This is a genomic window from Pseudomonas sp. IT-P2 (assembly GCF_949767575.1).
In the GTDB taxonomy this organism is placed as follows: Bacteria; Pseudomonadota; Gammaproteobacteria; order Pseudomonadales; family Pseudomonadaceae; genus Aquipseudomonas; species Aquipseudomonas pharyngis.
Genome location: NZ_CATKQA010000022.1, coordinates 454,208 through 510,469 on the forward strand (window position 1 = coordinate 454,208; position 56,262 = coordinate 510,469).

The 56,262-nt window shown below is 61.5% G+C and carries 52 protein-coding genes (1 of these 52 running past the window's edge); 29 read left to right on the top strand and 23 right to left on the bottom strand.

The genetic code is table 11. The features are described from left to right. Positions 1 to 163: 163 nt before the first annotated feature. From ACM6JM_RS14715 to ACM6JM_RS14730, 4 genes are all read left to right on the top strand, one after another. Positions 164 to 1,768, top strand: coding sequence for a tetratricopeptide repeat-containing response regulator (locus tag ACM6JM_RS14715; protein ID WP_064598688.1), 1,605 nt, complete (start codon positions 164 to 166; stop codon positions 1,766 to 1,768). Next, positions 1,765 to 2,457: a sensor histidine kinase gene (locus tag ACM6JM_RS14720; protein WP_102717802.1), complete on the top strand. Its 693-nt coding sequence runs from the start codon at positions 1,765 to 1,767 to the stop codon at positions 2,455 to 2,457. Before ACM6JM_RS14715 ends, ACM6JM_RS14720 begins: the two co-directional genes overlap by 4 nt. Positions 2,458 to 2,676: 219 nt before the next feature. After that, positions 2,677 to 3,918: a glutamine synthetase family protein gene (locus ACM6JM_RS14725; protein WP_178076447.1), complete on the top strand. Its 1,242-nt coding sequence runs from the start codon at positions 2,677 to 2,679 to the stop codon at positions 3,916 to 3,918. Between the two features lie 68 nt (positions 3,919 to 3,986). Beyond that, complete coding sequence (locus tag ACM6JM_RS14730) at positions 3,987 to 5,351, top strand: MFS transporter (protein ID WP_085610720.1); 1,365 nt, start codon at positions 3,987 to 3,989, stop codon at positions 5,349 to 5,351. 60 nt (positions 5,352 to 5,411) lie between these two features. Here the strand turns inward: ACM6JM_RS14730 and ACM6JM_RS14735 are convergent, their stop codons facing one another. The 4 genes from ACM6JM_RS14735 to flgA form a co-directional block, all read right to left on the bottom strand. Then, complete coding sequence (locus tag ACM6JM_RS14735; RefSeq protein ID WP_039772106.1) at positions 5,412 to 6,158, bottom strand: flagellar brake protein; 747 nt, start codon at positions 6,156 to 6,158, stop codon at positions 5,412 to 5,414. 95 nt (positions 6,159 to 6,253) lie between these two features. Next, positions 6,254 to 6,721, bottom strand: a complete 468-nt coding sequence (locus ACM6JM_RS14740) for a flagella synthesis protein FlgN (protein WP_039772108.1) — start codon at positions 6,719 to 6,721, stop codon at positions 6,254 to 6,256. Positions 6,722 to 6,769: 48 nt separating this feature from the next. Continuing rightward, on the bottom strand, positions 6,770 to 7,096 hold the full coding sequence (flgM, locus tag ACM6JM_RS14745; protein ID WP_007960324.1) for a flagellar biosynthesis anti-sigma factor FlgM: 327 nt from the start codon (positions 7,094 to 7,096) through the stop codon (positions 6,770 to 6,772). Between the two features lie 206 nt (positions 7,097 to 7,302). Next, positions 7,303 to 8,064, bottom strand: a complete 762-nt coding sequence (gene flgA / locus ACM6JM_RS14750) for a flagellar basal body P-ring formation chaperone FlgA (protein ID WP_064598681.1) — start codon at positions 8,062 to 8,064, stop codon at positions 7,303 to 7,305. An 82-nt stretch (positions 8,065 to 8,146) separates the two neighbouring features. Between flgA and ACM6JM_RS14755 the strand changes: the two genes are divergently transcribed. The 6 genes from ACM6JM_RS14755 to flgE all read left to right on the top strand — a co-directional run bounded on the left by ACM6JM_RS14755 (position 8,147) and on the right by flgE (position 13,133). After that, a complete protein-coding gene (locus ACM6JM_RS14755; protein ID WP_011335509.1) occupies positions 8,147 to 9,079 on the top strand; it encodes a chemotaxis protein CheV in 933 nt (310 codons plus the stop codon). A gap of 47 nt (positions 9,080 to 9,126) precedes the next feature. After that, on the top strand, positions 9,127 to 9,954 hold the full coding sequence (cheR, locus tag ACM6JM_RS14760; protein ID WP_007960327.1) for a protein-glutamate O-methyltransferase CheR: 828 nt from the start codon (positions 9,127 to 9,129) through the stop codon (positions 9,952 to 9,954). 236 nt (positions 9,955 to 10,190) lie between these two features. Further along, positions 10,191 to 10,598 carry a flagellar basal body rod protein FlgB gene (gene flgB / locus ACM6JM_RS14765; RefSeq protein WP_007960328.1) on the top strand — a complete coding sequence of 136 codons (408 nt, stop codon included), beginning with the start codon at positions 10,191 to 10,193 and terminating at the stop codon, positions 10,596 to 10,598. Between the two features lie 3 nt (positions 10,599 to 10,601). Further along, a complete protein-coding gene (flgC, locus tag ACM6JM_RS14770) occupies positions 10,602 to 11,045 on the top strand; it encodes a flagellar basal body rod protein FlgC (RefSeq protein WP_007960329.1) in 444 nt (147 codons plus the stop codon). A 15-nt stretch (positions 11,046 to 11,060) separates the two neighbouring features. Continuing rightward, positions 11,061 to 11,789, top strand: coding sequence for a flagellar hook assembly protein FlgD (gene flgD, locus ACM6JM_RS14775; RefSeq protein ID WP_039772111.1), 729 nt, complete (start codon positions 11,061 to 11,063; stop codon positions 11,787 to 11,789). A gap of 30 nt (positions 11,790 to 11,819) precedes the next feature. Then, positions 11,820 to 13,133 (top strand): flagellar hook protein FlgE, encoded by a 1,314-nt coding sequence (gene flgE, locus ACM6JM_RS14780; protein ID WP_039772113.1) that lies wholly within the window; start codon positions 11,820 to 11,822, stop codon positions 13,131 to 13,133. Between the two features lie 656 nt (positions 13,134 to 13,789). Here the strand turns inward: flgE and ACM6JM_RS14785 are convergent. Further along, the gene (locus tag ACM6JM_RS14785) at positions 13,790 to 16,684 is read right to left on the bottom strand and encodes a ribonucleoside-diphosphate reductase subunit alpha (protein WP_011335505.1); all 2,895 of its coding nucleotides are present in this window, start codon (positions 16,682 to 16,684) and stop codon (positions 13,790 to 13,792) included. Between the two features lie 736 nt (positions 16,685 to 17,420). On the opposite strand from ACM6JM_RS14785, the gene ACM6JM_RS14790 reads away from it, so the two are divergent. Then, positions 17,421 to 18,143, top strand: coding sequence for a response regulator (locus tag ACM6JM_RS14790; RefSeq protein ID WP_039772899.1), 723 nt, complete (start codon positions 17,421 to 17,423; stop codon positions 18,141 to 18,143). After that, complete coding sequence (locus ACM6JM_RS14795; RefSeq protein WP_039772898.1) at positions 18,140 to 19,750, top strand: ATP-binding protein; 1,611 nt, start codon at positions 18,140 to 18,142, stop codon at positions 19,748 to 19,750. Before ACM6JM_RS14790 ends, ACM6JM_RS14795 begins: the two co-directional genes overlap by 4 nt. Before the next feature lie 6 nt (positions 19,751 to 19,756). Here ACM6JM_RS14795 and ACM6JM_RS14800 read toward each other — a convergent pair whose 3' ends face one another. Continuing rightward, positions 19,757 to 20,482 carry a 4'-phosphopantetheinyl transferase family protein gene (locus ACM6JM_RS14800; protein ID WP_163976174.1) on the bottom strand — a complete coding sequence of 242 codons (726 nt, stop codon included), beginning with the start codon at positions 20,480 to 20,482 and terminating at the stop codon, positions 19,757 to 19,759. Positions 20,483 to 20,691: 209 nt separating this feature from the next. Beyond that, positions 20,692 to 21,483: a dienelactone hydrolase family protein gene (locus ACM6JM_RS14805; RefSeq protein WP_085668007.1), complete on the bottom strand. Its 792-nt coding sequence runs from the start codon at positions 21,481 to 21,483 to the stop codon at positions 20,692 to 20,694. A 142-nt stretch (positions 21,484 to 21,625) separates the two neighbouring features. Here ACM6JM_RS14805 and ACM6JM_RS14810 point away from each other — a divergent pair, with 142 nt between their 5' ends. From ACM6JM_RS14810 to ACM6JM_RS14820, 3 genes are all read left to right on the top strand, one after another. Continuing rightward, positions 21,626 to 22,231, top strand: coding sequence for a hypothetical protein (locus ACM6JM_RS14810; RefSeq protein WP_064598671.1), 606 nt, complete (start codon positions 21,626 to 21,628; stop codon positions 22,229 to 22,231). 104 nt (positions 22,232 to 22,335) lie between these two features. Beyond that, on the top strand, positions 22,336 to 23,013 hold the full coding sequence (locus ACM6JM_RS14815; protein ID WP_039772894.1) for a response regulator transcription factor: 678 nt from the start codon (positions 22,336 to 22,338) through the stop codon (positions 23,011 to 23,013). After that, a complete protein-coding gene (locus ACM6JM_RS14820; RefSeq protein ID WP_039772893.1) occupies positions 23,010 to 24,356 on the top strand; it encodes an ATP-binding protein in 1,347 nt (448 codons plus the stop codon). The genes ACM6JM_RS14815 and ACM6JM_RS14820 overlap by 4 nt, the downstream gene beginning before the upstream one ends. A gap of 4 nt (positions 24,357 to 24,360) precedes the next feature. Here ACM6JM_RS14820 and ACM6JM_RS14825 read toward each other — a convergent pair whose 3' ends face one another. Then, positions 24,361 to 25,359, bottom strand: a complete 999-nt coding sequence (locus ACM6JM_RS14825) for an AraC family transcriptional regulator (RefSeq protein WP_210710733.1) — start codon at positions 25,357 to 25,359, stop codon at positions 24,361 to 24,363. 353 nt (positions 25,360 to 25,712) lie between these two features. Here ACM6JM_RS14825 and ACM6JM_RS14830 point away from each other — a divergent pair, with 353 nt between their 5' ends. Beyond that, positions 25,713 to 27,047: a dicarboxylate/amino acid:cation symporter gene (locus tag ACM6JM_RS14830; protein ID WP_039772890.1), complete on the top strand. Its 1,335-nt coding sequence runs from the start codon at positions 25,713 to 25,715 to the stop codon at positions 27,045 to 27,047. 145 nt (positions 27,048 to 27,192) lie between these two features. Beyond that, the gene (locus ACM6JM_RS14835; protein WP_414882121.1) at positions 27,193 to 28,374 is read left to right on the top strand and encodes a CaiB/BaiF CoA transferase family protein; all 1,182 of its coding nucleotides are present in this window, start codon (positions 27,193 to 27,195) and stop codon (positions 28,372 to 28,374) included. Positions 28,375 to 28,484: 110 nt separating this feature from the next. Here the strand turns inward: ACM6JM_RS14835 and ACM6JM_RS14840 are convergent, their stop codons facing one another. Both ACM6JM_RS14840 and ACM6JM_RS14845 read right to left on the bottom strand, forming a co-directional pair. Further along, positions 28,485 to 28,979: a SprT family zinc-dependent metalloprotease gene (locus ACM6JM_RS14840; protein ID WP_007957760.1), complete on the bottom strand. Its 495-nt coding sequence runs from the start codon at positions 28,977 to 28,979 to the stop codon at positions 28,485 to 28,487. Positions 28,980 to 29,139: 160 nt separating this feature from the next. Beyond that, positions 29,140 to 29,742 (bottom strand): Yip1 family protein, encoded by a 603-nt coding sequence (locus tag ACM6JM_RS14845; RefSeq protein WP_007957761.1) that lies wholly within the window; start codon positions 29,740 to 29,742, stop codon positions 29,140 to 29,142. Positions 29,743 to 30,031: 289 nt separating this feature from the next. Here ACM6JM_RS14845 and ttcA point away from each other — a divergent pair, with 289 nt between their 5' ends. Next, a complete protein-coding gene (ttcA, locus tag ACM6JM_RS14850) occupies positions 30,032 to 30,856 on the top strand; it encodes a tRNA 2-thiocytidine(32) synthetase TtcA (RefSeq protein WP_011335493.1) in 825 nt (274 codons plus the stop codon). A 68-nt stretch (positions 30,857 to 30,924) separates the two neighbouring features. After that, entirely contained in the window at positions 30,925 to 31,599 is a 675-nt protein-coding gene (locus ACM6JM_RS14855) for a DNA-3-methyladenine glycosylase I (RefSeq protein ID WP_039772888.1), read from the top strand. Between the two features lie 153 nt (positions 31,600 to 31,752). Here the strand turns inward: ACM6JM_RS14855 and ACM6JM_RS14860 are convergent, their stop codons facing one another. From ACM6JM_RS14860 to arsC, 3 genes are read right to left on the bottom strand one after another with little or no spacing between them, the layout of a single operon-like run. After that, entirely contained in the window at positions 31,753 to 32,178 is a 426-nt protein-coding gene (locus ACM6JM_RS14860; RefSeq protein ID WP_074688166.1) for a DUF2069 domain-containing protein, read from the bottom strand. 1 nt (position 32,179) lies between these two features. After that, positions 32,180 to 32,776, bottom strand: coding sequence for an NAD(P)H:quinone oxidoreductase (wrbA, locus tag ACM6JM_RS14865; RefSeq protein WP_007957765.1), 597 nt, complete (start codon positions 32,774 to 32,776; stop codon positions 32,180 to 32,182). Beyond that, positions 32,773 to 33,126: an arsenate reductase (glutaredoxin) gene (arsC, locus tag ACM6JM_RS14870; RefSeq protein ID WP_039772884.1), complete on the bottom strand. Its 354-nt coding sequence runs from the start codon at positions 33,124 to 33,126 to the stop codon at positions 32,773 to 32,775. Before arsC ends, wrbA begins: the two co-directional genes overlap by 4 nt. A 114-nt stretch (positions 33,127 to 33,240) precedes the next feature. Here arsC and ACM6JM_RS14875 point away from each other — a divergent pair, with 114 nt between their 5' ends. Continuing rightward, positions 33,241 to 33,708, top strand: coding sequence for a TlpA disulfide reductase family protein (locus ACM6JM_RS14875; protein ID WP_039772883.1), 468 nt, complete (start codon positions 33,241 to 33,243; stop codon positions 33,706 to 33,708). Positions 33,709 to 33,850: 142 nt separating this feature from the next. Here ACM6JM_RS14875 and ACM6JM_RS14880 read toward each other — a convergent pair whose 3' ends face one another. After that, the gene (locus ACM6JM_RS14880) at positions 33,851 to 34,255 is read right to left on the bottom strand and encodes an META domain-containing protein (RefSeq protein ID WP_007957769.1); all 405 of its coding nucleotides are present in this window, start codon (positions 34,253 to 34,255) and stop codon (positions 33,851 to 33,853) included. After that, the gene (locus tag ACM6JM_RS14885; protein WP_007957770.1) at positions 34,255 to 34,689 is read right to left on the bottom strand and encodes a hypothetical protein; all 435 of its coding nucleotides are present in this window, start codon (positions 34,687 to 34,689) and stop codon (positions 34,255 to 34,257) included. Before ACM6JM_RS14885 ends, ACM6JM_RS14880 begins: the two co-directional genes overlap by 1 nt. A gap of 133 nt (positions 34,690 to 34,822) precedes the next feature. Here ACM6JM_RS14885 and ACM6JM_RS14890 point away from each other — a divergent pair, with 133 nt between their 5' ends. After that, positions 34,823 to 35,263 (top strand): hypothetical protein, encoded by a 441-nt coding sequence (locus tag ACM6JM_RS14890; protein ID WP_074688522.1) that lies wholly within the window; start codon positions 34,823 to 34,825, stop codon positions 35,261 to 35,263. 10 nt (positions 35,264 to 35,273) lie between these two features. Here ACM6JM_RS14890 and ACM6JM_RS14895 read toward each other — a convergent pair whose 3' ends face one another. Next, positions 35,274 to 36,263 (bottom strand): 2-hydroxyacid dehydrogenase, encoded by a 990-nt coding sequence (locus tag ACM6JM_RS14895; protein ID WP_414882122.1) that lies wholly within the window; start codon positions 36,261 to 36,263, stop codon positions 35,274 to 35,276. Between the two features lie 83 nt (positions 36,264 to 36,346). Continuing rightward, a complete protein-coding gene (locus ACM6JM_RS14900) occupies positions 36,347 to 39,100 on the bottom strand; it encodes a response regulator (protein ID WP_074688520.1) in 2,754 nt (917 codons plus the stop codon). A 216-nt stretch (positions 39,101 to 39,316) separates the two neighbouring features. Between ACM6JM_RS14900 and ACM6JM_RS14905 the strand changes: the two genes are divergently transcribed. The 7 genes from ACM6JM_RS14905 to ACM6JM_RS14935 all read left to right on the top strand — a co-directional run bounded on the left by ACM6JM_RS14905 (position 39,317) and on the right by ACM6JM_RS14935 (position 47,618). Further along, positions 39,317 to 40,039 (top strand): response regulator transcription factor, encoded by a 723-nt coding sequence (locus ACM6JM_RS14905; protein WP_074688162.1) that lies wholly within the window; start codon positions 39,317 to 39,319, stop codon positions 40,037 to 40,039. Continuing rightward, a complete protein-coding gene (locus ACM6JM_RS14910; RefSeq protein WP_414882123.1) occupies positions 40,026 to 41,450 on the top strand; it encodes a histidine kinase sensor domain-containing protein in 1,425 nt (474 codons plus the stop codon). The genes ACM6JM_RS14905 and ACM6JM_RS14910 overlap by 14 nt, the downstream gene beginning before the upstream one ends. A gap of 140 nt (positions 41,451 to 41,590) precedes the next feature. After that, the gene (gene cysM, locus ACM6JM_RS14915) at positions 41,591 to 42,493 is read left to right on the top strand and encodes a cysteine synthase CysM (RefSeq protein WP_039772872.1); all 903 of its coding nucleotides are present in this window, start codon (positions 41,591 to 41,593) and stop codon (positions 42,491 to 42,493) included. Continuing rightward, positions 42,493 to 43,878 (top strand): 23S rRNA (uracil(1939)-C(5))-methyltransferase RlmD, encoded by a 1,386-nt coding sequence (gene rlmD, locus ACM6JM_RS14920; RefSeq protein ID WP_414882124.1) that lies wholly within the window; start codon positions 42,493 to 42,495, stop codon positions 43,876 to 43,878. Before cysM ends, rlmD begins: the two co-directional genes overlap by 1 nt. An 88-nt stretch (positions 43,879 to 43,966) precedes the next feature. Next, a complete protein-coding gene (relA, locus tag ACM6JM_RS14925) occupies positions 43,967 to 46,210 on the top strand; it encodes a GTP diphosphokinase (protein ID WP_007957789.1) in 2,244 nt (747 codons plus the stop codon). Between the two features lie 5 nt (positions 46,211 to 46,215). Beyond that, positions 46,216 to 47,049 carry a nucleoside triphosphate pyrophosphohydrolase gene (mazG, locus tag ACM6JM_RS14930; RefSeq protein WP_041475600.1) on the top strand — a complete coding sequence of 278 codons (834 nt, stop codon included), beginning with the start codon at positions 46,216 to 46,218 and terminating at the stop codon, positions 47,047 to 47,049. 26 nt (positions 47,050 to 47,075) lie between these two features. After that, positions 47,076 to 47,618 (top strand): DUF2058 domain-containing protein, encoded by a 543-nt coding sequence (locus tag ACM6JM_RS14935; protein WP_007957793.1) that lies wholly within the window; start codon positions 47,076 to 47,078, stop codon positions 47,616 to 47,618. Between the two features lie 97 nt (positions 47,619 to 47,715). Here ACM6JM_RS14935 and ACM6JM_RS14940 read toward each other — a convergent pair whose 3' ends face one another. From ACM6JM_RS14940 to ACM6JM_RS14965, 6 genes are all read right to left on the bottom strand, one after another. Next, positions 47,716 to 47,904 (bottom strand): hypothetical protein, encoded by a 189-nt coding sequence (locus ACM6JM_RS14940; protein ID WP_039772867.1) that lies wholly within the window; start codon positions 47,902 to 47,904, stop codon positions 47,716 to 47,718. A gap of 277 nt (positions 47,905 to 48,181) precedes the next feature. After that, positions 48,182 to 49,402: a beta-ketoacyl-ACP synthase I gene (gene fabB / locus ACM6JM_RS14945; protein ID WP_007957797.1), complete on the bottom strand. Its 1,221-nt coding sequence runs from the start codon at positions 49,400 to 49,402 to the stop codon at positions 48,182 to 48,184. A gap of 11 nt (positions 49,403 to 49,413) precedes the next feature. Continuing rightward, the gene (fabA, locus tag ACM6JM_RS14950) at positions 49,414 to 49,929 is read right to left on the bottom strand and encodes a 3-hydroxyacyl-[acyl-carrier-protein] dehydratase FabA (protein WP_003227150.1); all 516 of its coding nucleotides are present in this window, start codon (positions 49,927 to 49,929) and stop codon (positions 49,414 to 49,416) included. A 247-nt stretch (positions 49,930 to 50,176) separates the two neighbouring features. Then, complete coding sequence (locus ACM6JM_RS14955; protein WP_163976153.1) at positions 50,177 to 52,078, bottom strand: ATP-binding protein; 1,902 nt, start codon at positions 52,076 to 52,078, stop codon at positions 50,177 to 50,179. Next, entirely contained in the window at positions 52,075 to 53,007 is a 933-nt protein-coding gene (locus ACM6JM_RS14960) for an ABC transporter substrate-binding protein (RefSeq protein ID WP_414882125.1), read from the bottom strand. Before ACM6JM_RS14960 ends, ACM6JM_RS14955 begins: the two co-directional genes overlap by 4 nt. Beyond that, positions 53,008 to 55,131, bottom strand: coding sequence for a TonB-dependent receptor plug domain-containing protein (locus ACM6JM_RS14965; RefSeq protein ID WP_414882126.1), 2,124 nt, complete (start codon positions 55,129 to 55,131; stop codon positions 53,008 to 53,010). A 196-nt stretch (positions 55,132 to 55,327) separates the two neighbouring features. On the opposite strand from ACM6JM_RS14965, the gene ACM6JM_RS14970 reads away from it, so the two are divergent. Continuing rightward, positions 55,328 to 56,262, top strand: the 5' portion of a protein-coding gene (locus tag ACM6JM_RS14970) for an NAD(P)H-dependent glycerol-3-phosphate dehydrogenase (RefSeq protein WP_064598625.1). Its footprint extends 91 nt past the window's final position; the window shows 935 of its 1,026 coding nt (coding positions 1–935); the start codon lies at positions 55,328 to 55,330; its stop codon lies beyond the right edge, outside the window.

Consider the following 56,262-nt stretch of genomic DNA (forward strand, 5'->3'; position numbering starts at 1 on the left):
CGCAACGAATCTTGAACCCCCGCTTCAAGAGAATCGCTGATCCGGCCGATAACCCGTTCGGTGACTACAGAGTCGCGCGAAATCGCTTGATAGCATTTGGCCGGCAGCTATCATCTGCGCGCCTGGAAATGGTCCATCTTCTTCAATTGCCTGGAAATCCTCGATGCTGTCGTATCACCAAAAGAGTTTTCTGATCGTCGATGATTTCTCGGATTTCCGCAGTTCCGTGCGTTCGATGTTGCGCGAGTTGGGTGTCAAGGATGTGGACACCGCCGACACGGGTGAGCAGGCGCTGAAAATGTGCGCGCAGAAGTCCTACGATTTCATCCTTCAGGACTTCCACCTCGGTGACGGCAAGAAGAACGGCCAGCAGGTGCTGGAAGACCTGATGATGGAGAAGCTGATCAGCCACGAAGCGGTGTTCGTGATGGTCACGGCCGAGACCAGTCAGGCGATGGTGCTCAGTGCCCTGGAGCACGAGCCGGACGCGTACCTGACCAAGCCGTTCAACCGTTCCGGCCTGGCTCAGCGCCTGGAGCGTCTGGAGCAGCGCAAGACCCTGCTCAAGCCGATTCTGCAAGCCCTCGACCGTGGCAAACCGATGGAAGTGCTCAACGCCTGCATCGCCCTGTGCAAACAGGACATCCGCTATTCGCCGCTGTGCCTGCGTTATCGCGCCGATGCGTTGCGCGACATGAACCAGAACGAAGCGCTCGAGCGCCTTTACGACAGCATCATCGCTGACCGGCCGTTGCCGTGGGCGTTTGCCGGGTTGGGCAAGTTGCTGTTCAAGCGTGGGCAGGTCAGTCAGGCCAAGGGCGTTTACGAAAAAGCCCTGAAGGTCTTCCCGATGATGCCGGCGCTGTATGACGGCATGGCTGACGTGCTGGTCGCCGAAGGCGATACCAAAGGCGCGCAGCAAGTGCTGGAGGAAGCGATTCGCCTGTCGCCGCTGGCAGTGCGCCGTCAGGCATTGCTGGGCAAGCTGGCGATGGCCAACGAAGATTTCGACACCGCCTCCCGGGCTTATCGCCAAGCGGTGAATCAGGGCGCGCAATCGCGCTTCAAGGATCCGGAAAGCAATCTCGGCTTGGCTCACGCGCTGATCAGCAAGGGCAGCGAACGCGGGCTCGACACCCGCACGCGTCTGGAGATCAACACCACGCTGAGTGCGGTGGCGAAAGAAAACCCGACCGATCCGGGCCTGCAGATTCGCGCGCGTCTGATGAAGGCCACGAGCCTGTTGCTCAATGACGCCGAGACCGCCGAGAAACTCACCGAACAAGCGCTGATGCGCCTCGACGGCATGGAGCAATTCATGAGCCCCGAGGCCGCGTTGCTGGTGGCCAAGCAGTTGCAGATGCTCGGCCAGGCCGAGGCGGGTACGTCGATGCTCAAGAGCTGTGCGGAAATCTACGGCGATGACCCGACGGTGATGAAAGACATCGCCAAGCTCACCGACGACCCGACTATTCTCAGCTCCAGCAACGCTGCCGCCGACCTCAACCGGCAGGGCGTGCGCGTGTACAAGACCGGGAACCTGGTGGAGGCCCGCGAGGTGTTCCGCAAGGCGCTGAAGATGCAACCGAAGAACATCAGTATTGCGCTGAACATGGCCCAGTCGCTGCTGCACGGCACCGACACCAATGTGCCGTCGGCGGAGCTGGAAGAATGTCGGGCCTGCCTGAAACTGGTGGGCATGATGCCCGATACCGACGCGCGTTATCCGCGTTATCAGAAGCTGAAAAGCAAGGCGTTTGGCGAATGAACCAAGACGAGCAGGCACTGGATTTTTCCACGGTGATCGCCTCCACCGTGCACGACATGAAGAACTCTCTGGCGATGCTGATGCAGGCCCACAGCCAATGGCTGGCACGCTTGCCTGAAGCGCAGCGCCAGGGGCCGGAGCAGGGCGTGATCGACTTCGAGTTCGCCCACCTCAACGGCATGCTGGTGCAGTTGCTCGGGCTGTACAAGCTCGGGGTCAATCAGATGCCGTTGCAGCCGGCTTATCACGAGCTGGACGACTTCATCGAGGCGCAACTGGCGGCGCATCAGGAAGTGTTCGCCAGTCGTGGAATCATTGCCACTTACGAAGTCGATCCGCTCAGTCCGCTGGGTTTCTTTGATCGCGAACTGATCGCCTCGGTTCTGGGCAACTGCATCAACAATGCGATCCGTTACGCCCGTGAATCGCTGCTGATCACCGTCAGCGACGAAGCCGGGCAATTGGTGCTGAGCATCAACGATGACGGCGACGGTTACCCGGCCGAAATGCTCGAGCGCCAGTCCGATTACGTGCAGGGCATCAACCACAGCAGTGGCAGCACCGGCCTCGGTCTGTACTTCGCCGGACGCATCGCCGCGCTGCATCAGCGCAACGGTGTTGGCGGCCGGACCGAGATCCGTAATGGCGGCCCGTTGGGCGGCGGCGTGTTCAGTATTTACCTGCCCTGAATCACCGATTCATCGACCGGAATTCTTTTTGTTGGCTGCTGCTTGATATTCCGAACAGCCGAAGCCTATTTTGTCCGGGTCGCCGTTCGCGGCTCGCACAATAACAAGGATTGCGTCATGACAACCGATGGCCAGCGTTCACTCGCGCAGCGATTGACGGGCATTGATGAGATTGAATGTGTCACGCCGGATTTGAACGGCGTGCCACGGGGCAAGGTAATGACCGCCGAGGGCTTCCTCGAAGGGCGGCGTCTGCAGTTGGCCCGGGGGGTGCTGCTGCAATGCATCATGGGCGGTTATCCTGCCGCGAAATTCTATGGCAGCGATGACGGCGATCTGGCGCTGGTGGCCGATCCTGCGCAGATCCATCCGTTGCCATGGAGCGAAGAGCCACGGGCCTTGGCAATCTGTGATGCCGACGAACTGACCGGCGAAAGCTCCAACCTGTCGACCCGTGGCCAGCTCAAAAAAGTCATTGCCCGCTACGCGGCCCTCGGTCTGGCGCCGGTGGTGGCGACCGAACTCGAATTCTTTGTGTTCGCTCCTAACACCGACCCGACCCAGCCGTTCCAGCCGCCCGTCGGTCTCGACGGTCGTCGCGAGGACGGTCACTCGGCGTTCAGCGTCAGTTCCAACAACGGTCTGCGGCCGTTCTTCAGTGAAGTCTATAAATGCATGGCCGCCCTCGGTCTGCCGCGCGATACCTTCATGCACGAAATGGGCGTCAGCCAGTTCGAGATCAACCTGTTGCACGGCGATCCGCTGCTGCTGGCCGACCAGACCTTCCTGTTCAAGCATCTGCTCAAGGAAGTCGCGCTCAAGCACGGCCTGACCGTGGTGTGCATGGCCAAGCCACTGGCGCACACGCCGGGCAGTTCGATGCACATTCATCAGAGCATCGTCGAGATCGGCAGCGGCAAAAATGTGTTCAGCGATGCGGACGGTCAGCCGACTGCAATGTTCCGCCACTTCATCGGCGGGCAGCAGGCGGGCATGGCTGATTTCACCGCGCTGTTTGCGCCGAACGTCAATTCCTACCAGCGCCTGTGCCATCCGTTTGCATCGCCGAACAACGCCTGCTGGTCCCACGACAACCGTGCCGCCGGCCTGCGCATCCCGGCCAGTTCGCCGGTTGCCCGTCGGGTCGAGAACCGCTTGCCGGGGGCCGATGCCAACCCGTATCTGGCGATTGCCGCAAGCCTGGCCGCCGGCTTGTACGGCATCGAGCATGAACTCGAACCAAGCGAAGCGATTCAGGGCGAGTTCGAAGTGCCGGACAATCTTTCGCTGCCGTGTACCTTGCACGCGGCGCTCGAACGTCTGAAACGCAGCCAGCTTGCAAAGGAACTGTTCGGCACGGAGTTCATCGAAGGCTACATCGCTTCGAAGACCATGGAGTTGACCAGTTTCTTTGATGAAATCACTCCCTGGGAACGCCGTGTTCTAGCAGCCCAGGCCTGACGAAATGTCGCCGTCGGGCTATCGTTTGATAGCCCGATACTTACTGCAAGGAGCCGCTCGGAACGCCGATGCGCCAAATCTGGAAATCCTTTCGAGCGCTGTATTTCGCCTCGCTGATGATGTTGATCGGCTCGGGCCTTCTTTCTACTTATCTGGCTTTGCGTCTGGCTGCCGACCATGTCGACGGGTTGTGGGTCGGTGCGTTGATGGCGGCCAACTATTTCGGTCTGGTGCTGGGCGGCAAGATCGGTCACCGACTGATTGCCCGGGTCGGGCATATCCGCGCCTACTCGGCGTGTGCCGGGATCGTCGGTGCGGCGGTGCTCGGTCATGGCCTGGTGGACTGGTTGCCGGCGTGGCTGGTGCTGCGGACCATCGTCGGCCTCGGCATGATGTGCCAGTACATGGTCATCGAGAGCTGGCTGAACGAGCAGGCCGACGCCAATCAGCGCGGTCTGGTGTTCAGCGGCTACATGATCGCGTCGTACCTGGGGCTGGTACTCGGTCAACTGATTCTGGTCATGCACCCGGGCCTTGGCCTGGAACTGCTGATGCTGGTCGCGTTGTGTTTTGCCCTGTGTCTGGTGCCGGTGGCGCTGACCCGGCGGATTCACCCGGCGCCGTTGCATCCGGCGCCGATGGAGCCGCGCTTCTTTATCAAGCGCGTGCCGCAGTCGCTGAGCACGGTGCTCGGGGCCGGGCTGATCATCGGTTCGTTCTACGGTCTGGCGCCGCTGTATGCCTCGCAGCAGGGGCTGTCCACCGAACAGGTCGGTCTGTTCATGGGTAGCTGCATTTTTGCCGGGCTGGTGGTGCAGTGGCCGCTGGGCTGGTTGTCCGACCGCTATGACCGGGCGCTGTTGATCCGCTGTTTCGCGCTGTTCCTCGCGGTTGCTTCGTTGCCACTGGCGATCCTGCCGCAGGTGCCGCTGGAGGTGCTGTTCGTGGTCGGCTTCCTCTGTTCGCTGGTGCAGTTCTGCCTGTACCCGTTGGCGGTGGCGTTCTCCAACGACCACGTCGAAGGCGAGCGTCGGGTGTCGCTGACGGCGATGCTGCTGGTGACCTACGGCGTGGGCGCCAGTATCGGGCCGCTGGCGGCCGGGGTGCTGATGAAGCTGTTCGGGCCGCAGAGCCTGTACGCGTTCTTCACCTTTTTCGCGCTGGTGCTGGTGTGGCGGATCCGGCCGAAAGCCGTGACCAATCTGCACCAGGTCGACGATGCACCGCTGCATCACGTGGCGATGCCGGACAGCATGTCCAGTTCGCCGTTGGTGGCAGCGCTGGACCCGCGGGTTGACGAGCAGGTGGTGCAGGAGCAGATGCAGAATACGGTCGCTCCGGAGCCTGAACCTGAACCCGAGCCAGAACCTGTCGCGCCAACCGACTCGACAATCGAAGGTGAGGGGCCGGACATCAGCCCCGCCAGACCGTGATTCAGGCATAAAAAAACGGGCAGTCACCGCAGTGATTGCCCGTTTTTTCATGCCTGTCGATCAGAGGTCGTCTTTATCGAACCGACGCGCTTCGCGTTGCAGTTGATAAACGAAGCGCTCGACGTTGCGCGCCGCCGGGCCGCTGATGTTGTGAAAGCGCAGGCCGGCGAAGGTGATGTTGAGTTTTTCTTCGAAGTGCAGGTAACGCAGCTCGACCGAAGTCGGCTGGTTGCCGAACAGCGGCGCGGCGATCAGGCGATCATAAACCTGGCCCAGTTGCAGGCGGTCGGTGATGTCGCCTTCGAAGCGCAGTTTGCAGCCGGTGGCGGAGATATCCAGCAGTTTGCCGCCGATAGGCGACTTGAGCTTTTCGCCACCCAGTTCGACGCTGACCAGGTCGGTCAGCTTCAAAGCGGCGCGGAACGCATTGCGGCGCTGGTGATAGACCACTTCGGTGGGCAGGTCGCCAGTGTAGAAACGATCGCCACTGGATTCTTCGATGTTCAGCGTGCCGTTGCATTCCCAGGCAATGCGCACGCCGTCATGAAAACCTTCGACCTTGAACGGCTCACCGGCGAGCAGGAAGCGTTCGCCATCGCGCGGGATCATTTCGTCCAGGGCAATCGTGGCGGTTTCCCGGTCAACCTTGATCAGGTAGCTCTGGAAGCGCTGGCTGCGCTCGTGGAAGGTGATGATCAGAGGATCATGGCTTTCTTGCAGCTGGCGCAGGTTGCTGGAGATTTCCAGAGGTGTAGTGAGCACCTTTGGGGGCTGCGGAGCATCATCCGCGCTGAGGACGTTGGACACGTTAAATCAATCTCCAGACAAAATTTGACTACGGCTGGCCAGTATTTTGCCAGCATGTTTCGCACGTTGATAGGGCGCAAGCATAGAAGAAAGCATCACGCCTGGCTGAGCGCGCGCGGTTTCTGCAGTTTGGAGAAGGTGCCACTGGCATCGTAGAGCGCGGGTGGCTCGCCGCCGGTGAGGATTTTCAGCTGATTGGCCGTGGCGGCCTGTTGCATGATGATCGACTGGCCATTCCTGGCATTGGCTGCCTGGCACTGGGCGATCAGATCGGTCAGGACATCGCTCTGGCTGAGCAACTGGTCGCCGATGCTCGACTGGCTGGCCAGTTGTTCCAGGCCGGCGCGGTCGAGCGACAGATTGAGACTGGCGAGGATTTCGCTGCGCTTGCGGCCATGCTGTTCGAGCAGAATGATCAATGCCTGCTTGTTCGCCAGAATTTCTTCCAGCAGAGGCATGTCGCGACCGTGCAAGGCGAGGGACTCGGTTTGCAGTAACTCCAGCAATTGTTGAGCTGGAGCAAAGTCGTCGATGATCAGTTGCAATAAATTAGTGTCGTGCATGGCTGGCCTTGGGTTTTAAGCGTCCAAAAGCCTGGCGCTGACCGAGGCCTAGCGCTGGGCTTCGAAATTGAGCAGTTTGCTGGCTACACGGTTGCTGTCGACCTTGTAGCTGCCATCGGCAATCGCTGCTTTCAACTCGGCCACGCGGGCCTTGTCGACGGCAGGCTGATCACGCAGCTTGTCAGTGACCTTCTGCAACTGTTGAGCCTCATTGCTGAGGTGTACCGATTCCCCGCTTTTTGCGGTACTGGCCTGTTCGGCCGGGGTATTCAGCGGCGCGGAGGTGCCGGTTTCGGCGGTTTCCTTGGCGTTGCTGGTACGTGTACTGCCCGTAAGTGACGAGGAGCTGTTCAAACGGCTGAAATCGATGACCATGTTAAAAACCTCTGGGAATTTGGACGCTTGCCATGTTCTCGGCCATCCCCTGGAAAACTTTAGGCCCATTTAGCAATGAGCTTGCATGCGCCGTTGCAGATCCTGCTGCGGCACAGTTTAGGGAACAGCTCTGGCCAGCGCCAGTTTTCTGCCAAATGCTCAGGGGCTTTTCAAATATCCGTTCATGCCGCCGCTCACATCGCCGCTTACATGGCCACTTCCACCTGGCCGGGCGCTACAACCTGCGCCTTGATGACCCGTTGGGAGTTGAGGTTCTTCACTCGAATCTGTTCTTTCAGGCCGCCGTTGGCCAGCGCTTCGCCCGGCATCCGGACGGCGAGGGTACCGCTGCGGGCGGTGATCACCACTTGATCGCCCTTGCGAACCACTTCCGCCTGTTCCAGATGCACCAGGGTAATGACTTGATCGGCTACCGTTGGTCGGGTCAATTTCTGGCCGATGGCTTCATCCACCGACGTCAGGAAACCCTGATTGATCGTGCTGACGTCGCGCTCGCGCAAGGTCACGTCCTGCGGCTCGATGATGCCGGCGCGCTTGAGTGGCCGCGTGGTGGTGACAATCTCGCGAAACAGGCGGACTTGAGCGGGCACGAACACCGTCCAGGGGGACGCGCCTTCGCAGCGGACCTTGACCGTGACACGGCCCAGAGGGCGTGCCGGACTCTCCAGTGTCGCTGTCAATTCCTTGTCGCACATAGGCATGCGCATGCGTGGATCGAGCTGGTTGACCTCGATTTCATATCGGCCTTCCGTTTGACTGGTGGCGAGATAGTCTTCTACGGTGAATTCAAGAAAGCCCTGAGTGACGCCGATAAGCATGTCAGGCATGGTAACCGCATCAGCAACGGCAGGGCTGCCAGCGAAAGACAGGCAAACGGCGGACATCGCGCAAAGCCCTCTGCGGAGGGGAGATGTCAGGCGTCGGAAAAATGTCGTTTGAGCGTTCATACGAGTTAAAAAGCAAGCGCCGTGCCGTTTAGCAATGAATGTGCGTCGCAACAACACTTGGCGTTGGTGTAGGAGTCTGGGCATGGCTGGTGTAATGGATTCGGTGAACCAGCGCACGCAACTGGTGGGGCAGAATCGCCTGGAGCTGTTGTTGTTCCGTCTCGACGGCCAGCAGCTCTACGGGATCAACGTGTTCAAGGTTCGGGAAGTGCTGCAGTGCCCGCAACTGACGCTGATGCCCAAGTCCAGTCCTGTCGTGTGCGGGGTGGCGAATATCCGGGGGGCGACCATTCCGATCCTTGATCTGGCGATGGCGACCGGCTCCGGTGCTTTGAAAGACAAGAACAGTCCGTTCGTGATCATCACGGAATACAACACCAAGACCCAGGGTTTCCTGGTGCGCTCGGTGGAACGTATCGTGAACATGAACTGGGAAGAGATTCATCCGCCGCCCAAGGGCACCGGACGCGATCACTACCTGACCGCTGTGACTCGGGTCGACAATCAGTTAGTCGAAATCATCGACGTCGAGAAGGTGCTGGCGGAAGTTGCGCCGACACCGGAAGCGATTTCGGTCGGCGTGGTGGATGTCGAGACCCAGAGCAAGGCGTTGTCGCTGCGGGTGCTGACGGTCGATGACTCGTCGGTGGCGCGCAAGCAGGTGACGCGTTGCCTGCAGACGGTCGGTGTCGAAGTGGTGGCGTTGAACGACGGCAGGCAGGCGCTGGATTACCTGCGCAAGCTGGTCGACGAGGGCAAGAAGCCGGAAGAAGAGTTCCTGATGATGATCTCCGACATCGAAATGCCGGAGATGGACGGGTACACCCTGACGGCCGAGATCCGGAGCGACCCTCGCATGCAAAAGCTTCATATCATCCTGCATACTTCGTTGTCGGGTGTGTTCAATCAGGCGATGGTCAAGAAAGTCGGTGCCGATGACTTCCTGGCCAAATTCCGTCCTGATGACCTGGCATCCCGGGTAGTCGACCGGATCAAAGCAGCAGACATCAGCTAAGGGCCTTCTGCCCCTGGCGTTCAACACGATTTAAGAGGCGGCATCATTTGTCTACGGGTAATTTGGATTTCGAACAGTTCCGGGTCTTCCTGGAAAAAGCCTGTGGCATTTTGCTCGGTGAAAACAAGCAGTATCTGGTCTCGAGCCGTCTCAACAAACTGATGGAGCAGCAAGGCATCAAGTCCCTGGGTGAGCTGGTTCAGCGCATCCAGACCCAGCCACGCAGCGGTTTGCGCGAGCAGGTGGTCGATGCCATGACGACCAACGAAACCCTGTGGTTTCGCGACACCTATCCGTTTGAAGTCTTGAAGAACAAGGTACTGCCCGAGGCGATCAAGGCCGCTCCCAACCAGCGTCTGCGGATCTGGTCGGCGGCCTGCTCGTCGGGTCAGGAACCCTATTCGCTGTCGATGTCGATCGACGAGTTCGAGCGGACCAACATCGGCCAGTTGAAGATGGGCGTGCAGATCGTCGCCACTGATCTGTCCGGCAGCATGCTGACCAACTGCAAGACCGGCGAGTACGACAGCCTGGCGATCGGTCGCGGTCTGTCCGCTGATCGTCTGCAGCGCTACTTCGACCCGAAAGGGCCGGGGCGCTGGGTGATCAAGGCGCCGATCAAGAACCGGGTGGAATTCCGCTCGTTCAACCTGCTCGACAGCTACGCAAGCCTGGGCAAGTTCGACATCGTGTTCTGCCGCAACGTGCTGATCTATTTCTCCGCCGAGGTGAAGAAGGACATCCTGTTGCGCATCCACAGCACGCTGAAGCCGGGCGGTTATCTGTTCCTTGGCGCTTCCGAGGCGCTGAACGGTCTGCCGGATCATTACCAGATGGTTCAGTGCAGCCCGGGGATCATCTACCAGGCGAAGTGAAACACCGGCGACACAAGAAACGGGAGTCCTCAGGGGCTCCCGTTTTTTTATGCCTGAAGGTTTTGCCGGTGGCAGGCGGCAGAAAAGCGGCATCCGGCGGAAACCGGTTGCCGCTTTTCTGGCATTGCCGCTTTGCCGATTGCGTGCAAAGCCCCGTAATCCGGGGCTTTCTCAAACTGGCACGCCGCTTGCTATAACCCAGTTACGAAAAATCCGGTCACCTGAAGGTTCCCGACATGAGCATCAGCTTCGATAAAGCGCTCGGCATTCACGAAAAGGCTCTGGGCTTCCGCGCCCAGCGTGCCGAAGTGCTGGCCAACAACATCGCCAACGCCGACACCCCGAACTACAAGGCGCGGGATCTGGAGTTCTCCAAAGTGCTTGAAGCACAGAGCCAGAAGAACGCCAACGGCACCATCGCCCTGAACATGACCAACAGCCGTCACATCGAAGCTGAAGGCCTGGGCAATGGCGACGAGTCGCTGATGTATCGCACGCCGATGCAGCCGTCGATCGACCAGAACACCGTGGACGCCCAACTGGAACAGTCGAACTACGCGGAAAACGCCGTCGGCTTCCAGGCCAGCTTCACCCTGCTCAACAGCAAATTCAAAGGGCTGGTCTCAGCCCTGCGCGGAGAGTAATCCATGTCCCTGTCCAGCGTTTTCAACATTGCCGGCAGCGGCATGAGTGCCCAGACCACCCGCCTCAATACCGTGGCTTCGAACATCGCCAACGCCGAGACCGTCTCGTCGAGCATCGACCAGACTTATCGCGCCCGTCACCCGGTGTTCGCCACCATGTTCCAGGGCGGCCAGAGCGGCGGCAGCAATTCGCTGTTCCAGAACCAGGATGCTGCGGGCCAGGGCGTGCAGGTCATGGGCGTGGTCGAAGACCAGAGCAACCTCGAAGCGCGCTACGAGCCGAACCATCCGGCGGCCGACGCCAAAGGCTACGTCTACTACCCGAACGTCAACGTGGTGGAAGAAATGGCCGACATGATTTCCGCGAGCCGGTCATTCCAGACCAACGCCGAAATGATGAACACCGCCAAGACCATGATGCAGAAGGTACTGACCCTCGGTCAGTGATAAGGGGCGACTGCCATGAGTGTTACCGATACCACCAGCAGCCTGACGATGAACGACATACTGGCCAACTCTTCGAAGAAGACCAGTAGCACCACCACCGGCGGCATCGCTTCGGCCACCAACAGCTCGACCGGCGGCCAGGCCCTGGGCAAGGACGCGTTCCTGCAACTGCTGGTGACCCAGCTGAAGAACCAGAACCCGCTCGACCCGCAGGACAACAGCGCATTCGTTGCCCAGCTGGCGCAGTTCAGCAGCCTCGAGGGGATCACCACCCTCAACAGCACCGTCAGTTCGCTGGCCGGCAACTACAACTCGTCGCAAGCCCTGCAGGCTTCGTCGCTGGTGGGTCGCAATGTGATTGTGCAGACCAATACGGTTCAGCTGGACGATCCGAGCAAAGGCATGACCGGTTCGGTCACTGTTCCGTCGTCGATTGCCGGCGGTACCGTCACTATCACCGACAGCAGCGGCGCCACCGTTCGCACCATTGATCTGGGCAGTCGCGCCGCAGGCGATGCGAGCTTCACCTGGGACGGCAAGGACAAGGACGGCAACCTGGTGAAAACCGGTACCTACACCGTCAAGGCCAACGCCTCGATCAACGGCACCGCGACCGACCTGGCGACCTATCTGCCAGCCACGGTCACCAGCGTGACGATCAGCCAGACTGGCGGCGAGCTGATGCTCAACCTGTCCGGCAAGGGCACCGTCGCTCTGTCCAAAGTACAAACCATTGGTATATAGAGCCGACTAACCGGCACAAAGGAGTGGAATATGTCTTTCAATATCGGCCTTAGCGGTCTCTATGCAGCCAACAAGCAACTGGACGTGACCGGCAACAACATCGCCAACGTCGCGACCGCCGGTTTCAAATCGTCCCGCGCAGAATTCGAAGACGTCTACTCGGCGACTCGCCTGGGCAGCGGCAGCAAGGTCATTGGTAACGGTGTGCGTCTGGCCAACGTTTCCCAGCAGTTCACCCAAGGCGACATCAACAACACCGGCAACGTGCTGGATATGGGGATCAATGGTTCGGGCTTCTTCACCCTGAGCAACAACGGTTCGATCTCTTACACCCGTGCCGGTACGTTCAAGGTCGACAAGGACGGCTTCATCACCAACACTGACTACACCTCGCGTCTGCAAGGCTACGGTGTGGACTCCAACGGCAAGATCATCAACGGCGTGTTGACCGATCTGAAGATCGACACCTCGAACCTGGCGCCGAAGTCCACCTCGCTGGTGACCTCGACCATTAACCTGAACTCGACGGCTCCGGTGATCGACGACACAGTAGCGGCCGGCAAGTTCGACCCGACCAACCTCGCGACCTACACCAAGTCGTTCAGCACTCCGATCTATGACAGCCAGGGCAACTCCCATGTCATGGATCAGTACATGGTGAAGACAGGCGCCAACACCTGGAAGGTCTACACCCTGGTGGACGGTCGCAACCCGGATGCTACCGGCAGCGATCCGAAAGTCACTGCGCCTGTCGCATCGACCATGACCTTTGACTCCACTGGCAAGCTGACTCAGGTCAGCACTCCGCCTGCCGTGATCAGCAGCGACCTGAAACTCACTGGCTGGGTACCGGGCACTGTCACCAACGGTGTGTGGACGGCCAACGGTGCTTCGGCTAACCCGGCCGGCATTACCATTTCGATGGCCAAGACCACTCAATACAACGCTGACACCGCGCGTTCGATCCCGACTCAGGATGGTTACGCCACTGGCCAGATCACCAACCTGACCATCGACGGTACCGGTACGCTGTTCGCCAACTTCAGCAACAACCAGAGCAAGGCCATCGGCCAGGTTGCGCTGGCGAGCTTCACCAACGAGCAGGGCCTGCAGCCGATCGGTGGTACCAGCTGGAAAGAGACTTTTGCTTCGGGTATTCCGGGCTACGATGCGCCGGAGACCGGTACGCTGGGGTCGGTGGTTTCGAACTCGCTGGAGGAGTCGAACGTTAACCTGACCAATGAGCTGGTTGATCTGATCAAGGGCCAGAGCAACTATCAGGCGAACGCCAAGACCATTTCGACTCAGAGCACTATCATGCAGACCATTATTCAGATGACCTGATTTCTGGGTTTTGGCTGGTTAAGGAGCCCCTCTTTTTGAGGGGCTTTTTTTTGGCTGCGGTTTGGGGTGTTTATCCGTTTCTGCGGGTGTTGCCGCTGGCGGTTTCGCCCTTACGGCGAGTCCCTTTTGCAAACGCCCAAAAGGAACCAAAACGCTGGGCCCCGGCGTTCGGCACCTCGCTTTGGCTCGGTGTTCCTTCGTTACGGGATTCATCCGGGGGCATCGCCTACGGTTTGCTTCGCTGCACCTCCTCTCGATGCATGCGGCTGCGCCGCACGGTCGCTGCGCTCCCACCCCCGGATAAATCCCTCCACTCAGCCTTCCGATGGGGCCGGCACGTCAAAAGCGGTACTCGAGCTAACGCTCATCGTGTTGAGTGGTGGAGAGCGGAAGCAGAAGCAGCAGAAGTGGAAGCAGGAGCAGGGGCAGAGAAAGCAGGGGTTGAGTTGTATGCGTTTCAAAACCCAAGTTCACCTCGGTATTTCACGTCGGCGTATCTCTATAAAACACCTCGGTCAGTCCCCTCTCCCTCCGGGAGAGGGCTAGGGTGAGGGCCGCTTTTGCTTTTATCGCGGGCAAAAGAAAACCCCCGACAAACCAGAAGTCTGTCGGGGGTTCTCGGGTCAGGCGTTTTGCAACGCCCGATTCAGCTCAGCTTATTGGCAAGCTTCGCAATCCGGCTCGTCGATGGCGCAAGCCTTCGGTACTGGAGCAGGGCCGGCAGGGGCTGCCAGGACCGAGTCGTCGCCGTGGTTGCCGCCGCTGGAAACAGCGTTCAGCTTGCCGGTGTTGATGGTCGACTTCTCGGTGCTGGTCGCGGCCAGGGCACGGAGGTAGTAGGTGGTTTTCAGGCCACGGTACCAGGCCATGCGGTAGGTCACGTCCAGTTTCTTGCCCGATGCGCCGGCGATGTACAGGTTCAGCGACTGGGCCTGGTCGATCCACTTCTGACGACGGCTGGCGGCGTCAACGATCCACTTGGTGTCCACTTCGAACGCGGTTGCGTAGAGCTCTTTGAGTTCTTGCGGGATGCGCTCGATCTGCTGAACCGAACCGTCGTAGTACTTCAGGTCGTTGATCATGACCGAGTCCCACAGACCGCGAGCCTTCAGGTCGCGAACCAGGTATGGGTTGATCACGGTGAATTCGCCCGAGAGGTTCGATTTCACGTACAGGTTCTGGTAGGTCGGTTCGATCGACTGCGAGACGCCGGTGATGTTGGCGATGGTCGCGGTCGGTGCGATGGCCATGATGTTCGAGTTACGGATGCCTTTCTGTACACGGGCGCGAACCGGTGCCCAGTCCAGGGACTCGGTCAGGTCGACGTCGATGTACTTCTGGCCACGTGCTTCGATCAGGATCTGTTGCGAATCCAGCGGCAGTACGCCTTTGGACCACAGCGAACCCTGGAACGTCTCGTACGAGCCGCGCTCGTCGGCCAGGTCACAGGAAGCCTGGATCGCGTAGTAGCTGACCGCTTCCATCGACTTGTCGGCGAACTCGACGGCAGCGTCGGAACCGTAAGGGATGTGCTGCAGGTACAGCGCGTCCTGGAAGCCCATGATGCCCAGGCCGACCGGACGGTGGCGGAAGTTGGAGTTCTTCGCCTGCGGTACCGAGTAGTAGTTGATGTCGATCACGTTGTCGAGCATGCGCACGGCGACGTCGATGGTGCGCTTGAGCTTGGCGGTGTCCAGCTTGCCGTCGACGATGTGGTTCGGCAGGTTGATCGAGCCCAGGTTGCAGACCGCGATCTCGTCCTTGTTGGTGTTCAGGGTGATCTCGGTGCACAGGTTCGAGCTGTGAACCACGCCGACGTGCTGCTGCGGGCTGCGCAGGTTGCACGGGTCCTTGAAAGTCAGCCATGGGTGGCCGGTTTCGAACAGCATCGACAGCATCTTGCGCCACAGGTCTTTGGCCTGGATGGTCTTGAACAGCTTGATCTTGCCCGGGTATTCGGTCAGGGCTTCGTAGTACTCGTAGCGCTCTTCGAAGGCCTTGCCGGTCAGGTCGTGCAGGTCCGGTACTTCGGACGGCGAGAACAGGGTCCACTTGCCGTCATCGAAGACACGCTTCATGAACAGGTCAGGGATCCAGTTGGCGGTGTTCATGTCGTGGGTACGACGACGGTCATCACCGGTGTTCTTGCGCAGCTCGATGAACTCTTCGATGTCCATGTGCCAGGTTTCCAGGTAGGCACAGACAGCGCCTTTGCGCTTGCCACCCTGGTTAACGGCGACGGCGGTGTCGTTCACCACCTTCAGGAACGGAACCACGCCTTGCGACTTGCCGTTGGTGCCCTTGATGTACGAGCCCAGTGCACGAACCGGGGTCCAGTCGTTGCCCAGGCCGCCGGCGAATTTCGACAGCATGGCGTTGTCGTGGATCGCGTGGTAGATGCCCGACAGGTCATCCGGCACGGTGGTCAGGTAGCAGCTCGACAGCTGTGGACGCAGGGTACCGGCGTTGAACAGGGTCGGGGTCGAAGCCATGTAGTCGAACGAGGACAGCAGGTTGTAGAACTCGATCGCACGGTCTTCTTTCTGCTTCTCTTCGATCGCCAGGCCCATGGCCACGCGCATGAAGAAGATCTGCGGCAGTTCGAAACGCACGCCATCCTTGTGGATGAAGTAACGGTCGTACAGGGTCTGCAGGCCCAGGTAGGTGAATTGCTGGTCGCGCTCGTGGTTGATCGCCTTGCCCAGTTTTTCCAGGTCGAAGGAGGCCAGCACAGGGTTCAGCAGTTCGAACTCGATACCTTTGGCAACGTAGGCCGGCAGGGCCTTGGCGTACAGGTCGGCCATTTCGTGGTGAGTGGCGCTCTCGGCCACGCCCAGGAAGCCCAGGCCTTCGGCACGCAGGGTGTCCATCAGCAGGCGGGCGGTCACGAACGAGTAGTTCGGCTCGCGCTCGACCAGGGTACGCGCGGTCATCACCAGCGCGGTGTTGACGTCGTTCAGGGCCACGCCGTCGTACAGGTTCTTCAGGGTTTCGCGCTGGATCAGGTCGCCGTCGACTTCGGCCAGGCCTTCGCAGGCTTCGGTGACGATGGTGTTCAGGCGGCCCATGTCCAGCGGCGCAAGGCTGCCGTCGGCGCGGGTGATGCGGATCGACGGATGCGCCTGTACCGGAGCTTCGGCGGTGGTGCGGGTGGCGCGTTCCTTGGAACGGGCGTCACGGTAGATCACGTAGTCGCGAGCCACTTTCTGCTCGCCGGCACGCATCAGGGCCAGTTCGACCTGGTCCTGGATTTCTTCGATGTGGATGGTGCCGCCCGACGGCATGCGACGCTTGAAGGTCGCGGTGACCTGTTCGGTCAGGCGGGCAACGGTGTCGTGGATTCGCGACGAAGCGGCAGCGGTGCCGCCTTCAACTGCGAGAAACGCTTTGGTGATAGCGACGGTGATCTTGTCATCGGTGTAAGGAACGACGGTGCCATTACGCTTGATCACGCGCAGTTGGCCAGGCGCGGTGGCAGCCAGATCCGAATTCGAATCGGCGGCCTGCGGCAAGGTGCCCTGCGGGTTCTCGCGAGTTGTGTCGGTTTGCATGGGGGGTGATCTCCACATTCTCTATGTTTGTTTGGGCACCATCATGGTGCTCACCGTTCTGGTCCGAAGCACTACAACCGACGGGCGTCGGGCATAACAACTTCGGACCAGTAGGAAAAAGGCTAATGACGCCGCATCCTTGCCGAAGTTTTCGGCCACGAGCCAAGGCTCGAGCCGGATTACTTCCAGGGTGACAGTAATGACTGCAACACCCGTACCGTTCCGGTCGTTGCCAACCTGAAAAACGGTGCCATCCGCGAGTGCGGTTTGGGCTTTGAAAAACTTGCTTGGTTCAACCGGAAACCGGCAATAAAGCACTTGAGTTTCAGGTCCGAAATGTGGTTGGGCTCTGGAATGGAAAACCCTATATGTAGGGTCTGTCCTCGCGCCGTGCTACAAGATAATGCGTTTCGAGGGGGCTTGCAACGTACGAGCTGTGGATAAACCTGTGCGTAAATTGTGTAAGAAACCAGGAATTCCCGTGTAGGCCGCGAACCTGCTGAGCTAGACCGTCTGTCACTGTTTTTCACCGCAAAAAAATGCCGCGGCGGAATTTTGAGGGCGCGAACCCTATCACAAAAATCCGCCTTGTCCGAACGCATTTACCGACTTGTGTTCTGGCTGTACGCCGTTTATACAATCGGCCCATGCGCACGCATTCTTATCCTCCTTAAAGATGACAAAAAGACGGGAGGATCCTTCCTTTATAAGCAGTTTCGGCAAGCAGAGGTCACCCGTGGAGCAAGAAGCCTGGCAGGTATTGATCGTCGAGGATGACCAGCGTCTGGCTGAACTGACCCGTGAATACCTGCAAGCCAACGGATTGCGCGTGGAGATCGAAGGCAACGGTGCGCTGGCGGCGGCACGGATCATCAAGGAGCAGCCGGACCTGGTGATCCTCGACCTGATGCTCCCCGGTGAAGACGGCCTGAGCATTTGCCGCAAGGTGCGCGATCGCTACGACGGGCCGATCCTGATGCTAACCGCGCGTACCGATGACGCCGACCAGATCCTAGGCCTCGACCTCGGCGCCGACGACTACGTCTGCAAACCGGTGCGCCCGCGGCTGTTGCTGGCGCGCATCCAGGCATTGTTGCGCCGCAGTGACACACCGGAGCCGGCGGCAGGCAATCCGCGTCGGTTGCAATTCGGTCCGCTGGTGGTGGACAACGCGTTGCGCGAAGCCTGGCTCAGCGACAGCGGCATCGAGCTGACCAGCGCCGAATTCGATCTGCTCTGGCTGCTGGTGTCCAACGCCGGACGGATCCTGTCCCGGGAAGAAATCTTCACCGCGCTGCGCGGCATCGGCTACGACGGCCAGGACCGCTCGATCGATGTGCGCATCTCGCGCATCCGCCCGAAGATCGGCGACGACCCCGATCATCCGCGCCTGATCAAGACCATTCGCAGCAAAGGCTACCTGTTCGTGCCGGAAGCCTGCGCAGACCTGCCGCTGTGAATTCGATCTTCCTGCGCATCTATGGCGGCATGTGCGCGGCGCTGATTCTGGTGGCAGTGCTCGGCGTGCTGGCGCTGCACCTGCTCAATCAGGTGCGCAGCGAGCAATACCGCGAGCGTCTGGCCCACGGTACGTTTTCGCTGATGGCCGACAACCTGCAACCGATGAACGAAACCGAGCGCCATCGCGCCTTGCTGGTATGGGAGCGGCTGCTCGGGATTCCGCTGGCAGTGAAAACCTTTGCCCAGACCGATCTCGACCTGACCCAGCGCACCCGGGTGCAGCGCGGGCAGGCGCTGGTCGAACAGACCGGCCCACACGCGGCCAAGGTCTATCGCCTGGTCAGCGACAAGGAGCAACTGGTGCTGGTGGGTGAGGTGCAGCAGATCAGCGAGCAACTGGCCCGGGCGACCATTTATCTGTTGGCCGATGAACTGGTGCGGGTGCCGGTGGGCGAGCAGCCCAAACGACTGGCGCAGCTGAAAGAAGACAAAGGCTTCGGCTTCGATTTGCGGTTGGTCACGGTCAGCGATGCCGACATGGACGAAGACCAGAGCCGTCGGGTGTCCGAAGGCGATACGGTGATGGCGCTGGGCAAGGGGGGCGATTCGATCCGGGTGTTCGCCGGTATGGTCGGCACGCCGTGGGTGCTGGAAATCGGGCCGCTGTATCAGATGAACCCGTACCCGCCGGAATGGCTGGTGCTGATCGCCGCCCTTGGCCTGACTCTGATCGGCCTGATCGTCTATTTATTGGTGCGTCAGCTTGAACGGCGTTTGCGCGGACTCGAAGCTGCCGCTACGCGCATCGCCAAAGGCAGCCTGGAAACCCGGGTGCCGGCCCGGGGTGCCGACTCGGTGGGCAAACTGGCGGCTGCGTTCAATGGTATGGCCGAGCACTTGCAGCAGTTGCTCGCCATTCAGCGTGAACTGGTGCGCGCGGTGTCCCACGAATTGCGCACGCCGGTGGCGCGCCTGCGTTTCGGTCTGGAGATGATCGGTTCGGCGACCACCCCGCAGGCGCTGGAAAAATACCGCGAGGGCATGGACCACGACATCGAAGATCTCGACAAACTGGTCGACGAAATGCTCACGTACGCCCGGCTGGAACAGGGCTCGCCGGCGTTGACCTTCCAGCGCATTGACCTGGATGCGCTGGTCAATCAGGTGATCGAAGAGCTGGCGCCTCTGCGTGCAGAAGTCACGGTGCAACGCGGCTTGTGCCTGTCGGCGGCGGATTGCGATGACGCCTGGGTCGAGGCCGAGCCGCGTTACCTGCACCGCGCCTTGCAGAATCTGGTGAGCAACGCCATGCGCCATGCGCGTTCGAAGGTCACGGTCAGTTATCAGGTCGGGCAGATGCGTTGCCGGGTGGATGTCGAGGACGACGGCCCCGGTGTGCCGGAAACCGCCTGGGAGAAAATCTTCACGCCGTTCCTGCGCCTGGACGACAGTCGCACCCGGGCGTCCGGCGGACACGGCCTGGGCCTGTCGATCGTGCGGCGGATCATTCACTGGCACGACGGCCGGGCGCTGATCGGCAAGAGCAAGAGTCTGGGCGGAGCGTGCTTCAGCCTGAGCTGGCCGAGGAATCAGGAGCGGCGCTAAAAAACTTCAGGCAGGAATGCTGACCAGACTCAGCAACTGCCCGTCCTGCACGCCAAATTGCGCATCGAGTTCAGTGCCGTTGCGCCATTCGCCGGACAGGTCCGTCAGCAGCCGCAGCCGCACCTGACCTTGTTCATTCCACTCCAGCACCTCGGCGTGTTCGAAGTAGAAGCGCTGCTGCACGATCGGGTACAGCGCCTTGAACAGGCTTTCTTTCACCGAGAAGGTCAGGGTCACCCACAACGCAATCTGATCTCGGGAGCCGGCGGCCATGCGCTGCATTTCCGGCGGGGTCAGGATCTCTCCGGCCAGTCGTTCGGCGCGTTCGGCGTTGAGCAGGTTTTCCAGGTCCATGCCCAGTCCGCGCCAGTGCTGTTTGTTGGCGACAATCGCCGCCGCCCGGCCGGTGCTGTGGGTGATCGAGCCGCAGATGTGCGCCGGCCACACCGGAGCACGATCTTCGCCGATCGGCGGAACAGTGCTTGAGCCTTCCAATTGCTGCAACGCCGCCCGTGCACAAATCCGCCCGGCAAGAAATTCCGCCTGCCGCTTGGCCACCGAACGCTGAATGCTCGGCGGCGGCTCGATGGCGCTGCGGCGAAAGTCATCGCCGAGCAGTTGCGACGGGTCGAAATGGGTGGTCAACAGCACGGTGTCAGGCAATACCTTCGGCAGCGGCCAATGGGCATCGAGCGGAGTGCAGCAGGCGGGGAGGAAAGGGCTGGCAGTCATGTCGGCATTTTGCCGGGTTGTCTTCGGGCTGGATAGTGCAGAGCAGGTGATCGTTCCCACGCAGAAGCCTGGAGCCATGATCGTTCCCACGCTCTGCGTGGGAATGCATACAGTGACGCTCTGCGTCACACCGCGAAGGGACGCGGAGCGTCCCGGGCTGCATTCCCACGCGGAGCGTGGGAACGATCAGCGCGAGGGGGCGACCGGGTTCAGCCAAAGATTTTCTTGAAGAACGCCTGCATGTCCGCCCAGGATTTTTCATCGGCGGCCTTGTTGTAGCCGATATCCGGGCCACCGTGATCGCCGTGGCTCAGGCGATCCGCGTCGGGATTGCTGAACCCGTGCTTGGCGCCGTCGAGATTGACGAATTGATAGTCGGCGCCGGCCTTGTCCATTTCCGACTTGAACGCCGCGACGTTGTCCGGGGTGACCATGCTGTCCAGCGCGCCATGCTCGACGAGAATTTTCGCCTTCACGCTGCCAGGCGCAGCCGGGGTCTTGGTGGCCAGCGCACCGTGGAAACTCACCACGCCGGCCAGCGGCACACCCTGACGCGCCGCATTCAGCACCACGCCACCGCCGAAGCAGTAACCGATGGCGGCGATTTTATCCTTGTCGGTCTGCGGCTGTTTCTTCAACAGATCCAGCCCGGCCTGAAAGCGCTTGCTGGCCGCATCGGCGTTTTGCGTGGCGGCTTGCATGAACGCCATCGCGTCTTTCGGGTGCTCGGTGTTCTTGCCCTCACCGTACATGTCGATGGCCAGCGCGCTGTAGCCGAGCCCGGCGAGATCCCGGGCGCGGCGCTTGGCGTAGTCGTTCAGTCCCCACCATTCATGCACCACCACCACGCCGGGGCGCGGGCCCTTGATCGCGTCGTCGTAGGCGTAGTAACCGATCAGCTTCGTGCCGTCGGCGCTCTGGTAGGGGATTTCCTCGGTCTTGATCGCAGCCTGGCTGAGGCTGCTGAAGACGAGCAGGGCGAGGGTTAGAAGCAGGCGCATGATCGGGTCTCCTGACAATAAAGGGTCAAAACAGCCTAGTTCATTTCATTCAGGCCAGGTTCAGAGAGTGTTCAGGGGCGGTACAGGGGAGGGCCAGTAACCTTGCGCCATACCCAAACAGCACTGTGAAAGAGGAAACTCCATGACTCGTTTAAATAAACTGCTGCTGGCTTTTACCGTAATGAGCGCCAGTATCGCGGCCCACGCCGACACCACCAGCAACTTCGCCGGCCTGACCTTTGGCCAGACCAGCGACAAGATCAAGAAATCCAACGCCCTGAACGACAACCTCGGCCACCCGGACGCCACCGCGGCCATCGACGGCAACAACACCTACGGCCTGCGTCTGGGTCAGCAAAACAGCCAGGGTCGCTACTACGCCACCTACGACAACGTGTCGGGCTCGCACAATGGCATTAAACTGCGCCAGGAAAACCTGCTGGGCAGCTACGATCTGTTCTACCCGGTGGGCGGCAGCACCAAGCTGTTCGGCGGTGCCACGGCGGGTCTGACCAAGCTGACCCAGGATTCGCCAGGCTACAGCCGCGACAGTGACATCGGTTACGCCGTCGGCGGTCAGTTCGGTGTGCTGCAGCAAGTCTCGCAGAACACCTCGGTCGAACTCGGTTACCGTTACCTGCGCAGCAACGCCAGCACCGAGATGAAAGAGAGCGGCGGCAGCAAGCAAGGCTCGCTGGACTTGACCAGCAGCGCCCAGACTTACCTGTCGGCCAACTACGCTTTCTAAGCGATTGGCGTCAGGCCCGCGCCGGGTCGTCCTTTGAGGGGCGACCCGGCGCAGCCATGTGAGGCGAAAGCCTTTGGAGTTGTCGATTTACCCGGGAGAGCGTCATGAAACTGTTGGTCGTCGAAGATGAAGCGCTGTTGCGCCATCACCTGCAAACCCGCCTGACGGAGAGCGGTCACGTGGTCGAGTCCGTGGCCAATGCCGAAGAGGCGTTGTACCAGACCGGGCAATTCAACTTTGACCTGGCGGTGATCGACCTCGGCCTGCCGGGCATGGGCGGGCTCGACCTGATCCGTCAGTTGCGCTCGGGCGGCAAGACCTTTCCGATCCTGATCCTCACCGCGCGCGGCAACTGGCAGGACAAGGTCGAAGGCCTGGCCGCCGGCGCCGACGATTACGTGGTCAAGCCGTTCCAGTTCGAAGAGCTCGAAGCGCGGCTCAATGCGTTGCTGCGCCGCTCCAGCGGTTTCACCCAGTCGACCATCGTCGCCGGCCCGCTTTTGCTGGATCTGAATCGCAAGCAGGCGAGTCTCGACGAGCAACCGCTGGCGCTGACCGCCTACGAATACCGGATCCTCGAATACCTCATGCGCCATCACCAGCAAGTGGTGCCCAAGGATCGGCTGATGGAGCAGTTGTACCCGGATGACGACGAGCGCGATCCGAACGTGATCGAAGTGCTGGTCGGCCGTCTGCGCCGCAAGCTCGAAGGCCCGGCCGGGTTCAAGCCGATCGACACCGTGCGCGGCCTCGGTTACCTGTTCAATGAGCGCTGCACTTGATCCGTTCCCTTCGCGTCCGGCTGATGCTCGCCGCCACCACCCTGGCGGTGTTGTTCATGCTCGCGTTGCTCCCGGCGATGCAGGGCGCATTCAGCCTGGCGCTGCAGGACTCGATCGAGCAGCGGCTGGCGTCCGACGTCACCACGCTGATCTCCGCCGCGCGGGTTGAAAACAACCACCTGATGATGCCGGCACAGTTGCCCGACGAGCGCTTCAACCTCACGGACAATCGCCTGCTTGGCTACATCTATGACCGCGAAGGGCATCTGGTCTGGCGTTCGAAAGGCACCCAGGAAGAGAAGATCAACTACACGCCGCGCTACGACGGCCTCGGCAACGAGTTCGCGCGGATCCGCGAAGCCAACGGTCAGGAATTCTTTGTCTACGACGTCGAAGTCAAACTGCTCGGCGGCAAGAGCGCAGCCTTCAGTATCGTGGCCCTGCAACCGGTGCGCGAATACGAAACCACCCTCGAAGGTCTGCGGGAAAATCTCTACCTCGGTTTTGGTGCGGCGCTGCTGGTGCTGCTCGCATTGCTGTGGATCGGCCTGACCTGGGGCCTGAAAGCCTTGCGCCGGCTCAGTCAGGAACTCGACGAGATCGAAGGCGGAACCCTCGAAAGCCTCAGCGAACAACACCCGCGCGAACTGCTGCGCCTGACCGGTTCGCTCAACCGCCTGCTGCACAGCGAACGCCAGCAACGCAGCCGTTACCGCGACTCCCTCGACGATCTGGCCCACAGCCTGAAAACCCCGCTGGCGGTGTTGCAAGGCGTCAGCGAAGACATGGCCCAGCGTCCCGAAGACCGCGACCAGGCGTGGGTGCTGCAAACCCAGATCGAACGCATGAGCCAGCAGATCGGCTACCAGTTGCAACGCGCCAGCCTGCGCAAAAGTGGCCTGGTGCGCCATCAGGTGCGCCTGCGTCCGGTGCTGCAAAGCCTGTGCGACACGCTGGACAAGGTCTACCGCGACAAACACGTGCGCGTGGCCTTCGATCTGCCGGAGCACTGTTACGTGCCGATCGAGCAGGGCGCCTTGCTGGAGATGATGGGCAACCTGCTGGAAAACGCCTATCGCCTGTGCCTGGGCGAAGTGCGCATCAGCGTTCGTGAAAGTCTGGACGGAATCGAACTGTGCATCGAAGACGACGGCCCCGGCGTACCACCGGATCAGCGCGCACGGATTCTCGAACGCGGCGAACGTCTGGACCGCCAGCATCCGGGGCAGGGCATCGGGCTGGCGGTGGTCAAGGACATCATCGAGAGCTACAGCGCCAAGCTGACCCTGGGGGATTCGCCGATGGGCGGGGCGGCGTTCAGGATTCATTTTCCGGCGGTGTGACCGCTCACTGCTCCTGCGCTCGATAAGCCCCCGGCGTCAGCCCCGTCCACTTCTTGAACGCCCGATGAAACGCCGACGGCTCGGAAAACCCGAGCTGTTCGGCGATCTGTTGCAACGACAGATCCGCGCGCCCCAGGTGATAAATCGCAATGTCCCGCCGTAACTGGTCCTTCAATTCCTGAAAACTGGTGCCTTCTTCGCGCAGATGCCGGCGCAGGGTTTGCGGGCTGATGTGCAGGTGCGCGGCCACGGCTTCCAAGTCCGGCCAGCGCGTGCTGTCGTGGCTGAGCAAGCGGCGCAGCCGGCTGCTCAGGCTGTTGCCGTCGTCCGGGCGGGACAGCAGATCGGCGGGGGAGCGTTCGAGAAAATGCTTGAGGGTGCGTTCGTCCTGCAACAGCGGCATATGCAGATAGCGGCTGTGAAACACCAGGCTGCTTTGCGTTGCGGAAAATTCCAGCGGGCAGGAAAACAGCAAATCGTATTCCGCCCCGTGCGCCGGTTTCGGGTAGCTGAAGTTCGCCTGTTCGAGGCGAATCCGCTGGCCGATCAGCCAGCTGCCGAGGCGATGCCAGATCACCAACAGGCTCTCGCTGAGAAAGTGATCCGGGTCCCACAATTGCGCATCGTCGAGACTCAGGCGCACCCATTCGTCTTCATGGATCAGGGTCAGGCGCGGGGCTTCGGGGAATAGGCTATAAAACAATAAGCCGCGTTGCAGAGCCTTTTCCAGGCTGCGGCAATGAATGATCGCGTGGCACATCATGGCGAAGCTGCCGGGTTTGCTCGGTGCGTTGCCGAAGCCCAGGTATTCGTCGTCCAGGGCCAGCCACAGGTTCTGGATCAGCTGGGTGAATTGCTCCGGGGCGATCCGCGCGCGCGGCTCGTCGAGCAGTTCGGGGCTGATGCCCAGTTGCTGCAGCAGGTCCGAATAGTCGTAACCCGAGCGCCGCGCGCCACCGAGGGCGGCGCGGGCAAAGTGACTGGCGATGGTGCGTTCGCGCATGAGCGGCAGGTCCTTCCTCTGGCGACCGATGGTAGCGGCTGCCTTTGATCGGTAACAAGGCGGATTTCCGCCAAATTGTAGGACGAGGTCGGGCGAGTTGGCGGAAATCCGCCACACTTGAGTCACCGAACGGTGACACAGAAAAACCCGTATCCCCTGATATCAAAAGGCTTGCAGCGATTTGCACCAAAGTGGCACGACGTTTGCGATAAGAGCCACAGAAGCGTGCGCCGAGCCGGTCCGGAAAAGCGCCGTTCGACACAACAAATCCCTCCAGTGCAGGAGGGTTCGCAATTCAGGTTTCGCGTTCAACAGATGGATGTTGCCACGCGGGACTCTTGAGGAACTTTGCAATGACGACTCGTCAGCCACTGTACAAATCCCTGTATTTCCAGGTGATCGTTGCCATCGCCATCGGCATCCTGCTCGGTCACTTCTACCCACAGACCGGTGTGGCGCTCAAGCCACTGGGTGACGGGTTCATCAAACTGATCAAAATGGTCATTGCGCCGATCATCTTCTGTACCGTTGTCAGCGGCATCGCCGGCATGCAGAACATGAAATCCGTGGGCAAGACCGGCGGCTACGCGCTGCTGTACTTCGAAATCGTTTCCACCATTGCCCTGCTGATCGGTCTGGTCGTGGTCAACGTTGTGCAACCGGGCGCCGGCATGCACATCGACGTCACCACCCTGGACGCCTCGAAAATCGCCACTTATGTGACGGCCAGTAAAGACCAGAGCATCGTTGGCTTCCTCCTCAACGTGATCCCGAACACCATCGTCGGCGCATTCGCCACCGGTGACATCCTGCAAGTGTTGATGTTCTCGGTGATCTTCGGCTATGCGCTGCATCGCCTGGGTTCATACGGTCGTCCGCTGCTGGACATGATCGATCGCTTCGCCCACGTGATGTTCAACATCATCAACATGATCATGAAACTGGCGCCACTCGGTGCGCTGGGCGCCATGGCGTTCACCATCGGTGCCTACGGTGTCGGCTCGCTGGTGCAGCTGGGTCAGCTGATGATCTGCTTCTACATCACCTGCGTACTGTTCGTCGTGCTGGTGCTGGGTGCGATCTGCCGGGCTCACGGTTTCAGCGTGTTCAAACTGGTGCGCTACATCCGTGAAGAGCTGTTGATCGTACTGGGTACGTCCTCGTCGGAATCGGCGCTGCCACGCATGCTGATCAAGATGGAACGTCTGGGCGCGAAGAAATCGGTGGTAGGTCTGGTCATCCCGACCGGCTACTCGTTCAACCTCGACGGTACCTCGATCTACCTGACCATGGCGGCCGTGTTCATCGCTCAGGCGACCGACACCCACATGGACATCACCCATCAGATCACCCTGCTGCTGGTGCTGCTGCTGTCCTCCAAAGGCGCAGCCGGTGTGACCGGTTCGGGCTTCATCGTACTGGCGGCCACCCTGTCGGCCGTAGGTCACCTGCCGGTGGCCGGTCTGGCGCTGATCCTCGGTATCGACCGCTTCATGTCCGAAGCCCGCGCCCTGACCAACCTGGTCGGCAACGCCGTAGCGACTATCGTCGTGGCCAAGTGGGTCAAGGAGCTGGACACCGACGTGCTGCAATCCGAGCTGGCCTCGGGCGGTCGCGGTATCTCTGACGAGCGTCAAGAAGACGACCTGGGCGTGGCCGAAGGCCCGACCCCGAGCAATGTGAAGTAAGCATCGCTCGAATGGAAAAACCCGCTTCGGCGGGTTTTTTCTTGTCTGCTGTTTGAGCGCAACGGTCAGCGCAACTGATGGATCCGGTAATTGCCCCATCGCCGATGGCTGCCTAGGCTGCATGCATCGTTGATGGAGAATGCCCATGTCTGCACCGCTGGCCTCACTGAAGATTCTGGATTTCTCGACCCTGCTGCCGGGGCCGTTCGCCTCGCTGCTGCTGGCGGACATGGGCGCCGAGGTACTGCGCATCGAATCGCCGACCCGCCTCGACCTGGTGCGGGTGTTGCCGCCCCACGATCACGGTGTCTCGGCCAGTCACGCTTATCTCAATCGCAACAAGCGCAGCCTGGCCCTGGACCTCAAGCAGCCCGAGGCGCTGGAGCTGGTGAAGCAGCTGCTGGTGGATTACGACATCGTGCTGGAGCAATTCCGACCCGGAGTGATGGAGCGGCTGGGGCTGGGTTACGAGACGCTGAAGGCGATCAATCCGAAGCTGATTTACGTGTCGATCACCGGTTACGGCCAGACCGGACCGTACAGGGATCGCGCCGGTCACGACATCAACTACTTGGCGCTGGCCGGGCTCTCCAGTTACACCGGGCGCGCCGACAGCGGGCCCTTGCCGCTGGGCATGCAGGTGGCGGACGTCGCGGGCGGCTCGCTGCACGGGGTGATCGGTCTGCTGGCAGCGGTGATTTCCCGCCAGCAAACCGGGCAGGGCACCCATCTGGACGTGAGCATGACCGACTGCGCGTTCAGCCTGAACGCCATGGCGGGTGCCGGTTATCTGGCCTGCGGCGAGGAGCCGGGCTGGGAAGATCAGATGCTCAATGGCGGCAGCTTCTACGATTACTACCGCTCTCGCGACGGGCGCTGGATGTCGGTGGGCAGTCTGGAACCGGCCTTCATGCAGCAACTGTGTGCGGCGCTGGGGCGGCCGGAACTGGCGGCGCAGGGCTTGTCACCCAAACCCGAACAGCAACGGGCGCTCAAGGACGCCTTGAAGGTCGAGTTCGAGAAGCATGACTTTGCCGAACTGTGCGAGCTGTTCGCCGGGATCGATGCCTGTGTCGAACCGGTATTGAATCTGGGCGAGGCGGTGCAGCATCCGCAATTGCAGGCGCGGGAACTGGTGACGCAGGTGCCGCGTGGGGATGGCTCGGCGCAGGCGCAGATCGCTTGTCCGCTGAAATTTTCCGAGGCATTGCCGGCGCCGCGGCATGTGGGAGCGGCGCTGGGGCAGCATACGGATCAGGTGTTGGCGGAGTTGGGGTTGAGTGCTGAGCGGATTGCCGAACTACGTGCCGCGAAAGTGGTTTTGTAGCTCGTTCCCACGCTCTGCGTGGGAATGCCGCCATGGACGCTCTGCGTCCACTGTGACGCAGAGCATCACGGGATACATTCCCACGCAGAGCGTGGGAACGAGGTGGGGACTTACTCGACCCGCATCTCGCCACTGAACACCAGCGTGTTGCGACAGCGCCGGCACAGATAGCGCCGCCCCTGCCGGACCAGACTATGGCGCTGCGCCGAAAACGGAAAATCGCTATCCGCACACGGGCACTTATAGATGTAGCGGGTCACGCTGCGGCGTTTGACTTCATAGGTATGGCAGCGGTCCGGCGGCAATTCGTAAACGCCGCGCATGATCAGTTGCCACTCCTCGCCGTGGGGCTGGATGCGGTCGCCGAACAGTTGATGGGCGATCAGGTGCGCGACTTCATGGGCCACGGTCTGCTTGAGGAAATGTTCGGTGTTTTCCCGGTACAGCTGCGGATTGAAGCGCAGCAGGTTCTCGTGCAGATGCGCGACCCCGGCTTTTTGCCCGCGCAGCTTGAGGCTCACCACGGGGCGTTTGAAAGGACGTTTGAAAAAGGATTCAGCGAGTTGGAAACAGTCTTCGACGCGGGTATTGAGTTGCTCGGGCATGCTTGATGGATCTCCAGAGGCGTCGAGTATGCCGCAACCCCGGGGCGTTGCGAATCGTCGAACTGCCGAATGGTCGTCGCTCTTTTTCAACCGGCACGAGAAGGCCGCCTTGCGGCGGCCTGTGTTGGCGGATCTTGTTTTTGTCGGGATGAACCGATTGCTAATTGGTGTAGACGGGCCCCACGCCCAGTCCCCAGACAATCACGGTGAACGCCATGATGGCCACCAGCACCACCAGACCCACCGCCAGTACCGAGCTGGAAAACAGGAAACCCTCGTCGGACGGAATGTTCATGAAGGTCGGCAGCCCCACATACAGCAGGTACACCGTGTAGCAGATGGCCGCCGTGCCGACGATCATCCCCAGCCACATGTGCGGGTAGAGCGCCGCCAGCCCGCCGACGAACAACGGTGTCGCGGTGTAGGTGGCAAATGCCACGCAACGGGCCAGGCTCGGGTTGGCGTCATAGGTGCGGGCCATCCAGTGCACGAAGGCACCCATGACCGCGACCCCGCCGAGCATTGCCAGATAAGACATGATCGTCATCCACAACGCGCTTTCGACGGTGAGCATCACCGGTGCGCGGTTGCCGATCACCCAGCCGACCTGGGTGGTGCCGATAAAGGCCGAAACAGCGGGGATCGCCGCCAGAATCAGCGTGTGCGTCAGGTACATGTGGCTGATGCTTTCTTCCTGGTCGCCACGGATTTCCTTCCATTCCTGATCGGGGTGGGTAAAAAGTCCCACTACGTGATGGATCATGCCAGTCACTCCTCTCGTTATTGCCATCGCCCCCCAGCGGAGCGCCTACGGGCCAATGCGGCCGAGCAAATACAGGTCTTCAGATTGTGTGCGACCTTATGTCGCAGTATAGAAAGGTCTTAACCGCACAGGTGATAGGGGCTTAGAGCAAATCGCGCTGTAAAACCTCGGGGTAATCGCGTCGAGGTCTGTGTAGAAGGGCGCTGCGAGCGGCGACAACCTGTGGCCACAAGCCCAGTGTTTTTGCGTAAAATGCCCGCCTTTCGTCACACCTCACGGATTTCGCGTCATGGGCACTCTTACGGTCAACCAGAACAAACTGCAAAAGCGCCTGCGCCGCCTGGCCGGCGAAGCCGTCACCGACTTCAACATGATCGAAGACGGCGACAAGGTCATGGTCTGCCTGTCCGGGGGCAAGGACAGCTACACCATGCTCGACGTGCTGATGCACCTGCAGAAGGTTGCACCGATCAAGTTCGAGATCGTCGCCGTGAACATGGACCAGAAGCAGCCGGGCTTCCCCGAGCACGTGCTGCCGGCCTACCTGAAAGAGCTGGGCATCGAGTACCACATTGTCGAGAAGGACACCTACTCGGTGGTCAAGGAACTGATCCCGGAAGGCAAGACCACCTGCTCGCTGTGCTCGCGCCTGCGTCGCGGCACGCTGTACACCTTCGCCGACGAAATCGGCGCGACCAAAATGGCTCTCGGTCATCATCGCGACGACATCGTCGAGACATTCTTCCTCAACATGTTCTTCAACGGCAGTCTCAAGGCCATGCCGCCGAAGCTGCGCGCCGACGATGGTCGCAACGTGGTGATCCGTCCGCTGGCCTACTGCAACGAGAAAGACATCCAGGCCTACTCGGACTTCAAGCAATTCCCGATCATCCCGTGCAACCTTTGCGGCTCCCAGGAAAACCTGCAGCGTCAGGTGGTCAAGGAAATGCTCCAGGACTGGGAACGCAAGACCCCGGGCCGTACCGAGAGTATTTTCCGCAGCCTGCAGAACGTGATCCCGTCGCAACTGGCTGACCGTAACCTGTTTGACTTCACCAGCCTGAAGATCGACGAGACGGCGGCTTCGCGTTTCGTCAATGTGGTGAACCTGTAAGTGATCTGATCGCTCGAAAGAAACGGCGCTCGCGGGCGCCGTTTTCAATTCATTTTTTAGGAGAGGGCATGCGCGACTACAAGTGGCTGCACGAATACTGTCTGAACCGCTTCGGTTCGGCGGCTGAACTGGAAGCCCATCTGCCCGTTCCCAAGACCCCGGCGCAACTGCGCAAGATCAGCGACGACCGTTATCTCTCGACCATGGCCCTGCGGGTGTTTCGTGCCGGGCTCAAGCACAGTCTGGTGGACGCCAAGTGGCCGGCCTTCGAGGAAGTGTTCTTCAAGTTCGACCCGGAAAAGGTCGTGTTGATGAGTGCCGAACACCTTGAGCGGCTGATGCAGGATGCGCGGATCATCCGTCATCTGGGCAAGCTCAAGAGTGTGCCGCGCAATGCGCAGTTCATTCTGGACGTCGAGAAAGAAAAGGGCAGTTTCGGCGCGTTGCTGGCCGACTGGCCGGTGACCGACATCGTCGGCCTGTGGACCTACCTGAAAAAGCACGGCCATCAATTGGGCGGGCTGTCGGCGCCACGGTTTTTGCGGATGGTTGGCAAGGACACCTTTGTGCCGAGCTACGACGTGGTCGCGGCGTTGAATGCACAGAAGATCGTCGACAAGGCACCCACCAGCCTGCGGGATCTGGCGACAGTGCAGAACGCGTTTAACCAGTGGCATGAAGAGAGTGGCGGACGGCCGATGAGCCAGATCTCGATGATGCTGGCTTACACCGTCAACCATTGAGCTCAGAGTGATCGTTCCCACGCTCTGCGTGGGAATGCATAAAGAGACGCTCCGCGTCTCAGGGACGCAGAGCGTCCCGGGCGGCATTCCCACGCAGAGCGTGGGAACGATCCCGAAACCTGTGGGAGCTGGCTTGCCAGCGATAGCGGTCTGTCAGGCGACGGAGATTTCGCCTTCGCCCGCCAGTTTGCGGTTCAGCTGATACCGCCACCGCACATACAGCAACGCCGAGCAGAACACCGCCAGACTGGCGATCATCTCCAGCACGCCGAACAGCTGCCGGCTCGGGTCGTATGCGGCCAGCGCGCCCTTGATGAAATACAGGTTCACCACAAAGCACATCCACGAATGCCCGCGTGCGCTGCCCATGATCATGCCCGGTGCGAGCACGACCCATGGGATCAGCTCGATCAGCAGAATCACCCACGGCCGCGCGCCGTGCAGGTCGGCGAACACCAGGTAATACGCGGCGAGCAATCCAGCCAGGCCGAAAAAGCACAGCAGACTGATCACCCGCATGGCCCGCACCCGTGGCTCCAGCCATTCGACGGCGGGCAGGACTTTCGGCTTTCTGGCCATCTCAGTTCCCCAGTTTCTGGGCGGTCTTGGCCAGACGTGCGCCGAGTGCGCGGCACAGCGCCACTTCGTGCTGATCGAGACCACTTTTACCGTCGGCCCCGGCGTGATGGCTGGCGCCGTACGGCGTGCCGCCGCCCTGGGTTTCCAGCAGCGCCGATTCGCTGTAGGGCAGGCCGGTGATCAGCATGCCGTGGTGCAGCAGCGGCAGCATCATCGACAACAGGGTAGTTTCCTGGCCGCCATGCAGGCTGGCGGTGGAGGTAAACACCCCGGCCGGCTTGCCGACCAGCGCGCCGGTCAGCCACAGGTTGCTGGTGCCATCGAGGAAGTACTTGAGCGGCGCGGCCATGTTGCCGAAACGGGTCGGGCTGCCGAGGGCCAGGCCGGCGCAGTTCTTCAGGTCATCCAATGTGGCGTACAGCGCGCCTTCATCCGGAATGTCCGGTGCCACGGCTTCACACTCGGTGGAGATCGCCGGCACGGTGCGCAGGCGTGCTTCGAGGCCCGCCTGCTCGACGCCACGGGCAATCTGCCGGGCCATCTCGTTGGTCGAGCCGCTGCGGCTGTAATACAGAACCAGAATGTACGGCGCACTCACGGCAGCAGCTCCAGGATCTGCTCCGGTGGACGGCCGATAATGGCTTTGTCGCCGGCTTCGAGAATCGGTCGCTCCATCAACTTCGGATGTGCCGCGATGGCTTCGATCAATTGTTTTTCGGTGAGACTGGCGTCGGCCAGGTTCAGGGTCTTGTATTCGTCTTCGCCGGTGCGCAGCAGTTGCCGTGCGCTGATTCCCAGCTTGCCGAGCAGCGCCTTGATCTGCGCGGCGTCCAGCGGAGTTTCGAGGTAGCGCACCACGTTTGGCGTCAGGCCGCGGGCTTCGAGGAGTTCGAGCGCACCGCGGGATTTCGAGCAGCGCGGGTTGTGATAAAGCGTCAGATCGGTCATGGGCGGGTCGCTTCTTGCGTAGAGTGGCGGCTATTCTAACTGTGCAGCGCGCAATCCAGAACCTTGGGAGGCGATGGGTCGCAGGCGCATTCAATTTTTCACAAGGAACACAACATGACACGGGCACTGGCAGCGGCATTGACGATCATCGGGGCGTTGATGCTGGGGGGCTGCGGTAACGACTACGGCATCGACCAGAACGGGCAGAAAGTGGCGTCCGAGCGCCTCGACAAACAATGGGTCGTGCTCAACTACTGGGCCGAATGGTGCGGCCCGTGCCGCACGGAAATCCCGGAACTCAACCATCTGGCCGAAGAGCTCAAGGGCAAGAAAATCGGCGTGTTCGGGGTCAACTTCGACAACGTGCAGGGTGAAGAGCTGAAGAGCGCCAGCGAAAAACTGGGCATCAAATTCACCGTACTGGCGCAGGACCCAGCGGAACTGTTCGAACTGCCGCGCAGTGAGGCCTTGCCGGTGACCTACATCATCGACAACAAGGGCAAGGTGCGGGAGCAGTTGATGGGTGAGCAGACGGCGGCGGGGGTGATGGCCAAGCTTGAGGCGTTGCAGGCGACCAACTGATTTGCCTTGGCTGATCGTCGCTGATCGTTCCCACGCTCCGCGTGGTAACGCCGCCCCGGACGCTCCGCGTCCGCTGTGACGCAGAGCGTCACGGGATGCATTCCCACGCAGAGCGTGGGAACGATCATTCAGGGCAGCAGGATCAGCCTTCTTCCAGCCACCAGCGCAATGGCTTGCCTTCAGCCGGCCAGAAGCGCATCTGCTCGATCGGCGAGATATCCCAGCGTTCCACGTGTTCCAGGGCCTGGAGGAAGCGTTGCTCCTGCTCCATGAGCGCCGGTGCGCAGAGTTTGCGGGTCTTGCCGATCTTGCCGAAGCTCAGCTTGTCGCCTTCCAGGGTGTACGGCGCGAACCAGTGGTTGCAGCCGCCATTGCCATACGCCCGCCCGTCATCGCCGAGGGTCACGGTCAGGTGGCTGTAATCCATCAGCGGACGCTCGCCGATCCATTCCAGAATGTAGCTACGGTTCTGTTGCAGTTGCACAGGCTCCGCGGCGCAACCCATCAGGCCGGCGCCGACAGCAGCGGTCAGGGCCAGGTGTTTCATCACGCCGGCTCCTGGCATTTCGGGCACAGATGCTTGTCGCCGACGGCTTTCCAGCCCAGCTCCGCAATACGTGCCGTGGCGGCCGGTTTTTCCGCAGGCTTGCCCAGTTTGGCGTCCACGGCGAATTCGAAGCTCAGCTCCTTGGCGCAGCTGTCGCAGTTGACCTGCCAGGTGTGGATCGCCAGTTCACCGAACACCGGGCCGGTGGTCATGGCAGTCCATTGACCCGGCGGGTTGATCAGGTGGCGGACGGTGTCGACGGTCAGGCGCATGGACAAGTCCTTGCTGCCTTTGAGGGTCACGACCAGCACGTCGCCGATGCGGATCGAGCCACCGTTGCCGGTGACCTGATAACGGCCCGGAACCAGGGCGCGGCATTCGGTGAGGGTGTGTTGCGGGTTCATCAGGGTGTAGCGGAAATCGTGTTCGACCATGGGTCCTCCAAATATGCGCGACATGCTAGCACGGGCTTGATTGCAGAATGATGCGCGCGTGCGACCTTCGATCAGGTTCAAATCGACACCGCAGTCGTGGCAAACTGCCGCCTTCATTTTCAAGGAACGGAACATGGCGCTGATCGAATGTTATGAATGCAAGCGGAGCATCAGCTCCGAAGCCACGGCGTGCATTCATTGCGGGGCTCCGCTGGCAGAGGCGCAGGCGTCTCACGCCGAAAAGGGCGCGTCGACGATTTCCTTTGGCAGCCTTCCGCGTAACAAGGCAGTGCCCGAGGCCCACGTTCCGCCACCGGCCCCCGAGCGGCCGAAGATCATGCCGGCCGCGGCGGGGCGACGTCGTCGTTCGCAGCCTGTCGAGCCCGTGGCAAACCCGGACGGCTCGCGTCCGGTGGAAGGCTGGCTGAAGATCATGGCGTTTCTGATGCCGCTGGTGTTTGTCTGGTTCCTGCTGCGCAGCGGGCACTCCCTCAAGCAACGTTTACTGGGGTTCGGCTGGCTGGCGCTGTTGATCCTGTGCGTAGCGATTACCCCGACGCCACCTCCGGTCTGAGTCCGACCGTTCAGCCCTCGACCTGGTTCTGCGGCGTACCCGCCGCCCAGGTCGCGATGTTGTGCAGGGTGGTCGCGGCAATCGCGCCCAGCGCCTCATGGGTCAGAAACGCCTGATGGGCGGTGACGATCACATTGGGGAACGTCAGCAGCCGCGCCAGCACGTCGTCCTGTAGCGGCAGGTCGGAACGGTCCTCGAAGAACAGCTGCGCCTCCTCTTCATACACATCCAGTCCCAGATAACCGAGCTGGCCGTCCTTCAAGGCGTCGACCAGCGCTGGCGTGTCCACCAGACCGCCGCGCCCGGTGTTGATCAGCATCGCCCCCGGTTGCATGTGCGCCAGCGAATTGCGGTTGATCAGGTGTCTGCTCTGTTCGTTGAGCGGGCAGTGCAGGCTGATGATCCGCGCTTGCGCCAGCAGGTCCGGCAGGCTCAGGTAGCGCGCGCCCAACGCTTCGACGGCAGGGTTCGGATAAGGGTCGTAGGCCAGCAGTTCGCAGCCGAAGCCGTGCATGATTTTCGCGAAGGTCGCGCCGATCTGTCCGGTGCCGACGATGCCGACCGTCTTGCCCACCAGATCGAAACCGGTAAGACCGTGCAGGCTGAAATCGCCTTCGCGGGTGCGGTTGTAGGCGCGATGCAGGCAACGGTTGAGGGCGAGGATCAACGCCACCGCATGCTCGGCCACCGCGTGGGGCGAGTAGGCCGGTACACGCACGACGGCCAGCCCGAGGCGTTTGGCGACGGCCAGATCCACATGGTTGTAGCCGGCCGAACGCAAGGCGATCAGGCGAGTGCCGCCGGCGGCCAGACGTTCCAGCACCGGCGCGCTCAGGTCATCGTTGATGAAGGCGCAGACTACTTCGTGATGTTCGGCCAACGCTGCGGTATCGAGACTGAGCCGGGCGGGCTGAAAGTGCAGTTCGATCCCGTCCGGGCAGTCGGCGGCGAGGAAACTGTCGCGGTCGTAGGTCTGGCTGCTGAAAACGATCGTGCGCATGAAATCCTCCTGGAGCATCGACGCGGGCGCAAATCACCCGCGACAACTTTAGCCGCGTCGGCGTTGACCGGCATTGTCGTGGATCAGGCGCTGATCTTCGCCTGGGCCGCCAGACGATTGATCGCCCGTTCCAGCTCGTCCAGCGCGGTCGAGGCCTTGGGATCCTGCTGCTTGAGCAGGGTTTCGCTGCGCTGGCAGGCGGCGCGCAATTGCGGCACGCCGCAGTAACGGGTGGCACCATGCAGGCGGTGCACCCGTTCCAGCAGACCGTTCTGATCCTGACTGTCGCGGGCGGTGCGAATGGCTTCGCGATCGGCCTCAAGCGAGGCCAGCAGCATCGCCAGCATGTCTGCCGCCAGATCCGCCTTGCCGGCGGCCAGGCGCAAACCTTCTTCGTGATCGAGAATTGGCAGTTCCTGATTGCCCAGCAGACTTTCGCCGCCTCGGTCCGGCGCCTGATTGCGCAATGCCAGGCCGGTCCACTTCAGCACGACCTGCGCCAGTTGCCGCTCGCTGATCGGCTTGGTCAGGTAGTCGTCCATGCCGCTTTGCAGCAGCGCGCGTTTTTCATTGGCCATGGCGTGGGCGGTGAGGGCAACGATCGGCAGCGGCGTGCAGTGCCGCTCGCTTTCCCACTGGCGAATCGTCTCGGTGCTCTGGCGTCCGTCCATGCCGGGCATCTGCACGTCCATCAGCACCAGATCGAAGGTTTCGTTCTGCACCGCCTTGACCGCGGCATAACCGCTTTCCACGGCCAGCACCTTGGCGCCCATGTCTTCGAGCAGCGTCTGCACCAGCAACAGGTTGGCCGGGTTGTCGTCGACGCACAGCACTTTCGGCGCGCGGCTCGACAACGGTTCGCCCGGTTCGCTGCGCTGCTGGCGCGGGTTGACCATGTCCGACAAGGCCCGGCGCAGTTTGCGGGTGCAGGCCGGTTTCGATTGCAGCTGACTGTGAGGGTTGGGCACCGAAAGGTGATAGAGCGTCAGCTCGGTGGTCGGGCACAACACCAGCACCCGGCAACCGAGGTGCTCAAGGTCCCAGATGTGCTGGTTGAGGCGCTCCGGCGGCATGTCGTTGCTGGTGATGCCGAGCACCGCCAGATCGATGGCCTGATCGGTCTGATGGGCGCCGGTAACGCCATTGGTCAGGCTTTCCAACGTGTTGAACGGCGTGACGTCGAGGCCGCAGTCTTCCAGTTGATGCTGCAGGGCCTGACGCGCCAGTTCGTGATTTTCCAGCACCGCCACCCGGCGCCCGAGCAACGGCGCGGCGGGCAGGTCTTCGGCATCGTCGCGGGTCTTGGGCAGGTTCAGGCTGATCCAGAATTCCGAACCTTCGCCCGGCGTGCTGTCGACGCCGATTTCGCCGCCCATCTGCTCGATCAGGCGCTTGGAAATCACCAGCCCCAGGCCGGTGCCACCGGGTTGGCGCGACAGCGAATTGTCGGCCTGGCTGAAAGCCTGGAACAACGCGCGCACATCCTGGTTCGACAGGCCGATGCCGGTGTCCTGAATGCTGATGCGCAACTGCACGCTGTCGTCGTTTTCTTCTTCGAGCATGGCGCGGGCGACGATGGTGCCCTCGCGGGTGAACTTGATTGCGTTGCTCACCAGATTCGTCAGGATCTGCTTGAGCCGCAGCGGATCGCCGACCAGCGACAGCGGCGTATCGCGGTACACCAGACTCACCAGTTCCAGCTGCTTGGCGTGGGCGGCGGGGGCGAGGATGGTCAGGGTGTCCTGCAACAGGTCGCGCAGGTTGAACGGAATATGGTCGAGCACCAGTTTGCCGGCCTCGATCTTCGAGAAATCGAGGATCTCGTTGATGATCCCCAGCAGGCTGTCGGCGGACTTTTCGATGGTGCCCAGATAGTCGAGCTGGCGCGGGGTCAGTTCGCTTTTCTGCAACAGGTGGGTGAAACCCAGAATGCCGTTGAGCGGCGTGCGGATCTCGTGGCTCATGTTGGCGAGGAATTCGGATTTGATCCGGCTCGCTTCCAGCGCTTCCTTGCGGGCCAGGTCCAGCTCGATGTTCTGGATCTCGATGGTTTCCAGGTTCTGGCGCACGTCTTCGGTGGCCTGATCGACGCTGTGCTGCAATTCTTCCCGGGCGTTCTGCAGGGTGCCGGCCATGCGGTTGATGCCGGACGCCAGTTCATCCAGTTCCTGACTGCCCAGCGGTGGCAGGCGGGTTTCCAGGTGACCGTCCTTGAGCTGCGCGACGGCCTGTTTGATCTGGCTCAGCGGGCGGTTGATCGTGCGGCCCATGCGCAAGGCCAGCAGCGCGGCACCGGCCAGTCCCGCACCAATCAGCAACAGACTGGCGAACAGGCTTCGGTAGCCGCGCAACAGCATGCCGTTGTGCGACAGCTCCAGCTCGACCCAGCCGAGCAGGCGGTCGGACTCTTGCGGGATCAGCTCGCCGGCGAGGTTGCGGTGTTTGCCGAAGACCGGCAGCAGATAGCGGGTGGCATCGTTGCCGCTGCGTCGCAGCAGGTGCGCGCTGTCGCCGCTCGGCGCCTGGTTGAGCATGGTCGGGCCGGCGTGGGCGAGGGGAGAGCGATCGGGCGCGAGGAAGGTGACGGCGCGCACGTCTGGTTGTTCGAGGGACTGGGTGGCGATGCGCTCGAGCAGTTCGGCATCGCCGCGGCCCATGGCCGGTGCCACCAGCGGAGCCAGTTGCTCGGCGATCATTTCGCCGCGCTGCATCAGTTGGGTTTGCAGGTCGGACTGCTGCGTCCAGGTGAAATACCCGCCCAGCACCAGTGCCATCAGGCTGGTCGGCAACAGGGTCAGCAACAATACGCGACCTTTGATTCCCAGTTTCTTGAGCACGCCTTTCTCCTGCATCCCGCTGATCGTTGACTCACACGTGCGTCCGGCACGCGGTATCGGCGCAGTGTAGCGATTTGCTTGCGGGCAATCTTGGGAAAAATGATGTCGTGTTTGTTCACTTGCAGGCCGGTCATCTGTCCGACAGGTCAAGCTTGGGTTGCCGGGCGCCGGGCAATCTTGAATAATCGCCCAACTGAGAATTATTTGCAGATAGTCATGACTCCTGTCTCTATTGGCCAACCCCGCATTCTTTCCATCGAAGACGATCCCGTCCTCGGTGCCTATGTCCATGAACAACTGGGCCGCAGCGGCTTCCAGGTCACCTGGTGCCAGAACGGCAGCGAAGGCCTGAGCATTGCCCGGCGCCAGCCGTTCGATGTGGTGTTGATGGACATTCTGTTGCCGGGGCTGGATGGATTGAACGTCCTGACTCAACTGCGTCAGAGCCATTCCACGCCGGTGCTGCTGATGTCAGCCCTCGGTGCCGAAGCCGACCGTATCAGCGGTTTCCGCCTCGGCGCCGACGACTATCTGCCCAAACCCTTCAGCATGGCCGAGCTGCATGTGCGGATCGAAGCGATCCTGCGCCGGGTCGCCCTCGACCGTCGTCCGGCGGCTATCGCTCCGGCGGTGCCGGTCGGCGGACTGCGTTTCGACGATGAGCAGTGCGATGTGTTCTACGTCGACCAGCCCGCCGGCCTGACTCGCAGCGAATACCGCCTGCTGGAAACCCTCAACCGCAACGACGAGGAAGTGCTGAGCAAGGCCTTCCTTTATCAGCACGTTCTGCAACGCGGCTATGCGGCCCACGACCGCAGCCTCGACATGCACATCAGCCAGATCCGCCGCAAACTCAAGTCGGTCGGTTACACCGAGCGGGAAGTACGCACGGTGTGGGGCAAGGGTTACGTCCTGAGTGCCGTCGATGAAAGTGTCTGACCTGCCGGGCCGGCACTCGCTGTTCTGGAAACTTGCCTGCCTGCTGGTGGCGTTCTGTCTGTTGATGATCTGGCTGAGCTGGTCCTGGGGCCGGTACATGGAACAGCGCAACCAGTTCCTCTCCGACGACGCCCGTCGCACGCTGAGCCGTTATGCCTCCGAGGCCGAGCGCGCCTGGCAGCAGGGCGGGCGCGATGGCATCGATAGCTGGTTGCAGAGCATGGAGTTGCGTGAGGCCGGCTGGGTCGGCGTGATCGGCGGCAACCTGCAGTCGCTGGGCAGCCAGCCGTTGAACGTTCAGGAGCTCCAGCGCCTGACCTTCCTGCGCGGCCTTGACTGGCCGATTCACAAAAAGGGCCGGCCGTGGCTGCGGGTCCCATTTCCCAATGACCCGACCGCCGGCAGTCTGGTGATCGAGTTGCCCGAGCGATTTCTGCCGGGCAAATACCGGGTGTTCTGGCGGGTCATCACCAACGGTGTGATTCCCGGTCTGTTCACCTTGCTGCTGTGCGTCGGCCTGTATCGCCTGTTGGTGGTGCCGCTGAACAATCTGCGCGAGCAGGCCAATGCGTGGCGTGCCGATCAATTGAATGTGCGGTTGTCGAGCGGCATCACCCAGCGCCCCGATGAACTCGGCGAACTGGCCCGCGCCTTCGATTCGATGTCCGAACGCCTGCAATCCACCGTGGCCCTGCAACAGCAACTGTTGCGCGACCTGTCCCACGAACTGCGCACGCCCCTGAGTCGGTTGCGGGTCGCCAGCGAAAGCGAGCAGCAGCTGCAACCGTTGCGCGAACGCATCGGTCGCGAAGTCGACGTGATGCAGCGACTGGTGGAGGACACCCTGCAACTGGCCTGGCTCGACACCGAACGCGCGCCGTTGCCGGACGAAGCGATCCAGATTCAGGCACTGTGGGAAATGCTCACGGAAAACGCCTGCTACGAAAGCTGCTGTCCGATGGGGCAGTTGCAGTGCGGGGTGGAGGCCTCATGCTGGGTGCGCGGCAATCTCAATACCCTGGCCCAGGCACTGGAAAACATTCTGCGCAATGCGATTCGACATTCGCCACCGGGCGGCATCGTGCGCCTCGATGGTCGACGGGATAGCGATTACTGGCACCTGTGGCTGGAGGACGAGGGTGGCGGCGTGGCCGAGGCGGATCTGGAGCGGATCTTCTCGCCCTTCATCCGACTCGACGGCTCGCGGCCGGGAGACGGTGGATTTGGGTTGGGGCTGAGTATCGCGAGGAACGCGGTGCAACGCCAGGGCGGAACCCTGTGGGCCGAGAACGGCCCGTCGGGATTGCGACTGAATCTGCGGTTGGTGGCGGATGACAGTGCTGTCAGTCCCGACGTCTTCGCTGGCAAGCCAGCTCCCACCGTGGACTTGAACCGCCCGCAGATTGTGTGAGCGGTACAGGAAAGTCTCACCACTGGTCAGACTTTTCTGCTTATTCCAATAAACCATAAGCACCACACTTTGCGTGATATGGCCTGCGCAGGTTTGCCGGTATGATAGGCGCCCCCGCTGTCCGGATTGCGAAAAACGCCATGACCTTGCAGTACCCAACCATCGCCGATTGCGTCGGCAACACGCCGCTGGTGCGTTTGCAGCGCCTGCCCGGTGTCACCAGCAACACCCTTTTGCTCAAGCTCGAAGGGAACAACCCGGCGGGTTCGGTCAAGGATCGTCCGGCGCTGTCGATGATCACCCGTGCCGAGTTGCGCGGGCAGATCCACGAAGGCGATACGCTGATCGAAGCGACCTCGGGCAACACCGGGATCGCCCTGGCGATGGCCGCCGCGATCAAGGGTTACAAGATGATCCTGATCATGCCGGACAACTCCAGCGCCGAGCGTAAGGCGGCGATGACCGCTTACGGCGCGCAGCTGATTCTGGTCAGCCAGGAAGAGGGCATGGAAGGCGCTCGCGATCTCGCCCAGCGGATGGAAGCCGAAGGCCGTGGCAAGGTGCTGGATCAGTTCGCCAACGGCGACAACCCTGAAGCGCACTACACCACCACCGGCCCGGAAATCTGGCGTCAGACCCAGGGCTCCATCACCCACTTCGTCAGCTCCATGGGCACCACCGGCACCATCATGGGCGTGTCGCGTTACCTCAAGGAACAGAACGACAACGTGCAGATCATCGGCCTGCAACCGATGGAAGGCTCGGCCATTCCCGGCATCCGCCGCTGGCCGCAGGAATACCTGCCGAAGATCTACCAGGCCGACCGCGTTGACCGCATCGTCGACATGGCGCAAAGCGAAGCCGAGGACGTCACCCGGCGTCTGGCCCGCGAAGAAGGCATCTTCTGCGGCGTGTCCTCGGGCGGTGCGGTGGCAGCGATGCTGCGCCTGTCCAAAGAAGTTGAAAACGCGGTGATCGTCGCGATCATCTGCGACCGTGGCGACCGTTACCTGTCGACCGGCATTTTCGACGCGCCCAACTGATGGCCAAGCATGAGAGAGGCCTGCGCTTCCAGCCCACCGGCGGCAGCAAGGCCGCGCAAATCCCGACCGGCAAAAAGCAGCGCCTGAGCATCGAGCGCCTGGCCAATGACGGTCGCGGCATCGCGTTTTTTGAAGGCAAAACCTGGTTCGTCCTCGGCGCCCTCGCGGGTGAAGAGGTCGAAGCCCGAGTGCTCGGCGCCCACGGCAAAGTGGTCGAGGCGCGCACCGAGCGCGTGTTCAGCGCCAGTCAATTGCGTCGTCCCGCACCTTGCCAGCACGCCGGCCGTTGCGGCGGTTGCAGCGTTCAGCATCTGCCCCACAACGAACAGCTTGCCCTGAAACAGCGCATGCTCGCCGAGCAGTTGTCGCGAGTCGCCGGTGCCGAGCCCGAAGAGTGGGCGGCGCCGTTGACCGGCCCCGAATTCAGCTACCGTCGCCGCGCCCGGATCGCCGTGCGCTGGGACAGCAAGACCAAGAAGCTCGAAGTCGGTTTCCGCGCCGCCGGCAGCCAGGACATCGTCGCGATCAGCGAATGCCCGGTGCTGGTACAGCCCTTGCAGCCGATCATGACCCGCTTGCCGGATATGCTGCGACGCTTGAGCAAACCTCAGGCGCTGGGGCATGTCGAATTGTTCAGTGGCTCGTCACTCGCCGTACTGCTGCGTCACATGGCGCCGCTGTCCGAGGCCGACCTGACGATCCTCAAGGATTTCTGCGCGTTCCATGAAGCGCAGCTCTGGCTGCATGGCGAAGGCGAACCGCAGCCGGTGGATGATGCACAGTCGCTCGGTTACCGCCTGGAACAATGGGACCTGCAACTGGCCTACCGGCCGGGGGATTTCATCCAGGTCAATGCCGGGGTCAACGAGGCCATGGTCGCCCAGGCGCTGGACTGGTTGAAACCGACGAGCGATGAGCGCGTGCTCGACCTGTTTTGCGGCCTCGGCAACTTCGCCCTGCCGCTGGCGAAAGCTGCGCGTGAAGTGGTGGCGGTCGAAGGCGTGCAGACCATGGTCGATCGCGCGGCAGCGAATGCCGCCAGCAACAATTTGCATAACACAAAGTTTTTTCAGGCCGATTTATCCCAGCCTTTGACCGATGCCCAGTGGATCGGAAACGGCTTTTCTGCGGTACTCTTGGACCCACCGCGCGACGGTGCTTTCGAGGTGGTGCGCAAGCTGGCGGCCTTGGGCGCCAAACGGTTGGTGTACGTGTCGTGCAACCCTGCAACTCTGGCGCGCGATACGGTCGAATTGATCAAGCAGGGCTACCGGTTAAAACGTGCCGGGATTCTCGATATGTTTCCTCAGACGGCACATGTCGAGGCCATGGCGTTATTTGAAGCGAGCCAGGATGGCTCGTCTGATCCGACTGGTCGTCCGTAGCGCTCGCCTTGGCCCCGCGAGCGCGAACGGGCATTGACGGTCAGTGATTTGACGCATTGAATCTGCGTCGTAGGGAAGGTAAAGCAAGATGGTACAGGTGAGAGCACACCAGCCGATCAACACTGACGGCAGTATCAATCTCGAGGCTTGGCTCGATCACGCGGTCAGTGTCGATCTGGCACTGGATCGCGAAGCCTTGAAAGAGGCCTGCGAGTACGCTCGCCAGGCCGAGCAGCAATCCAATGCCGCGAAGAATCTCTGGTCCGAAGGCAGCGGCAGTTTCAGCACGGGCCTTGAGATCGCCGAGATCCTCGCCGACCTCAAGCTCGATCAGGATTCGCTGGTTGCCGCGGTTCTGTATCGCGGCGTACGCGAAGGCCAGATTGAACTCGCAGCGGTCAGCCAGCGCTTCGGCCCGGTGGTCGCCAAGCTGATCGACGGCGTGCTGCGCATGGCGGCGATCAGTGCCAGCCTCAGCCCGCGCCAGTCGATGGTGCTCGGCACTCAGGGCCAGGTGGAAAACCTGCGCAAGATGCTGGTGGCGATGGTCGACGACGTGCGTGTCGCGCTGATCAAACTTGCCGAACGCACCTGCGCGATCCGTGCAGTGAAAACCGCCGACGACGAAAAACGTAACCGGGTCGCCCGGGAAGTGTTCGACATCTATGCGCCGCTCGCGCATCGACTCGGCATCGGTCATATCAAATGGGAACTGGAGGACCTGTCCTTCCGTTACCTGGAACCCGATCAATACAAACAGATTGCCAAGCTGCTGCATGAGCGGCGGCTGGATCGTGAGCGTTTCATCGCCGACGTGATGACCCAGCTCAAGGACGAACTGCAGGCCACCGGCGTCGAAGCCGACATCAGCGGTCGGGCCAAACACATCTATTCGATCTGGCGCAAAATGCAGCGCAAGGGTCTGGAGTTCAGCCAGATCTACGACGTGCGTGCGGTGCGCGTGCTGGTGCCGGAAATGCGCGACTGCTACACCGCGCTCGGTATCGTCCACACCCTGTGGCGGCATATCCCGAAAGAGTTCGACGACTACATCGCCAACCCGAAAGAGAACGGCTACCGCTCGCTGCACACGGCGGTAATCGGCCCGGAAGGCAAGGTGCTGGAAGTCCAGATCCGGACCCATTCGATGCACGAAGAGGCCGAACTCGGTGTCTGCGCGCACTGGCGCTACAAGGGCACCGACGTCAAGTCCGGCTCCAATCACTACGAAGAGAAAATCTCCTGGCTGCGTCAGGTCCTCGAGTGGCACGAAGAGCTGGGCGACATCGGTGGTCTGGCCGAACAGCTGCGGGTCGATATCGAGCCGGACCGGGTCTACATCTTCACCCCGGACGGTCACGCCATCGACTTGCCGAAGGGCGCGACGCCGCTGGACTTCGCCTACCGCGTGCACACCGAAATCGGTCACAACTGCCGTGGCGCGAAGATCAACGGGCGCATCGTTCCGCTCAACTACAGCCTGCAGACCGGTGAACAGGTCGAGATCATCACCAGCAAGCACGGCACTCCGAGCCGCGACTGGCTGAACCCGAACCTCGGCTACGTCACCACGTCCCGGGCGCGGGCGAAGATCGTGCACTGGTTCAAGTTGCAGGCGCGCGATCAGAACGTCGCGGCGGGCAAGACCCTGCTCGAGCGCGAGCTCAATCGCCTCGGCCTGCCGGCGGTGGACTTCGACAAGCTGGCCGACAAGGCCAACATGAAAACCGCCGAGGACATGTTCGCCGCCCTCGGCGCCGGCGACCTGCGTCTGGCGCAACTGGTCAACCTCGCGCAACAACTGGTCGAGCCGGAACGCGGCAACGAACAGCTGGAACTGATTCCGCGCAAGGCGACCGGCTACAAACCGGGCAAGCGCGGCGATATTCAGATCCAGGGCGTCGGCAACCTGATGACCCAGATGGCCGGCTGCTGCCAGCCGTTGCCGGGCGATGCGATCGTCGGCTACATCACCCAGGGCCGCGGCGTGAGCATTCACCGTCAGGACTGCGCCTCGGTGCTGCAACTGGCCGGGCGCGAGCCGGAGCGGATCATCCAGGTCAGCTGGGGCCCGGTGCCGGTGCTCACCTATCCGGTGGATATCGTCATCCGCGCCTACGATCGTTCCGGTCTGCTGCGTGACGTTTCGCAGGTGCTGCTCAACGAGCGGATCAACGTGCTGGCGGTCAACACCCGCTCGAACAAGGAGGACAACACCGCGCTGATGTCCCTGACCATCGAGATTCCGGGGCTGGACGCGCTGGGGCGGTTGCTGGGGCGGATTTCCCAGTTGCCGAACATCATCGAAACGCGGCGTAACCGGACTCCATGAAACCGATCTACAGCCTTGAAGACCTGCTGCATCTGATGAACCGTCTGCGCGACCCGCAGTACGGTTGCCCATGGGACATCAAGCAGACTTACGCGACCATCGTCCCGCACACCCTTGAAGAGGCCTACGAAGTCGCCGACGCCATCGAGCGCGGCGACTTCGACCACTTGCAGGGCGAGTTGGGCGATCTGCTGTTTCAGGTGGTGTATTACAGCCAGCTGGCGCGGGAGGAGGGGCGGTTCGAATTCGCCGGGGTGGTCGACAGCATCACTCGCAAGCTGATCCGTCGCCATCCGCACGTGTTCCCCACTGGCGATCTGTATGCGCCGCTGGACGTGCCGCGTTTGAACGAAGAGCAGGTCAAGCAGCGCTGGGAGGAGATCAAGGCCGAAGAGCGTGCCGAGAAATCCGCCGAGCCGCAGCAACTGTCACTGCTCGACGATGTGCCGGCTGCGTTGCCGGCGTTGTCCCGCTCGGCCAAGTTGCAGAAGCGCGCAGGGCAGGTCGGTTTCGACTGGCCGGATGCGTTGCCGGTGCTGGACAAGGTCCGTGAAGAACTCGATGAAGTGCTCGAAGCCATGTCCGAAAATGACCCGCAAGCGGTGGCCGACGAGATCGGTGATCTGCTGTTTTCGGTGGTCAATCTGGCCCGGCACCTGAAGGTCGATCCGGAAACTGCGTTGCGTGGCGCCAACGCCAAGTTCGAGCGACGTTTCCGTTTTATCGAACAGGCATTGCGCGACACCCACCGACCCATGGAAGATTGCACCCTCGAAGAGTTGGACGCCCTGTGGGGCGAAGCCAAACGTCAGGAAAAGAATTTGCCCAGCTGCGGCTGAGCCGTTGCCCAAGTGAGTAAGCATCAATGAGCCTTTCCCTTCGCGACCAGTTGCTCAAGGCAGGACTGGTCAACCAAAAGCAGGCCAAGCAGGTCAGCAAAGACAAACAGAAACAACAGCGCCTGGCCCACAAAGGCCAGATCGAACTGGACGACTCCCAGCAGCGTGCTGCCCAGGAAGCCCAGGCCGAGAAGGTCAAGCGCGACCAGGAGCTGAACCGTCAGCAGCAGGAGAAGGCCGAGGCCAAGGCCCGCGCCGCGCAGGTCAAACAGTTGATCGAGGTCTCGCGTCTGCCGAAGCTGACGACCGAGGACTATTACAACTTCGTCGACGACAAGAAGGTCAAGCGCATCTCCGTCAACACGCTGATGCGCAACAAGCTCAGCAGCGGCTCGCTGGCGATCGTGCACCACGCTGGCGGCTACGAAGTGATTCCTCGTGAGGCGGCCCTGAAGATTCAGGAGCGCGATCCACAGCGCATCGTACAGCTCAACGAGAAGGTCGAAGAGGTCAATGCCGAGGACGATCCGTACGCGGCTTATGTGATCCCTGATGATCTGATGTGGTAATCGGGTCTCGCCGGGCTGCGAAGCGGCCCTGAAGCACTCAACAACGACAAACCCCGCTCATGGCGGGGTTTGTCGTTTTCAATGCTGTGGTTTTGTTTCAGGCGGATTTCCGATCCCGCTGCTGTTCCTGCAGTTCCAGTTCGGCCTTGTAGTTGTGGGCGTCGATCTCGTTGTGGAACATGCCGACCAGCAAGTCTTGTTGATGCACATCCCAGATCCGTACGCCGGCGGCTACGCCTTCATGGGACATGTGTGAATCGTCGCGTTCAGTTACTTTTACAGTCATCTGCTAGCTCCAAATCTCAAGTTATCTGCAGCAAGGCGTGTGCAGGACTCTGTTATAGATTTTGTTAGCCTGCTAAGTAAACGCCCGATTTGTGCAATGTATTCTTGCGAAATCTGCAACAGCGCTGGAGCCCGCAGAAACCGCGACATTCAGTCGCAGGGCGGTAAGTTGCATGACAAACGTTTCATCTTGGCGCCGCTGAAAATGCCTTTCTCCAGGCAAAAAAAACGCCCCGAACCAGTCGGGGCGTTTTCATGTGCGGCTCAGCGGAAGGGAATTACTTGCCTTCCCAGCGCTTCAGCACGAGGGTGGCGTTGGTGCCACCGAAGCCGAAGCTGTTGCTCATCACGGTGTTGATGGTGGCGTTCTCGCGGGTCTTGGTCAGCACCGGCAGGTCGGCCACTTCAGGGTCCAGTTCGTCGATGTTGGCCGAACCGGCGATGAAGTTGCCTTCCATCATCAGCATGCAGTAGATCGCTTCGTGAACGCCGGCGGCGCCCAGGGAGTGACCCGACAGGCTCTTGGTGGAGCTGATGGCCGGGGCCTTGTCGCCGAACACTTCGCGCACACCTTTCATTTCCGCGACGTCGCCGACCGGAGTCGAAGTGCCGTGGGTGTTCAGGTAGTCGATCGGGGTGTCGACGGTGGACAGCGCCTGCTGCATGCAGCGGATCGCGCCTTCGCCGCTTGGAGCCACCATGTCGTAGCCGTCGGAAGTCGCGCCGTAGCCAACGATTTCCGCGTAGATCTTCGCGCCACGGGCGAGAGCGTGTTCCAGTTCCTCGACCACCACCATGCCGCCACCACCGGCGATGACGAAACCGTCACGGTCGGCGTCGTAGGCGCGGGAAGCTTGTTCCGGGGTGTCGTTACGCTTGCTGGACAGTGCGCCCATCGCGTCGAACAGGAACGACTGGCTCCAGTGCTCTTCTTCACCGCCACCGGCGAAAACGATGTCCTGCTTGCCCATCTGGATCTGTTCCATGGCGGTACCGATGCAGTGAGCACTGGTGGCGCAGGCAGAAGCGATGGAGTAGTTCAGGCCCTTGATCTTGAACGGTGTGGCCAGGCACGCCGAAACGGTGCTGCTCATGGTCCGCGTTACACGGTATGGGCCGACGCGCTTGACGCCTTTCTCGCGCAGGATGTCCAGCGCTTCCATCTGGTTCAGGGTCGATGCGCCGCCGGAACCTGCGATCAGGCCGGTACGCGGGTTGGACACCTGCTCTTCGGTCAGACCGGAGTCGGCGATGGCGTCTTTCATGGCCAGGTAGGCGTAAGCCGCTGCGTGGCCGACGAAGCGATAGATCTTGCGATCGATCAGCTCTTCAAGGTTGAGGTCGATGGAGCCGGAAACCTGGCTACGCAGACCCATTTCGGCGTATTCCGGGTTGAACCGGATGCCAGGGCGGCTTGCACGCAGGTTAGCGGAGACGGTCTCTTTGTCATTGCCCAGGCACGAAACGATGCCCAGACCAGTGATAACGACGCGGCGCATGCGAATAACCCTTAGAAGTTGTCAGTGGAGGTGAACACGCCGACGCGAAGGCCTTCGGCGGTGTAGATTTCGCGACCGTCGACAGTCACCGAACCGTCGGCGATGGCCAGGTTCAGTTTGCCCTTGAGGACGCGCTTGATATGAATGTTGTAGGTGACTTTCTTGGCGGTCGGCAGGACCTGGCCGAAGAATTTCACTTCGCCCGAACCCAGCGCACGGCCGCGGCCCGGCAGGCCTTGCCAGCCCAGGAAGAAGCCGACCAATTGCCACATGGCGTCCAGACCCAGGCAGCCCGGCATCACCGGATCGCCTTCGAAGTGGCACGCGAAGAACCACAGGTCAGGGTTGATATCCAGCTCGGCGACCAATTCACCTTTGCCGTACTTGCCGCCTTCTTCGCTGATCAGGGTGATGCGATCCACCATCAGCATGTTCGGGGCGGGCAGTTGCGCGTTACCTGGGCCGAACAGCTCACCGCGACTGCAGCGCAGCAGGTCTTCCCGAGTAAAGGCGTTTTGTTTGGTCATGCGAGCTCCTCAATAATCCCATGCGGCAGGTGGGGCAAATCTTCCCGGCCGATCGACGCGTTCATGCCTCGAACCGGCAGCCTACTCATAGACTATTGCGTTGTGGTGAAAGTCACAGCACCAAGGACATGAATGTACACTTGTGCACTGAAATTTTTAATCAAGCCCCTTTTGAGGCCCGTTCGGGTGCCTAAGACTGCCGCACTTTCGCTTTTCACGCCAGTCGCAGATGCTCGAAAGGGCCTCTCTACTGCACCCAGCGCTGCAGAATCTGCTGCAGGTCATTGCGTTTGAATGGCTTGGCCAGGTAATCGTTCATCCCCGCCGACAGGCAGTTTTCGCGATCACCCTGCAACGCGTTGGCGGTCAGGGCGATGATCGGCACCTGGCCGCAGCCGGGCAGGCGGCGAATCTGTCGGGTCGCCTCATATCCATCGATGAGTGGCAAGCGGCAATCCATCAGGATCGCTTCGAAACGGCTGTCCCCGGCACTGCGCACCGCCTGCACGCCATCGGTGGCGACGCTGACGGTAAAGCCCAGGCTGCGCAGCATCGCTTCGATCACGGTCTGGTTGACCGGGTTGTCCTCGACCAGCAACACATGGCGTCCTTCGCCGTGACGGTTACCGTTCAATGCGCGCGGTGCCGCCAGCGCGGGCAGTGCCTGCTTATATAGGGCCAGTGGTATTTCCAGGGTGAACACCGAGCCGCGACCTTCTTCACTCTGGGCACGCAAGGTGCCGCCCATCCGCTCGGCGAGGGTGCGGGCAATCGGCAGGCCCAGGCCGGTGCCGCCATAACGACGGGAAATCGAGCTGTCGGCCTGCTGGAACGCGTTGAACATCAGCTCCAGGCTCTGCGGCGAAATCCCGATGCCACTGTCACGCACCGCGCAGGTGAACCACAACAACTCGTGATCCAGCGACTGCCACTGCGCCTCGATGCTGACGCGCCCCTGCTCGGTGAACTTCAGCGCATTGCCCACCAGGTTGACCAGAATCTGCCGGATCCGCGTCGGATCGCCCTGTACCTGCAAGTCGTGCATGTCATCGGGGATCCGCAGTTGCAGGGCCAACCCGCGTTGCGCCGCGCTGTGCTGGAAGGAATGGGCGCAGGCGCCGATCAGGTCGGCTAGGTTGAACGGAATGTGCTCCAGCTCCAGCTCCGAACGTTCGATGCGCGAGAAATCCAGAATGTCGTTGATCACCTTGAGCAAGTGCTCGGTGGACTCGGAAGCCAGCGCCGCGTACTCGACCTGCTCCTCGGTCATGTCGGTGGTTTCCAGCAATTGCAGCATGCCCAGCACGCCGTTCATCGGAGTGCGCAGCTCATGGCTCATCATCGCCAGGAAATCCGATTTGGCGTTGTTGGCCTTTTCCGCCTCTTCGCGGGTCTGGATCAGTTGCGCCATCGCCTGATGCTGTTCGCGGCTGGCCTGCTCCAGCGCCTGGGCCAGGTTGTTGATGTGCTGGGACAGTGCGCCCAGCTCGGTGTCATCGACGATCGGCAGCGGGGTTTTGTAGTCGCCCTCCTGAATCGCCTTGACCGCATTGCCGATGTCGCGGATCGGCTGCGACAGGCTGCCGGCCAGTCGCCGCGCCAGCACAAAGGTGAAGAGCAGGGCGAACAACGCCAGAATCCCGGCCTTGAGCAGGATCTCCTGTTGGCGCTGACTGAAGGCATCGTTGGACAGACCGACGATCACCCGCCCCAGATAATCCTCGCTGGCCACCCCGGGGCTGCTTTTGCCGTCCTGAAAGAAATCGTTGTGCAAGGCGATGCGTTGCAGCCGCACCGGTGCCTGGAACACCTCGACCTGATGCGGACGATTGTGCGCATCCGCCGGCTGTTCGACGTAGGCCAGAATCCGGTTGGCGCTGTCCTGCACTTCCAGAAACCGCACGTTCGGCGTGGCCAGCGTGGCCTTGAGCAGGCTTTCCAGGACTTCGTTATTGCCGGAAATCACCCCGTACTCGGTGGCCGGTGCGAGTTGGTTGGCGATCAACTGGCCGGTGTGGTTCAGCTCCTGACGCAAATCCTGAATGCGCACGAAGGTGAAAAAGCTGATCAGCAGCAAGGTCAGCAACAGCGCAGGGCCCAGGCTGATCAACTGGGTGCGGGTGTTGATGTCCCAACGGCGGAATATCATGGGCGGCGCTCTCCTTCGGCCAGCTCTGCAGCAACAGACGCTTCATTCATCGGTTCTATCCCTAAGGAACGAGCCACCTGCGCATTACTTGAGACTTTAAAACGCCCGGGGTAGAGCGTGCGCGGCCAGGTGGCCGGTGGCCGGTCCAGCAGTTCGTCGAGGACGGCCAGCCAGTCGTTCTGATCGCTGTAGGTACTGGCCAGGCTGCCGGCGCGAACGAACGAGACATTCGGCCCGACCAGTGCCAGTTGCCGAGAGTAACTGCTGAGCAACAGGTTCTTCGCGGTTTTCGGGTTGTACAGGTCAGGGTCGTCGAGGCCCAGCAGCACGTCGCTGCTTTTCAGCACGGTCTGCAAGGGGCGGCTGTCATGGGTGTTGTCCCAGCGCTGCGGGACGATTTGCAGATTCAGCGGCTGGGCGGCCGATTGCAGCTCCTTGAGCAGGAACTCGCTGTGCTGATCGAACAGCACGCCGACGCGCCCGGCCTGGGGCAGAATCCGGCGGATCAGTTGCAACTGACGACTCAGCGGCGGATCGGCCCACAGCAGGCTCAAGTGGGGCGGTTGCGCGTCGCCGAAGCGTTGCCGGGCCTGCAAACGGCTGATGCGCAGGACCAACGTCGCCGGCCCTTGGGATTCCTGCATGCGCCAGTCGAGGCTCGGCAGATCCAGCAGAATCAGGCGCAGGCTCGACGGCAACTTGCCCGGCGCCGGCAGGCTGGCCAGTGGCTGGAAATGCACGCGGTCGGTGGGGCGCAGTTCGCTCAGGGCCTGAACGAAGGACTGCACACCGGGGCTTTCCTCGGCGCCGGTCAGCAGAATATCGGCCGCCTGCACGGCCACGCCATGCAGCCACGCTGTCAGGAACAGACACAGCCCGGCCAGCCATTGGCCGAGCGTTGGCATCTTCCGTGACAGGGCGTAACGCATCTAGAACTCCAGCTCGGCGCTGAAATACACCACGCGGCGTTCGTCGTAATTGTTGTCGACGAAGGTGGTCGGCTCATGGTCGAGGCGTTGTTGCAGCACGCCGGCCAGTTGCAGCTGGGCTTTGCCCAGGGCGATGCGTTTGGCGATCCGGGTGTCGACCCGCTCGAAGCGGTAACCGTTGAGCGCGTTGTCACCGTAATAGAAGAGGGCGCTGTTCCAGCCGTGGCCCCAATCGCGCAGCCAGCCCGCCGAACCGCTGTTGCGCGCGGTGAATTGCTGATCCAGCGGATTGCTCGCCTCGGCGTCGACGAAGGCGTATGTCAGGCGCAAGCGGTCAGCCGCACTCAGGCGCCAGTCCAGTTGCGTCTCGGTGCCGCGAAACCGCGAATCGTTGGCGTTGCTGGCGATGTACTGATTGTTGCGCAGCGGCTCGCTGATCATCCCGGTGATTTCGTCGTAGAACAGCTTCACGTCCAGCGCCAAGCCCCACTCCGGGAAATAGCCGTTGTAGCCCAGCTCCCGCGAGCGCATGTGTTCCTGGTCGAGATCGCCGGGGCCCCGGGTCTTGACGAAGTAGCGCGCCGAAGACTGGCCATAGGCGGCAGGCCGCAGGTTGGTCACCTGATAACTCCAGTTGACGTTGTTCTCGAACATGTCCGGCGAACGGATGGCTTCCGAATACACCGCGCGCAGGCTGTGGCGCGGGTTGAACAGGTAGTTGACCGCAAACCGGGGCGTCAGCGAACTGCCGATCAATTGCGTGTCTTCGAACATGGCGCCGCCCTGCAACAGCCAGTGTTCGCTGGCGCGCCATTCCAGCTGGCCGAAGGCGCGCCAGGTGGTGTCGTCCAGCGTGCCGTTGAAATAGGTCTCGGAATCGGCCCGGTCGTAACGATAGTTCAGGCCGCTGACCAGACGCAGGCTATCGGACAGGCTGAGGGTGTCCTGCAACTCCAGGTCGTAGCGCGATTCCCGGGCACTCTGGTCGATGTCGCCACACAGGGTCTGGCGCGCACCGTTGCGCCACTGGTCCAGCACCTGATTGGCCAGGGTCATTTCCTGTGGCGTGCCGGCGGGTGCGCCGGGGCCGGTGAACAGCGTCATGTTGCGGGCCAGGCGTTCGGTGTAGTTCGGGTTGAGCTGCCACAGCTCCGTCAACTGCGGGCTGAACGACACTTCGGCGTCACAGGCGCGCCAGGTCTGCTGGCGATCCCAGTGTTGGGCCGAGCCTTGTACATAAAGGCTGTGATCGGGGTTGATGTCCAGGTTCCAGCGCACCGAACCGGCGTAGTCCTTGGCAACCACGTCGGAATTGTTCCCGGCAGCGGTAATTCCGGAGAACACCGGGCGGTAGGTGTAAGGCCGCTGATTGGTCCCGTCCTTGGCATTGACCTGCCAGTCCAGGCTCTGGTTGTCGCTCAGGGTCTGGCTGACCGCGAGGCTGAAGCGGTTCAAGCGACGGTTGTCGCGGTAATCGGCGCCGGTGCGGTCGCTGTCAAAGCCGTCGTCCTCCTGGCCGGACAGCGACAGACGCAGGTCGCCGCCATTCCAGCCGGTGCTCTGGCTGGCATAGAAATCGTTGATGCCGCGTTGGCCGCGGGTCAGCTTCAGTCGTGTGCCGTGGCTGTCCGCCGGGTTGCGGGTGATGATGTTGATCACCGCCATCAGCGCATTGGCGCCGTAGCTGACGGTGTTCGGGCCGCGAAAGACTTCGATGCGCTCGATGTCTTCCATGGCCACCGGGATATCGCTCCAGTCCACGGTCGCCAGACCGGCGCGGTACACCGAGCGGCCGTCGATCAACACCTGCATGCGTCGGGCTTCGCTGGCGTTGGTCCCGTGATAGTTCACCGCCGCCTGATTGCCGCTGATATTGCCGACCATCATCCCCGGCACCAGGCGCAGCAGTTCACTGATGTCCCGGGCACCGCTGGCGCTGATCAGTTCGCTGTCGAGCACGGTCATGCTACCGGGGACTTCCGCCGGCGACTGTTTCAGCCGCGTGGCGGTCAGGATCTGCGGCAAGGCCTCACTGTCGACAAACAGGTCGTCCGCCAACAGCACCGGGCTGAACAGCAGCGCCAGCAGCAGGGACGAACGCGGGGAAGGGGGGCCAGAAAACACGACGCAGCCTTGATAGCAAAGAATTGGCGCGCATGTTAACCGAGGTCGACGACTTTTCCAGTCACGTTGCAGGCATTTTCCTCGGTTTTATTGGTCTTCTTCCTACAAGTGCGGGTAATTGACGCCGGGGCTGTCCGAGAAGGGGACGCTCCGTATAATGCCGGCATCGCCACTGGTATGGATTAACGGATTACATATGACTGAACAGCGCCCGATTGCGGTCCTGGGAGGCGGAAGTTTCGGTACCGCCGTGGCCAATCTGTTGGCCGAGAACGGCCATCAAGTCCGGCAGTGGATGCGTGACCCCGAACAGGCCGAGGCCATCCGGGTCAATCGCGAGAACCCGCGTTACCTCAAAGGCATCAGGATTCTGCCCGGCGTGACCGCGGTCACCGACCTGCAGGAAACCCTCGACGCCTGCGATTTGTGTTTCGTCGCGTTGCCGTCCAGCGCGCTGCGCACGGTATTGGCGGCACACGCCGAACGCCTGAGCGGCAAGATGCTGGTCAGCCTGACCAAGGGCATCGAAGCCCACACCTTCAAACTGATGAGCCAGATCCTCGAAGAGATCGCCCCGCAGGCACGTATCGGCGTGCTGTCCGGGCCAAACCTCGCGCGGGAAATCGCCGAGCACGCGCTGACTGCCACCGTGGTTGCCAGCGAAGACGAAGAACTCTGCAAAGCCGTGCAGGCCGCATTGCATGGCCGCACTTTCCGCGTCTACGCCAGCGCCGACCGTTTCGGCGTGGAACTGGGCGGCGCACTGAAAAACGTCTACGCGATCATCGCCGGCATGGCGGTGGCGCTGGAAATGGGCGAGAACACCAAGAGCATGCTGATCACCCGCGCCCTGGCCGAAATGACCCGGTTTGCGGTGAATCAGGGCGCCAACCCCATGACCTTCCTCGGTCTGGCCGGGGTCGGCGATCTGATCGTCACCTGCTCATCGCCGAAAAGCCGCAACTACCAGGTCGGTTTCGCCCTCGGTCAGGGCTTGAGTCTCGACGAAGCGGTGTCGCGCCTGGGTGAAGTGGCCGAAGGGGTCAACACCCTGAAAGTGCTCAAGGCCAAGGCCCAGGAGGTCGGCGTGTACATGCCGCTGGTCGCCGGACTGCATGCAATCCTGTTTGA

Bases quoted from the DNA above. Each gene is read 5' to 3' on its own strand.
- ACM6JM_RS14905 (WP_074688162.1), top strand. From the start codon at position 39,317: ATGACTCCTGTCTCTATTGGCCAACCCCGCATTCTTTCCATCGAAGAC.
- ACM6JM_RS14910 (WP_414882123.1), top strand. From the start codon at position 40,026: ATGAAAGTGTCTGACCTGCCGGGCCGGCACTCGCTGTTCTGGAAACTT.
- flgC (WP_007960329.1), top strand. From the start codon at position 10,602: ATGTCCCTGTCCAGCGTTTTCAACATTGCCGGCAGCGGCATGAGTGCC.
- flgB (WP_007960328.1), top strand. From the start codon at position 10,191: ATGAGCATCAGCTTCGATAAAGCGCTCGGCATTCACGAAAAGGCTCTG.
- ACM6JM_RS14720 (WP_102717802.1), top strand. From the start codon at position 1,765: ATGAACCAAGACGAGCAGGCACTGGATTTTTCCACGGTGATCGCCTCC.
- ACM6JM_RS14960 (WP_414882125.1), bottom strand. From the start codon at position 53,007: ATGCGTTACGCCCTGTCACGGAAGATGCCAACGCTCGGCCAATGGCTG.
- ACM6JM_RS14830 (WP_039772890.1), top strand. From the start codon at position 25,713: ATGACGACTCGTCAGCCACTGTACAAATCCCTGTATTTCCAGGTGATC.
- relA (WP_007957789.1), top strand. From the start codon at position 43,967: ATGGTACAGGTGAGAGCACACCAGCCGATCAACACTGACGGCAGTATC.
- ACM6JM_RS14880 (WP_007957769.1), bottom strand. From the start codon at position 34,255: ATGAAACACCTGGCCCTGACCGCTGCTGTCGGCGCCGGCCTGATGGGT.
- ACM6JM_RS14730 (WP_085610720.1), top strand. From the start codon at position 3,987: ATGCGCCAAATCTGGAAATCCTTTCGAGCGCTGTATTTCGCCTCGCTG.
- ACM6JM_RS14860 (WP_074688166.1), bottom strand. From the start codon at position 32,178: ATGGCCAGAAAGCCGAAAGTCCTGCCCGCCGTCGAATGGCTGGAGCCA.
- fabA (WP_003227150.1), bottom strand. From the start codon at position 49,929: ATGACCAAACAAAACGCCTTTACTCGGGAAGACCTGCTGCGCTGCAGT.
- flgD (WP_039772111.1), top strand. From the start codon at position 11,061: ATGAGTGTTACCGATACCACCAGCAGCCTGACGATGAACGACATACTG.
- ACM6JM_RS14940 (WP_039772867.1), bottom strand. From the start codon at position 47,904: ATGACTGTAAAAGTAACTGAACGCGACGATTCACACATGTCCCATGAA.
- ACM6JM_RS14810 (WP_064598671.1), top strand. From the start codon at position 21,626: ATGACTCGTTTAAATAAACTGCTGCTGGCTTTTACCGTAATGAGCGCC.
- ACM6JM_RS14725 (WP_178076447.1), top strand. From the start codon at position 2,677: ATGACCGCCGAGGGCTTCCTCGAAGGGCGGCGTCTGCAGTTGGCCCGG.
- ACM6JM_RS14890 (WP_074688522.1), top strand. From the start codon at position 34,823: ATGGCGCTGATCGAATGTTATGAATGCAAGCGGAGCATCAGCTCCGAA.
- ACM6JM_RS14815 (WP_039772894.1), top strand. From the start codon at position 22,336: ATGAAACTGTTGGTCGTCGAAGATGAAGCGCTGTTGCGCCATCACCTG.
- ACM6JM_RS14740 (WP_039772108.1), bottom strand. From the start codon at position 6,721: ATGCACGACACTAATTTATTGCAACTGATCATCGACGACTTTGCTCCA.
- arsC (WP_039772884.1), bottom strand. From the start codon at position 33,126: ATGACCGATCTGACGCTTTATCACAACCCGCGCTGCTCGAAATCCCGC.
- flgA (WP_064598681.1), bottom strand. From the start codon at position 8,064: ATGAACGCTCAAACGACATTTTTCCGACGCCTGACATCTCCCCTCCGC.
- ACM6JM_RS14895 (WP_414882122.1), bottom strand. From the start codon at position 36,263: ATGCGCACGATCGTTTTCAGCAGCCAGACCTACGACCGCGACAGTTTC.
- fabB (WP_007957797.1), bottom strand. From the start codon at position 49,402: ATGCGCCGCGTCGTTATCACTGGTCTGGGCATCGTTTCGTGCCTGGGC.
- ACM6JM_RS14825 (WP_210710733.1), bottom strand. From the start codon at position 25,359: ATGCGCGAACGCACCATCGCCAGTCACTTTGCCCGCGCCGCCCTCGGT.
- ACM6JM_RS14875 (WP_039772883.1), top strand. From the start codon at position 33,241: ATGACACGGGCACTGGCAGCGGCATTGACGATCATCGGGGCGTTGATG.
- ttcA (WP_011335493.1), top strand. From the start codon at position 30,032: ATGGGCACTCTTACGGTCAACCAGAACAAACTGCAAAAGCGCCTGCGC.
- rlmD (WP_414882124.1), top strand. From the start codon at position 42,493: ATGGCCAAGCATGAGAGAGGCCTGCGCTTCCAGCCCACCGGCGGCAGC.
- flgM (WP_007960324.1), bottom strand. From the start codon at position 7,096: ATGGTCATCGATTTCAGCCGTTTGAACAGCTCCTCGTCACTTACGGGC.
- ACM6JM_RS14840 (WP_007957760.1), bottom strand. From the start codon at position 28,979: ATGCCCGAGCAACTCAATACCCGCGTCGAAGACTGTTTCCAACTCGCT.
- cysM (WP_039772872.1), top strand. From the start codon at position 41,591: ATGACCTTGCAGTACCCAACCATCGCCGATTGCGTCGGCAACACGCCG.
- ACM6JM_RS14835 (WP_414882121.1), top strand. From the start codon at position 27,193: ATGTCTGCACCGCTGGCCTCACTGAAGATTCTGGATTTCTCGACCCTG.
- ACM6JM_RS14755 (WP_011335509.1), top strand. From the start codon at position 8,147: ATGGCTGGTGTAATGGATTCGGTGAACCAGCGCACGCAACTGGTGGGG.
- flgE (WP_039772113.1), top strand. From the start codon at position 11,820: ATGTCTTTCAATATCGGCCTTAGCGGTCTCTATGCAGCCAACAAGCAA.
- ACM6JM_RS14845 (WP_007957761.1), bottom strand. From the start codon at position 29,742: ATGATCCATCACGTAGTGGGACTTTTTACCCACCCCGATCAGGAATGG.
- ACM6JM_RS14800 (WP_163976174.1), bottom strand. From the start codon at position 20,482: ATGACTGCCAGCCCTTTCCTCCCCGCCTGCTGCACTCCGCTCGATGCC.
- ACM6JM_RS14715 (WP_064598688.1), top strand. From the start codon at position 164: ATGCTGTCGTATCACCAAAAGAGTTTTCTGATCGTCGATGATTTCTCG.
- ACM6JM_RS14955 (WP_163976153.1), bottom strand. From the start codon at position 52,078: ATGATATTCCGCCGTTGGGACATCAACACCCGCACCCAGTTGATCAGC.
- ACM6JM_RS14885 (WP_007957770.1), bottom strand. From the start codon at position 34,689: ATGGTCGAACACGATTTCCGCTACACCCTGATGAACCCGCAACACACC.
- ACM6JM_RS14935 (WP_007957793.1), top strand. From the start codon at position 47,076: ATGAGCCTTTCCCTTCGCGACCAGTTGCTCAAGGCAGGACTGGTCAAC.
- ACM6JM_RS14805 (WP_085668007.1), bottom strand. From the start codon at position 21,483: ATGCGCCTGCTTCTAACCCTCGCCCTGCTCGTCTTCAGCAGCCTCAGC.
- ACM6JM_RS14785 (WP_011335505.1), bottom strand. From the start codon at position 16,684: ATGCAAACCGACACAACTCGCGAGAACCCGCAGGGCACCTTGCCGCAG.
- ACM6JM_RS14855 (WP_039772888.1), top strand. From the start codon at position 30,925: ATGCGCGACTACAAGTGGCTGCACGAATACTGTCTGAACCGCTTCGGT.